Annotated in this window: 60 protein-coding genes and 1 tRNA gene (1 of these 61 only partly in view); 23 read left to right on the top strand and 38 right to left on the bottom strand. The window is 68.4% G+C overall.

The annotated features are described in order from the left end of the window. A protein-coding gene (locus AC1RKE_RS13790; protein ID WP_191554842.1) for a tryptophan 2,3-dioxygenase crosses the window boundary here: on the top strand, positions 1–113 show its 3' portion. Its footprint begins 685 nt before the window's first position; 113 of the gene's 798 nt are visible here — the last part of the coding sequence; the start codon falls outside the window, past its left edge; its stop codon occupies positions 111–113. Between the two features lie 92 nt (positions 114–205). Next, positions 206–691, top strand: a complete 486-nt coding sequence (locus AC1RKE_RS13785; protein ID WP_182714359.1) for a PA2169 family four-helix-bundle protein — start codon at positions 206–208, stop codon at positions 689–691. 76 nt (positions 692–767) lie between these two features. Here AC1RKE_RS13785 and rplS read toward each other — a convergent pair whose 3' ends face one another. Both rplS and trmD read right to left on the bottom strand, forming a co-directional pair. Further along, a complete protein-coding gene (rplS, locus tag AC1RKE_RS13780; protein WP_054764492.1) occupies positions 768–1,190 on the bottom strand; it encodes a 50S ribosomal protein L19 in 423 nt (140 codons plus the stop codon). 68 nt (positions 1,191–1,258) lie between these two features. Further along, positions 1,259–1,978, bottom strand: a complete 720-nt coding sequence (trmD, locus tag AC1RKE_RS13775) for a tRNA (guanosine(37)-N1)-methyltransferase TrmD (RefSeq protein ID WP_333895784.1) — start codon at positions 1,976–1,978, stop codon at positions 1,259–1,261. 112 nt (positions 1,979–2,090) lie between these two features. On the opposite strand from trmD, the gene AC1RKE_RS13770 reads away from it, so the two are divergent. Further along, positions 2,091–2,228, top strand: a complete 138-nt coding sequence (locus tag AC1RKE_RS13770) for an entericidin A/B family lipoprotein (protein WP_348684117.1) — start codon at positions 2,091–2,093, stop codon at positions 2,226–2,228. A gap of 4 nt (positions 2,229–2,232) precedes the next feature. Here AC1RKE_RS13770 and AC1RKE_RS13765 read toward each other — a convergent pair whose 3' ends face one another. The 7 genes from AC1RKE_RS13765 to trxA all read right to left on the bottom strand — a co-directional run bounded on the left by AC1RKE_RS13765 (position 2,233) and on the right by trxA (position 10,123). Then, complete coding sequence (locus tag AC1RKE_RS13765; RefSeq protein WP_183216264.1) at positions 2,233–3,927, bottom strand: AmpG family muropeptide MFS transporter; 1,695 nt, start codon at positions 3,925–3,927, stop codon at positions 2,233–2,235. 39 nt (positions 3,928–3,966) lie between these two features. Beyond that, positions 3,967–5,487, bottom strand: coding sequence for a response regulator (locus AC1RKE_RS13760; RefSeq protein ID WP_395941964.1), 1,521 nt, complete (start codon positions 5,485–5,487; stop codon positions 3,967–3,969). 72 nt (positions 5,488–5,559) lie between these two features. After that, positions 5,560–7,164: a YifB family Mg chelatase-like AAA ATPase gene (locus tag AC1RKE_RS13755; RefSeq protein WP_348684387.1), complete on the bottom strand. Its 1,605-nt coding sequence runs from the start codon at positions 7,162–7,164 to the stop codon at positions 5,560–5,562. 63 nt (positions 7,165–7,227) lie between these two features. After that, entirely contained in the window at positions 7,228–8,184 is a 957-nt protein-coding gene (gene gshB / locus AC1RKE_RS13750; protein ID WP_201463538.1) for a glutathione synthase, read from the bottom strand. An 88-nt stretch (positions 8,185–8,272) separates the two neighbouring features. Then, a complete protein-coding gene (locus AC1RKE_RS13745) occupies positions 8,273–8,467 on the bottom strand; it encodes a Trm112 family protein (protein ID WP_054764499.1) in 195 nt (64 codons plus the stop codon). 80 nt (positions 8,468–8,547) lie between these two features. Next, positions 8,548–9,204 (bottom strand): LON peptidase substrate-binding domain-containing protein, encoded by a 657-nt coding sequence (locus AC1RKE_RS13740; RefSeq protein WP_054764500.1) that lies wholly within the window; start codon positions 9,202–9,204, stop codon positions 8,548–8,550. 13 nt (positions 9,205–9,217) lie between these two features. Next, positions 9,218–10,123 (bottom strand): thioredoxin, encoded by a 906-nt coding sequence (trxA, locus tag AC1RKE_RS13735; RefSeq protein WP_182714352.1) that lies wholly within the window; start codon positions 10,121–10,123, stop codon positions 9,218–9,220. A gap of 193 nt (positions 10,124–10,316) precedes the next feature. On the opposite strand from trxA, the gene AC1RKE_RS13730 reads away from it, so the two are divergent. Both AC1RKE_RS13730 and AC1RKE_RS13725 read left to right on the top strand, forming a co-directional pair. Next, entirely contained in the window at positions 10,317–11,786 is a 1,470-nt protein-coding gene (locus tag AC1RKE_RS13730; RefSeq protein ID WP_054764502.1) for an amidohydrolase, read from the top strand. Beyond that, positions 11,786–13,126 carry an amidohydrolase family protein gene (locus AC1RKE_RS13725; RefSeq protein WP_395941963.1) on the top strand — a complete coding sequence of 447 codons (1,341 nt, stop codon included), beginning with the start codon at positions 11,786–11,788 and terminating at the stop codon, positions 13,124–13,126. Before AC1RKE_RS13730 ends, AC1RKE_RS13725 begins: the two co-directional genes overlap by 1 nt. Positions 13,127–13,187: 61 nt before the next feature. Here the strand turns inward: AC1RKE_RS13725 and AC1RKE_RS13720 are convergent, their stop codons facing one another. Continuing rightward, positions 13,188–14,597, bottom strand: a complete 1,410-nt coding sequence (locus AC1RKE_RS13720) for a coniferyl aldehyde dehydrogenase (RefSeq protein ID WP_348685084.1) — start codon at positions 14,595–14,597, stop codon at positions 13,188–13,190. Positions 14,598–14,701: 104 nt separating this feature from the next. On the opposite strand from AC1RKE_RS13720, the gene AC1RKE_RS13715 reads away from it, so the two are divergent. From AC1RKE_RS13715 to arfB, 3 genes are read left to right on the top strand one after another with little or no spacing between them, the layout of a single operon-like run. Then, positions 14,702–16,060 carry a PAS domain S-box protein gene (locus tag AC1RKE_RS13715; protein ID WP_395941962.1) on the top strand — a complete coding sequence of 453 codons (1,359 nt, stop codon included), beginning with the start codon at positions 14,702–14,704 and terminating at the stop codon, positions 16,058–16,060. Positions 16,061–16,104: 44 nt separating this feature from the next. Continuing rightward, positions 16,105–16,563 carry a YaiI/YqxD family protein gene (locus tag AC1RKE_RS13710; RefSeq protein WP_054764506.1) on the top strand — a complete coding sequence of 153 codons (459 nt, stop codon included), beginning with the start codon at positions 16,105–16,107 and terminating at the stop codon, positions 16,561–16,563. Continuing rightward, the gene (gene arfB, locus AC1RKE_RS13705) at positions 16,560–16,964 is read left to right on the top strand and encodes an alternative ribosome rescue aminoacyl-tRNA hydrolase ArfB (protein ID WP_054764507.1); all 405 of its coding nucleotides are present in this window, start codon (positions 16,560–16,562) and stop codon (positions 16,962–16,964) included. Before AC1RKE_RS13710 ends, arfB begins: the two co-directional genes overlap by 4 nt. Positions 16,965–16,971: 7 nt before the next feature. On the opposite strand, the gene AC1RKE_RS13700 is transcribed toward arfB, so the two are convergent. The 4 genes from AC1RKE_RS13700 to AC1RKE_RS13685 are packed head-to-tail and all read right to left on the bottom strand — an operon-like array spanning position 16,972 to position 20,590. Then, a complete protein-coding gene (locus tag AC1RKE_RS13700; protein WP_333895775.1) occupies positions 16,972–17,451 on the bottom strand; it encodes a hypothetical protein in 480 nt (159 codons plus the stop codon). Between the two features lie 13 nt (positions 17,452–17,464). After that, a complete protein-coding gene (ubiB, locus tag AC1RKE_RS13695; protein ID WP_054764509.1) occupies positions 17,465–19,045 on the bottom strand; it encodes a 2-polyprenylphenol 6-hydroxylase in 1,581 nt (526 codons plus the stop codon). Beyond that, positions 19,033–19,821, bottom strand: a complete 789-nt coding sequence (locus AC1RKE_RS13690) for a class I SAM-dependent methyltransferase (RefSeq protein WP_228184790.1) — start codon at positions 19,819–19,821, stop codon at positions 19,033–19,035. Before AC1RKE_RS13690 ends, ubiB begins: the two co-directional genes overlap by 13 nt. A 40-nt stretch (positions 19,822–19,861) precedes the next feature. Continuing rightward, positions 19,862–20,590 carry a Crp/Fnr family transcriptional regulator gene (locus AC1RKE_RS13685; RefSeq protein WP_348684098.1) on the bottom strand — a complete coding sequence of 243 codons (729 nt, stop codon included), beginning with the start codon at positions 20,588–20,590 and terminating at the stop codon, positions 19,862–19,864. Between the two features lie 166 nt (positions 20,591–20,756). Here AC1RKE_RS13685 and AC1RKE_RS13680 point away from each other — a divergent pair, with 166 nt between their 5' ends. From AC1RKE_RS13680 to AC1RKE_RS13670, 3 genes are all read left to right on the top strand, one after another. Then, positions 20,757–21,062, top strand: coding sequence for a 4a-hydroxytetrahydrobiopterin dehydratase (locus AC1RKE_RS13680; RefSeq protein ID WP_336968016.1), 306 nt, complete (start codon positions 20,757–20,759; stop codon positions 21,060–21,062). After that, positions 21,059–21,859, top strand: a complete 801-nt coding sequence (locus tag AC1RKE_RS13675; protein WP_348684100.1) for an SDR family oxidoreductase — start codon at positions 21,059–21,061, stop codon at positions 21,857–21,859. The genes AC1RKE_RS13680 and AC1RKE_RS13675 overlap by 4 nt, the downstream gene beginning before the upstream one ends. A 189-nt stretch (positions 21,860–22,048) precedes the next feature. After that, positions 22,049–22,125, top strand: a tRNA-Arg gene (locus AC1RKE_RS13670). A gap of 102 nt (positions 22,126–22,227) precedes the next feature. Here the strand turns inward: AC1RKE_RS13670 and AC1RKE_RS13665 are convergent. From AC1RKE_RS13665 to AC1RKE_RS13655, 3 genes are read right to left on the bottom strand one after another with little or no spacing between them, the layout of a single operon-like run. Then, positions 22,228–23,223, bottom strand: coding sequence for a TolC family protein (locus AC1RKE_RS13665; RefSeq protein ID WP_464165377.1), 996 nt, complete (start codon positions 23,221–23,223; stop codon positions 22,228–22,230). 19 nt (positions 23,224–23,242) lie between these two features. Further along, positions 23,243–23,446 carry a YgaP family membrane protein gene (locus tag AC1RKE_RS13660; RefSeq protein ID WP_152949331.1) on the bottom strand — a complete coding sequence of 68 codons (204 nt, stop codon included), beginning with the start codon at positions 23,444–23,446 and terminating at the stop codon, positions 23,243–23,245. A 27-nt stretch (positions 23,447–23,473) separates the two neighbouring features. Further along, complete coding sequence (locus AC1RKE_RS13655; protein ID WP_348684101.1) at positions 23,474–24,751, bottom strand: NAD(P)/FAD-dependent oxidoreductase; 1,278 nt, start codon at positions 24,749–24,751, stop codon at positions 23,474–23,476. 117 nt (positions 24,752–24,868) lie between these two features. Between AC1RKE_RS13655 and AC1RKE_RS13650 the strand changes: the two genes are divergently transcribed. From AC1RKE_RS13650 to AC1RKE_RS13640, 3 genes are read left to right on the top strand one after another with little or no spacing between them, the layout of a single operon-like run. Further along, positions 24,869–25,207, top strand: a complete 339-nt coding sequence (locus AC1RKE_RS13650; protein WP_348684102.1) for a rhodanese-like domain-containing protein — start codon at positions 24,869–24,871, stop codon at positions 25,205–25,207. Between the two features lie 31 nt (positions 25,208–25,238). Continuing rightward, positions 25,239–26,264 carry an efflux RND transporter periplasmic adaptor subunit gene (locus AC1RKE_RS13645; RefSeq protein WP_395941961.1) on the top strand — a complete coding sequence of 342 codons (1,026 nt, stop codon included), beginning with the start codon at positions 25,239–25,241 and terminating at the stop codon, positions 26,262–26,264. Next, positions 26,261–29,482: an efflux RND transporter permease subunit gene (locus AC1RKE_RS13640; protein ID WP_492897265.1), complete on the top strand. Its 3,222-nt coding sequence runs from the start codon at positions 26,261–26,263 to the stop codon at positions 29,480–29,482. Before AC1RKE_RS13645 ends, AC1RKE_RS13640 begins: the two co-directional genes overlap by 4 nt. A 61-nt stretch (positions 29,483–29,543) precedes the next feature. Here AC1RKE_RS13640 and AC1RKE_RS13635 read toward each other — a convergent pair whose 3' ends face one another. The 9 genes from AC1RKE_RS13635 to AC1RKE_RS13595 form a co-directional block, all read right to left on the bottom strand. Then, positions 29,544–29,963, bottom strand: a complete 420-nt coding sequence (locus tag AC1RKE_RS13635) for an ArsR/SmtB family transcription factor (RefSeq protein ID WP_054764517.1) — start codon at positions 29,961–29,963, stop codon at positions 29,544–29,546. Beyond that, positions 29,960–30,619 (bottom strand): peroxiredoxin, encoded by a 660-nt coding sequence (locus AC1RKE_RS13630; RefSeq protein ID WP_191558509.1) that lies wholly within the window; start codon positions 30,617–30,619, stop codon positions 29,960–29,962. The genes AC1RKE_RS13635 and AC1RKE_RS13630 overlap by 4 nt, the downstream gene beginning before the upstream one ends. Before the next feature lie 174 nt (positions 30,620–30,793). After that, positions 30,794–30,961 carry a hypothetical protein gene (locus AC1RKE_RS13625; protein WP_156314143.1) on the bottom strand — a complete coding sequence of 56 codons (168 nt, stop codon included), beginning with the start codon at positions 30,959–30,961 and terminating at the stop codon, positions 30,794–30,796. A 71-nt stretch (positions 30,962–31,032) separates the two neighbouring features. Then, positions 31,033–32,223 carry an alkaline phosphatase gene (locus AC1RKE_RS13620; RefSeq protein ID WP_395942142.1) on the bottom strand — a complete coding sequence of 397 codons (1,191 nt, stop codon included), beginning with the start codon at positions 32,221–32,223 and terminating at the stop codon, positions 31,033–31,035. 110 nt (positions 32,224–32,333) lie between these two features. Next, positions 32,334–32,693 carry a DUF167 domain-containing protein gene (locus tag AC1RKE_RS13615; protein ID WP_395942141.1) on the bottom strand — a complete coding sequence of 120 codons (360 nt, stop codon included), beginning with the start codon at positions 32,691–32,693 and terminating at the stop codon, positions 32,334–32,336. Beyond that, on the bottom strand, positions 32,632–32,862 hold the full coding sequence (locus AC1RKE_RS13610; protein WP_183216218.1) for a DUF4926 domain-containing protein: 231 nt from the start codon (positions 32,860–32,862) through the stop codon (positions 32,632–32,634). Before AC1RKE_RS13610 ends, AC1RKE_RS13615 begins: the two co-directional genes overlap by 62 nt. Positions 32,863–32,867: 5 nt before the next feature. Continuing rightward, on the bottom strand, positions 32,868–33,197 hold the full coding sequence (locus AC1RKE_RS13605) for a DUF6883 domain-containing protein (protein WP_287104534.1): 330 nt from the start codon (positions 33,195–33,197) through the stop codon (positions 32,868–32,870). Between the two features lie 7 nt (positions 33,198–33,204). Continuing rightward, the gene (locus AC1RKE_RS13600) at positions 33,205–34,134 is read right to left on the bottom strand and encodes an electron transfer flavoprotein subunit alpha/FixB family protein (protein ID WP_348685106.1); all 930 of its coding nucleotides are present in this window, start codon (positions 34,132–34,134) and stop codon (positions 33,205–33,207) included. A 1-nt stretch (position 34,135) separates the two neighbouring features. After that, positions 34,136–34,900, bottom strand: a complete 765-nt coding sequence (locus AC1RKE_RS13595; RefSeq protein ID WP_201463555.1) for an electron transfer flavoprotein subunit beta/FixA family protein — start codon at positions 34,898–34,900, stop codon at positions 34,136–34,138. Positions 34,901–35,015: 115 nt separating this feature from the next. Here AC1RKE_RS13595 and AC1RKE_RS13590 point away from each other — a divergent pair, with 115 nt between their 5' ends. Then, positions 35,016–35,360 (top strand): hypothetical protein, encoded by a 345-nt coding sequence (locus AC1RKE_RS13590; RefSeq protein ID WP_182714337.1) that lies wholly within the window; start codon positions 35,016–35,018, stop codon positions 35,358–35,360. Positions 35,361–35,701: 341 nt separating this feature from the next. Here AC1RKE_RS13590 and AC1RKE_RS13585 read toward each other — a convergent pair whose 3' ends face one another. Beyond that, on the bottom strand, positions 35,702–36,211 hold the full coding sequence (locus tag AC1RKE_RS13585; protein WP_348685222.1) for a prolyl-tRNA synthetase associated domain-containing protein: 510 nt from the start codon (positions 36,209–36,211) through the stop codon (positions 35,702–35,704). 53 nt (positions 36,212–36,264) lie between these two features. On the opposite strand from AC1RKE_RS13585, the gene AC1RKE_RS13580 reads away from it, so the two are divergent. Beyond that, positions 36,265–37,032: a DUF6065 family protein gene (locus AC1RKE_RS13580; protein WP_152949343.1), complete on the top strand. Its 768-nt coding sequence runs from the start codon at positions 36,265–36,267 to the stop codon at positions 37,030–37,032. Between the two features lie 45 nt (positions 37,033–37,077). On the opposite strand, the gene AC1RKE_RS13575 is transcribed toward AC1RKE_RS13580, so the two are convergent. The 6 genes from AC1RKE_RS13575 to AC1RKE_RS13550 form a co-directional block, all read right to left on the bottom strand. Further along, the gene (locus AC1RKE_RS13575) at positions 37,078–37,665 is read right to left on the bottom strand and encodes a CC0125/CC1285 family lipoprotein (RefSeq protein ID WP_054764525.1); all 588 of its coding nucleotides are present in this window, start codon (positions 37,663–37,665) and stop codon (positions 37,078–37,080) included. A 114-nt stretch (positions 37,666–37,779) separates the two neighbouring features. Continuing rightward, positions 37,780–38,418, bottom strand: coding sequence for a LysE family translocator (locus tag AC1RKE_RS13570; RefSeq protein WP_152949344.1), 639 nt, complete (start codon positions 38,416–38,418; stop codon positions 37,780–37,782). A gap of 60 nt (positions 38,419–38,478) precedes the next feature. Continuing rightward, positions 38,479–39,096 (bottom strand): hypothetical protein, encoded by a 618-nt coding sequence (locus tag AC1RKE_RS13565; protein WP_333896628.1) that lies wholly within the window; start codon positions 39,094–39,096, stop codon positions 38,479–38,481. Positions 39,097–39,176: 80 nt separating this feature from the next. Then, positions 39,177–39,635 carry a hypothetical protein gene (locus AC1RKE_RS13560; RefSeq protein ID WP_348683317.1) on the bottom strand — a complete coding sequence of 153 codons (459 nt, stop codon included), beginning with the start codon at positions 39,633–39,635 and terminating at the stop codon, positions 39,177–39,179. An 80-nt stretch (positions 39,636–39,715) separates the two neighbouring features. Next, positions 39,716–40,516, bottom strand: coding sequence for a metallophosphoesterase family protein (locus tag AC1RKE_RS13555; RefSeq protein ID WP_082382580.1), 801 nt, complete (start codon positions 40,514–40,516; stop codon positions 39,716–39,718). Between the two features lie 18 nt (positions 40,517–40,534). After that, positions 40,535–41,314, bottom strand: coding sequence for a nucleotidyltransferase family protein (locus AC1RKE_RS13550; protein WP_054764530.1), 780 nt, complete (start codon positions 41,312–41,314; stop codon positions 40,535–40,537). A 127-nt stretch (positions 41,315–41,441) separates the two neighbouring features. On the opposite strand from AC1RKE_RS13550, the gene AC1RKE_RS13545 reads away from it, so the two are divergent. Together AC1RKE_RS13545 and AC1RKE_RS13540 are read left to right on the top strand one after the other, a co-directional pair. Continuing rightward, a complete protein-coding gene (locus AC1RKE_RS13545; RefSeq protein WP_395942140.1) occupies positions 41,442–43,583 on the top strand; it encodes a hybrid sensor histidine kinase/response regulator in 2,142 nt (713 codons plus the stop codon). A 168-nt stretch (positions 43,584–43,751) separates the two neighbouring features. After that, complete coding sequence (locus AC1RKE_RS13540; protein WP_054764531.1) at positions 43,752–44,801, top strand: ribonucleotide-diphosphate reductase subunit beta; 1,050 nt, start codon at positions 43,752–43,754, stop codon at positions 44,799–44,801. Positions 44,802–44,807: 6 nt separating this feature from the next. Here AC1RKE_RS13540 and AC1RKE_RS13535 read toward each other — a convergent pair whose 3' ends face one another. Next, the gene (locus AC1RKE_RS13535) at positions 44,808–45,302 is read right to left on the bottom strand and encodes a hypothetical protein (RefSeq protein WP_348683324.1); all 495 of its coding nucleotides are present in this window, start codon (positions 45,300–45,302) and stop codon (positions 44,808–44,810) included. A 152-nt stretch (positions 45,303–45,454) separates the two neighbouring features. Here AC1RKE_RS13535 and AC1RKE_RS13530 point away from each other — a divergent pair, with 152 nt between their 5' ends. Then, entirely contained in the window at positions 45,455–45,718 is a 264-nt protein-coding gene (locus AC1RKE_RS13530) for a hypothetical protein (protein WP_007390203.1), read from the top strand. Between the two features lie 3 nt (positions 45,719–45,721). Here AC1RKE_RS13530 and AC1RKE_RS13525 read toward each other — a convergent pair whose 3' ends face one another. Then, on the bottom strand, positions 45,722–47,194 hold the full coding sequence (locus tag AC1RKE_RS13525; protein WP_152949349.1) for a sensor histidine kinase: 1,473 nt from the start codon (positions 47,192–47,194) through the stop codon (positions 45,722–45,724). Next, a complete protein-coding gene (locus AC1RKE_RS13520) occupies positions 47,191–47,952 on the bottom strand; it encodes a TVP38/TMEM64 family protein (protein WP_348683325.1) in 762 nt (253 codons plus the stop codon). The genes AC1RKE_RS13525 and AC1RKE_RS13520 overlap by 4 nt, the downstream gene beginning before the upstream one ends. A gap of 126 nt (positions 47,953–48,078) precedes the next feature. Between AC1RKE_RS13520 and rpmH the strand changes: the two genes are divergently transcribed. Genes rpmH through yihA form a run of 4 tightly spaced genes read left to right on the top strand, consistent with a single transcriptional unit; the run spans position 48,079 to position 51,106 of the window. Next, positions 48,079–48,213, top strand: a complete 135-nt coding sequence (gene rpmH / locus AC1RKE_RS13515) for a 50S ribosomal protein L34 (RefSeq protein ID WP_003164000.1) — start codon at positions 48,079–48,081, stop codon at positions 48,211–48,213. 30 nt (positions 48,214–48,243) lie between these two features. Beyond that, the gene (gene rnpA, locus AC1RKE_RS13510) at positions 48,244–48,660 is read left to right on the top strand and encodes a ribonuclease P protein component (RefSeq protein WP_054764534.1); all 417 of its coding nucleotides are present in this window, start codon (positions 48,244–48,246) and stop codon (positions 48,658–48,660) included. After that, positions 48,657–50,456: a membrane protein insertase YidC gene (gene yidC, locus AC1RKE_RS13505; RefSeq protein WP_348683327.1), complete on the top strand. Its 1,800-nt coding sequence runs from the start codon at positions 48,657–48,659 to the stop codon at positions 50,454–50,456. The genes rnpA and yidC overlap by 4 nt, the downstream gene beginning before the upstream one ends. Further along, positions 50,453–51,106, top strand: a complete 654-nt coding sequence (gene yihA, locus AC1RKE_RS13500; RefSeq protein WP_336968836.1) for a ribosome biogenesis GTP-binding protein YihA/YsxC — start codon at positions 50,453–50,455, stop codon at positions 51,104–51,106. The genes yidC and yihA overlap by 4 nt, the downstream gene beginning before the upstream one ends. Before the next feature lie 9 nt (positions 51,107–51,115). On the opposite strand, the gene hemW is transcribed toward yihA, so the two are convergent. Both hemW and rdgB read right to left on the bottom strand, forming a co-directional pair. Continuing rightward, positions 51,116–52,288, bottom strand: a complete 1,173-nt coding sequence (gene hemW, locus AC1RKE_RS13495; protein ID WP_348683329.1) for a radical SAM family heme chaperone HemW — start codon at positions 52,286–52,288, stop codon at positions 51,116–51,118. Further along, entirely contained in the window at positions 52,281–52,898 is a 618-nt protein-coding gene (rdgB, locus tag AC1RKE_RS13490) for an RdgB/HAM1 family non-canonical purine NTP pyrophosphatase (RefSeq protein WP_348683330.1), read from the bottom strand. The genes hemW and rdgB overlap by 8 nt, the downstream gene beginning before the upstream one ends. Between the last annotated feature and the right edge of the window lie 13 nt (positions 52,899–52,911).

Raw genomic sequence — 52,911 nt, 5'->3', positions numbered from 1 at the left:
GCATCATCGGCCGGCGCCGTGGGACGGGCGGAACGGAAGGGGCGGCCTATCTGGCCACGACCCTGACCAAGCGGTGCTTTCCTGAGCTGTGGTCGCTGCGGACCGCCCTCTGACGGCCTGTTGATCGGGCGCGGCGCCGCATCCGGCAACCTTCGCCGCGTCCGGCCATTGTCCGCTTGACCGCCTAAGCGGAGGAGCCGACGCAATGAGCAATCCCAACGCCCATGACATCAAGGTCTTGAACGGCCTGATCGAGACCACCCTGGACAGCGCCGACGGCTACGCCCAGGCGGCCGAAGAGACGACCGACCCCCATTTCCGCAGCCTGTTCGAGCGCCGCAGCGAGGAGCGCCGCCAGGTGGTCGAGGACCTGTCGGCCGCCGTGTCCGGTCTGGGCGGCGACCCCGAGGCTCACGGCTCCATCCTGGCCAAGGCCCACCGCGCCTTTCTGGACGTCAAACACGCCCTGCTGAGGAATGACGACAGCGTGGTGGGGTCGATCAACAGCGGCGAGGGGTTCATCGCCGCAAAGTTCGACAAGGCTCTGGATGACACGGCCATCTCGGCCACCACCCGTGAAACCATTCGTCGCGCCTACGCCTCCATCAAGACGGGCCATGATCAGATGGAGGGGCTGAAACACAGTCTGGAAGGCCAGAGGGATGCGTCCAACCCGCTGTTTCCGCAGTAGGAGGCGCGCCGGACGAACAAAAAAGGCCCCGGGCGTCGCCGCCGGGGCCCTTATCGTTTTGCGAACGCGCCTGGGATCAGGCTTCGTCGCCCTTGTCGGCGGCGCCGGTTTCCGGGACCACCACGCCCTTGGCGGGACGAACCGTCTGACGCTCGGCGATCCGGGCCGACTTGCCGCGACGGTCACGCAGATAATAGAGCTTGGCGCGACGCACGACGCCGCGGCGCTTCACCTCGATCGACTCGACGTTCGGCGACAGAATGGGGAATTTACGTTCGACGCCTTCGCCGAACGAGATCTTGCGGACGGTGAAGGTCTCGTTCACGCCGCCGCCGTCGCGGGCGATGCAGACGCCTTCGAAGGCCTGGACGCGCTCGCGCTCGCCTTCCTTGATCTTCACATTGACGCGCAGGGTGTCGCCCGGCTGGAAGTCCGGGATCTTGCGGTCGCCCAGGACGCGGGCTTTTTCTTCAGCTTCCAGCTGTTGAACGATGTTCATGTCATTTCTCCTCGAGCTTGGCGCTCTTTACCTGTCATTTGGCGGGCGGGGCCCGCTGGTCCGCAAGGTCAAGCCTTGCGGGGGTGAGCGAGATGCGCCTGCCAGAGGTCCGGCCGTCGCTCCCGCGTGGTCTGCTCCCGCTGCGCCTGACGCCATTCGGCGACCTTCTTATGGTCGCCCGACAGCAGCACCTCGGGAATATCCAGCCCCTCGAACGTCCGCGGTCGCGTGTACTGCGGATGCTCCAGAAGCCCGTCCTCGAAACTCTCGGACGACAGGCTGTCGCCTGAACCGAGCACTCCGGGGATCAGTCTTACGCACGCCTCGATCACGACCATGGCCGCCGCCTCGCCGCCGGCGAGGACCGCGTCTCCGACCGAGACCTCCTCGAACCCCCGGGCGTCCAGCACCCGTTGATCCACCCCCTCGAAACGGCCGCACAGCACGACGATTCCGTCCGCTGTCGCCCATTCCTTGACGCGCGCCTGGGTCAGGGGCCGACCCCGGGCGCTCATGTACAAAAGCGGCCGTTTCGGCCCAGGCAGGCTATCCACCGCCCTGGCCACCACGTCCGCCTTAAGCACGGCTCCTGGACCGCCCCCCGCAGGGGTGTCGTCCAGGAAGCCGCGCGTATCTGTGGAAAAGGCGCGGATGTCAACTGTATCCAGGCTCCACAGCCCCTTCTCGCGCCAAGCCGTGCCGATCAGCGACACCCCGAGCGGGCCCGGAAAGGCTTCGGGGAACATGGTCAGGACGGTGGCCAGAAAAGGGGGGGCGGTGAAGGACATGGCGGCCCTTTAGCCTCGAACGACGGCGAAAATCCATTGTTTGCGACAGAGAAGCGCAACCAAGGCCAAGCTTGGGCGTTCGTGCGGAGCTTGACCATAAACGAGGTTCGCCATGCGCAAGATCATCACCCTGTCGCTCGTCGCCGCCGCCCTGGCCGTCTCGGCCTGCAACACCGTCGCCGGCGTCGGCCGCGACGTCTCGGCCGCCGGTTCGGCCGTCAGCGCGGGCGCGGAACGGGCGAAACACTGAGCGGCTAGAGCGCCTTCGAGCTCTTAGCTTGGAGGCGTTCAACCTTTCGGCGTTCCAGGGTCAGACGCACCCATTCAATAAGACAGAACACTACCGCGACCAGGCCGATGAGGGCGGCGAACTGGAACATCGGGGCGAAGCCTTCGCGGTCCACCAGCTCGCCCAGAGGCGCCCGGCCCAGAGTGCCGATCAACAAGGCTAGAGAGGCGAAAACCGCAAACTGGACGGCGCCGAACAGTCGATTCGACAGAGCCGACAGATAGGCGACGAAGGCCGCGCCGGCGAAGCCGCCCGCGATGTTCTCGCCCGCGATCGCCGCCATAAGACGGGCCAAGGGTTCGCCGACGCCGAAGACGCTGAACAGGCCGTAGAGGCCTGTCGCCCTCATGAACGGGTCGATGACGGGCGCGCCCATAGCCAGATCCATCATCAGCAGATTGGTGGCGGCGCTGAGGACCGCGCCGATCAGGAGGCAGGGCATGCGGCCGACGACCACAAGCGCCCAACCTCCCAGGCCGATGCCCAGGATGGTCATGACGACGCCGAAGGTCTTGGACGCCAAGGCCACCTCGGTCATCGTGCGGCCCAGCCCCCCGCCTTCCGTTCCAAGATAAAAGGGATAGGCGAACGGACCCCAGACGCCGTCCGTAATACGATAGCTGAGCACCAACCCCAGGACGATTAAAGCGCCCCAACCCAAGCGGCCCATCAGCTCCACCAGGGGCGCCAGGATCGCGTCATAAAACCGCTCCGTGACGGTGTTCGCCGGCTGGCTCTCCGGGGCGGTTGAGCGACCGCGCCAGACCAGGACGCCGGCAAGGGCGGCTGGCAGCAAAACCGCCGCGGCCACAATCCAGGGCCCCCAGGACTGGATGAATTGCCCCGCGCTCGGCGCCGGCACAGTCGTCAGCGCCATAATCATGAAACGAATCAGCATGAAGCCGGCCCAGGCCCAGGCTGCGAGGGTCACAAAAAGGGCGGTCCTGCGCAGAGCAGGCGAGCCGATACGCTCGCGCTCTACGGCCTTTTCCGCCGCGACGAGCGGTTCAGGCGCGATGAAGGTTCCAAGCAGGCCCAGCCCCATTAGCACAGCCGCCGCGAAAAAGGTGGCGGGCCAGCCCGCCGTGTCGGCCAAGACGAGGGCGCCGGCGCCGCCGACTAGAGCGGCGGTGCGAAATCCGAGCTGATACACGGAAGACAACAGATCGACCGGCAGATGGTCATCCGCCGCCTCGATCCGCCAGGTGTCGATGACGATGTCCTGAGTGGCGGAGGCAAAGGCGCCGATAGCGGCGGCCGAGGCCAGAAGGCCGATGGCGCCCCCCGTCGGATGGGATGCGGCGATGACGATGAAGACCAGGGCGAGAACGGACTGGCATATGACCAGCCAGGACCGCCGTCGCCCCAGGCGGGACAGCAACGGCAGATGCAGACCGACCGCTGGCGACCACAGAAACTTGAAGGCGCCGAAAAGACCCACCCAAGACAGTATGCCTATGGTCGCGACGGAGACATCCACCTCGGAAAGCCAGGCGTTCAGAGTGCCGAACAGCATGGCGAAAGGCAGGCCGGCCGAGAAGCCGAGCAGAAGCATGGCCAGGGTTCGACGTTCGCGGAATGCGGCCCTGATGACGCCGAATCCCTTTGGCTGCGGACGCAAGGCGGCGACTTCTGCGGCGGGGGTGGTCTGGTCGGTCATGCACGGCTCCGGCGGCGGCCGGAGACGGACGCCGTTAACTCAGCCGACCTTGGCGCGGATGTCGCGCTTCGTCCAGCGGGTCAGGGCGGCGCGCAGGGCCTCGGCGTCCAGCGGCTTGACCAGATGGTCGTCCATCCCCGCCTCCAGGCACAGGCGGCGGTCTTCGGCGAAGGCGTTGGCGGTCAGGGCCAGTATGGGGGTGGCGTCGCCTGTGGCGCGGATGGCGCGGGCGGCGGCGGGGCCGTCCATGCCCGGCATCCGCATGTCCATGAAGACCAGATCATAACGGGCGCGGGCCAGGGCGGCGACGGCCTCCTGACCGCTGGCGGCGCTTTCGACGATGCAGCCCTCGCGCTGCAACAGGGTGCGGGCCAGCAGGGCGCCGACCGGATTGTCCTCGGCCAGCAGGACGCGCGTCCCGGCGAAACGGGCAGGGACGACCCGGTCGTCCTCAGCCGCCGGAGAGGCGGCGCCGGCCTCGCGCATGGGATCGTCCTGGGCCGCGACGGCCAGCACCCGTTCGGCGAGAGAGGCGCGGCGCAGAGGCTTGATCAGATAGCCGTGGAAGCCCCGGGCGCGGTAGCCTGCGATCAGATCGCGCTCGGACGGTTTCAGCAGGATCACGCCCCGGCCCTCCGACGGCGGAAGCGCCAAGTCGCCGGACAAGGCGCCGACGTGATCAACCAGAACGACCGGCGCCGATGCGGCGAACCGCCCACCGGACGCCTCGATCTGGGCGATGGCGGCGGTCTGGACGAAGATGTCGGGCGAGCGGACGGCGACGGTCAGGCCCGCCAAAGGCTGGTCTCGCGTGCCGGGGACGACATCGAAGGCGGCCTCGAAACAGAAGCGGGCGCCGCCGCCCGGGCGGTCTGCGACCTGGACAGACCCGCCCATGGCCCGCGCCAGTTTTCGGACAACCGCCAGCCCCAGGCCCGCCCCGTCATGTCGCACAGCGTCGGACACGTCGGCGTGGCCGAACTCTTCGAAGATGCGCGTGTGGGCTTCGTGCGGCACGCCGGGGCCCGTGTCATCGACGATGAAGGCCAGGTGCGCCGCCCCGCCGGCGCCGTTTCGCCGTTCGACCGCGATGTAGACGCCGCCGGTCTCGGTGAACTTGACCGCATTGCCGGCCAGGTTGAACAGAACCTGCTTCAGCCGGCCCTCGTCGGCCCTGATGTCGGGCACGTCGGCGCCGACGGACCAGACGATCTCCAGCCCCTTGTCATGGGCGCGCGGGCTCAGCAGTTCGGCGACGCTGCGGACCAGGGGCTCCACATCGACCGGCGCCAGGTCGAACTCCAGCGCCCCGGCCTCAAGCCGCGCATAGTCCAGAAGGTCGTTGACCAGTCCCAAAAGATGTTCGGCCGACTGGCGGGCGTTCTCGGCATAGGCGCGCTGGGCGCCGTCCAACCGGGTCCGCTGCAACAGATGGATCATGCCCAGCACCCCGTTCAGGGGGGTGCGCATCTCGTGACTCATCAGGCGCAGGAACTGCTGGGCCGGATCGGCCGTCGCCGCCGAGCCTTCGGTCCGTTTCGTCGCCGCCCGCCGCGCCATGGTCTGTTCCGTCTCTGCGAGGGGACGACCTCTAAGCCGAGCGGAGTTAAGGACGCTTCAAGAGGCCCTGGATCAATCGTGGATGAAGGCCGCCCGACCGGCGGCCTCGGCCAGGCTGGAGCGGGCGGCGACGCGGCGGTTGAAATCGGCCTCGGCGCCGACCGTGTTGCGGCGATAGATCAGGGCCTCGGCGACATGGCGGCGCAAGACCCCGTCGCAGCCGTCCAGGTCGGCGATGGTGCGGGCCAGCCTGAGGGTGCGGGTCCAGCCCCGCGCCGTCAGCCCCCCGGCCTCGCCCGCCCGCATCAGCAGCATCCGCCCCGCCTCGTCCGGCGTGGCGAACCGGTCCAGCGCCTCGCCGGAGACCCGGGCGTTCAGCCCCTGGGCGGGATCCAGGCCGGCGGCCCGCGCCCGGTCTTCCTGCAGGGCGCGCGCAGCGGCGACGCGCGCCCTGGCCTCGGCCGTGCCCTCGGACGGGGGCGGCAGGATCATGTCGGCGGCGGTGACGGGCGGCGTCTCGACCGTCAGGTCGATCCGGTCGAACATCGGGCCGGACACCCGGTTCTGATAGTCCCGCTGGCATCGGGGCGCCTTGCCGCAGGCGCCGCGCCCGGCCCCGCCCATGCCGCAGCGACAGGGGTTCATCGCCGCCACCAGCTGGAACCGGGCCGGATAGCGGAGATGGGCGTTGGCGCGGGCCACGACGATCTCGCCCGTCTCCAGGGGCGCCCGCAGCGAGTCCAGGGCCTGGGCGCTGTATTCGGGCAGTTCATCAAGGAAGAGGACGCCGTTGTGGGCCAGCGACGCCTCGCCCGGCTTGGCGCGCAGACCCCCGCCCGTCAGGGCCGCCATTGAGGCCGAATGGTGCGGGCTGCGGAAGGGGCGGTCCCTCGTCAGGGCGCCCCGCTCGATCAGGCCGGCGACCGACCAGACCATGGAGGTCTCCAGCAGCTCCTGCGAGGTCAAGGGCGGCAACAGGCCGGGCAGGCGCTGGGCCATCATCGACTTGCCCGATCCGGGCGGGCCGATGAACAGCAGATTGTGGCCCCCGGCGGCCGCGATCTCCAGCGCCCGCTTGGCGCCTTCCTGACCCTTGACCTCGCGCAGGTCTGGCACGGCCTTACCGCCGGCCAGGGGGCCCGGTTCCGGCGCGCGCAGCACCTGGCTTCCCTTGAAATGACTGATCAGGGCGATCAGGGACCGCGGCGCCAGAATACGCGCCCCGCCGGCCCAGGCGGCTTCCGGCCCCGTGGCTTCCGGGCAGATCAGACCCAGGCCCAGGGCGTCGGCGGCCACGGCGGCGGGCAGGGCGCCCCCGACCCGGGCGATCTGCCCGTCCAGCCCCAGTTCGCCGATGGCGGCCCAGCCGTCCAGGGCGTCCGGCCCGATCACCCCCATGGCCGCCATCAAGGCCAGGGCGATGGGCAGGTCGAAATGGCTGCCCTCCTTGGGCAGGTCGGCGGGGGCCAGATTGGCGATGATCCGCCGCGAGGGCAGGGCCAGACCGATCCCGGCGAAGGCGCCGCGCACCCGCTCGCGGCTTTCAGCCACCGCCTTGTCCGGCAGGCCGACGATGTTGAACACCGTCTGCTGATCCTGGCCGACCAGCTGGACCTCGACGTCCACGCGCCGCGCCTCGACCCCGTCAAAGGCGACCGTAACGACTCGCGCGACCATGGCTCCGCCCCCCTTTTTGGAGCGAGGAACGAACCATGAACTTGGCTCTAATTCAAGTAGCGATTACGCAACCTGTGCGGCGCGTTTCGCTTCTATGACCTCCCACATCCGCGCCGTGGCGTCGACGCCGGTGAAGGTCTTCAACTGTTGGGCGCCTGTGGGGGAGGTGACGTTGATCTCGGTCAGCCAGTCGCCGATCACGTCTATGCCGACGAAGATCAGGCCGCGTTCCTTCAGGGTCGGACCGATGGCGGCGCAGATTTCGAGATCGCGCGGCGTCAGCTCGACCGGCGCGGCCGTGCCTCCGACCCGCAGGTTGGACCGGACCTGGTCCTTGGCGGGAATTCGGTTGATGGCGCCCACCGGCTCGCCGTCCACCAGCAGAATCCGCTTGTCGCCCTTGGACACGGCGGGAATGAATTTCTGGATCACCAGAGGATCGCGCGATCCCATGGCGTGGATTTCGATCAGAGCATCCAGATTGGGATCATCCGCCTTCAGCCGGACCACGCCCGAGCCTGCGGCCCCATGCAGGGGCTTCAGCACCACCTCGCCGTGGCGCCGGTGGAAGTCGCCCAGCTGGACGGGGTCGGAACTGATCAGGGTCGGCGGGGTCAGGTCGGGGAAGCGTGTCACGAGCAGCTTCTCCGGCGCCGAACGCACCTCGGCCGGATCGTTGACCACCAGGGTCGAAGGGTGGATCGTTTCCAGGAGATAGGTGGCCGTCACATAGGCCATGTCGAACGGCGGGTCCTGACGCATCAGAACCACGTCGACGTCCTGTCCCAGATCCAGCCGAACGGGGTCGCCGAAATCGACATGATCGCCGGCCTTGCGACGAACGGCGACCGGACGGGCGCGGCAGTAGAGCCGACCCTCCTCAAGGGCCAGGGTGCGGAAATCATAGACCCACAGCCGGTGCCCCCGCGCCTGGGCCGTTTCGGCCATCAGAAAGGTGGTGTCGGACTCAATATTGACGGCCTCGATCGGGTCCATCTGGATGGCGACTTTGAGGGTCATGTTGTCTGGGGCCTATCGCGCCTTGCGCTGCTTGGGCCCGATCGGCGCGAGGCGCCCGAGCCGTGGGTTCGTCTTCGTCTGCTGCGGTTCAGTCCAGCGGCCTGGCTTCTTCGGCCAGCATGATCGGCACGCCTTCCCGGATCGGATAGGCCAGTTTGGCGCCCGGCGAGATCAGCTCGCCGGCCTCGCGGTCATAGGTCAGGCGGCCCCGCGTCACCGGACAGACCAGCACCTCGAGCAGGCGAGGGTCGACGGAAACCGGCGTCTGGAAGGCGTCGCTCATGAGGGCTCCTGTCGTCTGCGAAAACCAGGTCGGAAAGGCTGTTTAGGGTCACGGCGTGCTTTGCGCCATATGGGCGGGCCTTATTGGATCGACGATGCGGCGTCGTCGCCCCCGTCGGCGGCGTCGATCCGCAACAGGGCGGTCAGGGCCTCGGCGCGCGACATCAGGCTCATCGACTCCAGCAGGGCCTGTTTTTCGGCGGGTTCGAACGGCAGGGCCATGGCCAGGCTGTTGACCAGGGCCTCCATAGGCGCGGTCTCGGCCGTGTCCCAGTCAATCTCCAGGGCGCGGTGAGCCATGTAGTCCCGCAAGGCGTCCAGAAAGGCGTGGCGGTCGAAATCCGGCTCCTCGGGCGGGGGCGCCAGATCGTCCTCATAGGCGTCGAACGCCGCCCGCACTTGCCGATACGGCGTCTTGGTCGGCAGTTCGGCCGCGACGCGGAACCGCGACACGCCCGTCAGGGTGATCAGATAGCGTCCGTCCGACGTCTCGGCGAAGCCGGTGATCCGTCCCGCGCAGCCGACCGAAGACAGGCCGGGCAGGGCCGGCGTCCCGCCCTTGGGCTGGATCAGGCCGATGATCCGGTCGCCCGCCATGGCGTCGTCCACCATGTTCAGATAGCGCGGCTCGAAGATGTTCAGCGGCAGCTGGCCGCGGGGCAGCAGGATGGCGCCGCCCAGCGGAAACACCGGAATGACCTGGGGCAGGTCCAAAGCGCGCACATAGCCCTGGGGCATGGAAGGGTCCGCCCTAGGAGAAGAGGATGGAGGACAGGCGGCGCCGCCCGTCCTTGGAGACGTCCGACCCCAGGCCGGCCGCCTCGAAGATGACCAGAAGCTGTTTGCGTGCGGCCTGATCGTTCCATTCGCGATCGGCCTGGACGATGGACAGAAGATTGTCGATCGCGCCCTTGAAGTCGCCGGCCGCGCTCTGGGCTTCGGCCAGGTCGAAGCGCGCCTGATGATCGTTCGGATCGGCCGCGACCTTGGCTTCCAGCTCGGCCGATGCGCCGGCGGGCGCCTTGGCCGCCAGGGCCAGCTGGGCCCGCACGCTCTGAACCGCCGGTTCCTTGGACTCGGCCGGCGCCATGGCGATGGTCTGGGCCGCCTGTTCGACGTCGCCGCCCGCCATATAGACGCGCGCCAGGCCGGCGATGGCCTTTTCGTTCTCCGGCTCGATCGACAGGACGTGGGCGAAGGCCTGGGCTGCCCCGCCGAAGTCGTTCAGGCCCAGCGATTCTTCGCCCAGCTCCAGCAGCTGGGCCGTCTCGGCGGAGCCGCCCTGGCCGCCGGTCAGCTTGTCGATGAAGGCCTTGATCTGGCTTTCGGGAATGGCGCCCTGGAAGCCGTCCACCGGCTGGCCGTTGACGAAGGCGTAGACGGTCGGGATCGACTGCACGCGCAGCTGGCCCGCATAGGCCGGGTTGGCGTCGACGTCGATCTTGACCATCTTGACCGCCCCCTTGGCGGCGCGCACGGCCTTCTCCAGCGCCGGGCCCAGGGTCCGGCAGGGGCCGCACCAAGTGGCCCAGAAGTCGACGATCACCGGCTGGGTCTTCGACGCCTCGATCACGTCCTTCATGAAGGAGGCGTCCGTGCCTTCCTTGATCAGGTCGCCGGATGGGCGCGGGTCCAGGGTCGGGTCGGCGAAGGTCATGGGGAAGTCCGTGTATCGAAGAGCCTTAGAACCCCAGATGGTCGCCTTACCGGCCCAACACAACTCCCCCGGCCGTGCGAGCATGGCGCGATCGAGAAAGAACGTCGAAATCTTTTGACGGCCGGGCGGCGAGCCCCTTCTATGACAGCTGCAAGACACGCCGGGGCTGGCGTGTCGTCGGGAGAGGGATCTGATGATCAGACATCATCTGCGGGGCGTCGGCCTCGCGGCCTTGGCGTGCGCCTTGGGCCTGTCGGCCTGCGCCACGACGGAGCCGGACCAGGGCGGGACCGCCCCGGCCAAGGACAGGAGCCTGGCGGCCGGGCTGGACCCGGCGACGAGGTCGGACCCCTATCCTTCGACCTATCAACCGTTGCCGCGCGAGAATTTCGCCGTGGTCGGGGCTACGGTCCTGACCGGGACGGACCGCAAGATCGAAAACGGCGTGGTCGTGGTCACCGACGGCAAGATCGCCGCCGTCGGCGACGCCTCGACCCCCGTCCCTGCGGGCTATCGGCTGATCGAGGCGCGCGGCCGCTATGTCACGCCGGGGATCATCGACGTCCACAGCCACCTGGGCGTCTATCCGTCCCCCGGGGTCCAGGGCATGAGCGACGGCAATGAGGCGACCAGCCCGAACACCGCCCAGGTCTGGGCCGAACATTCGCTTTGGCCCCAGGATCCGGGCTTCAACACCGCCCGCGCCGGCGGGGTGACCACGCTCCACATCCTGCCCGGCTCGGCCAATCTGTTCGGCGGCCGGGGCGTCACCATCCGCAATACGCCCTCCATCACCATGCAGGGCATGAAGTTTCCGCAAGCCCCCTATACGCTCAAGATGGCTTGCGGCGAGAACCCGTCGCGGGTCTATGGCGGCCGCAACCAGAGCCCGGCGACCGGCATGGGCAATATGGCCGGCTATCGCGCCGCCTTCATCGCCGCGCGCGAATACAAGGCCAAGTGGGACAAGTGGCAGGCGGATCACGAGGGTTCGCCCCCGACCCGTAACCTGCAGAACGAGACCCTGGCCGGGGTGCTGGACGGCTCGATCCTGATCCAGAACCACTGCTACCGCGCCGACGAAATGGCGCTGATGATGGATATGGCCAAGGAGTTCGGCTACCGCATCACCACCTTCCACCACGCCACCGAGGCCTACAAGCTGGCCCCCCAACTGGCCCAGAACGGCATCTGCGCCGCCATGTGGACCGGCTGGTGGGGCTTCAAGATGGAGGCGCTCGACGCCATCGAGGAGAACGCCGCCCTGGTGGACGCGCCCGAAGGCTCCTGCGCCGTCATCCATTCCGACGACGCCGAACTGACTCAACGGTTGAATCAGGAAGCCGCCGCCGCCCTGTCGGCCGGTCGCCGCGCCGGCCTGAACATTTCGGAAGAACACGCCATCAGCTGGATCACCTCCAACGCCGCTAAGGCCATCGGCGTCGCCGACCAGACCGGTTCGCTGGAGGCCGGCAAGCGGGCCGACGTGGTGATCTGGAGCGCCGATCCCTTCTCGATCTACGCCCGCGCGGATCAGGTCTTCATCGACGGCGCCCTGGCCTTCGACCGGACTGACCCCGCCTATCAGCCGACCAGCGATTTCGAGCTGGGCCAGCCGGGCTATGGCCTGACCGCCGCCAACGTCGCCGAAGGAGCCCGCTGATGCGTCTGCCTCACATCCTTGCGGCCGCTGTGGCCGCCCTGTCTGTCGCCGCGCCTGCGGTCGCCCAGGAGACTGTGGCGATCACGGGCGGCCGGGTTCTGACCGGAACCTCCGTCATCGAGCGCGGCACGGTGGTGATCCGCGACGGCAAGATCGTCTCGGTCGGAACGGGCGCCGCCCCTGCCGGCGCCCGCGTCATCGACGCGACCGGCAAGACGGTCGCCCCTGGCTTCGTCGCCGTCGATTCCGGCCTGGCCGGGACCGAGGTGGGCTCGGTCGGCGGCACCAATGAGCTGCGCAACGCGTCCAACACCCTCAGCGCCGCGTTCGACATCTCCTATGGCCTGGACCCCTGGTCCTTCACCCTGCCGGTGGCCCGCCTGGGCGGCATCACCCGCGCCGTGGTCGTGCCCCAGCACCCCGGCTCGTCCGGCGGCCATGTCCATGAGGACGAGACGGCCGGCGCCGGCGACGGCGGCTATCAGACGCCGGGCCTGTTCGCCGGCCAGGCGGCGATCATCGACCTGGGGCAGGACGCCAACATCCTGGTCAAGCCGCGCGTGGCCATGGTCGCCCCCTTCGGCGAGGCCGGGGCCGACATCGCCGGCGGCGCGCGCGGCGCCCAGTTCGTCCTGTTCAAGGAGACGATGGCCGAGGTCCGCCTCTACGCCCGCAACAAGTCGGCCTATGAGCGGGCGGGCCTGCGCGACCTCAGCCTGTCGCGCGCGGACCTGGAGGCCCTGATCCCGGTCGCTGACGGCTCCATGCCCCTGATCGTCACCGTCCACCGGGCGTCGGACATCCAGCAGGTGCTGCGTCTGGCGCGCGAGGAAGGGATCAAGCTGATCCTGGACGGCGCCGAGGAAGGCTGGCTGGTCGCCGGCGAGATCGCTGCGGCCGGCGTGCCGGTGCTGCTGAACCCCATCTCCAACCTGCCCAGCGACTTCGAGATGCGGGCGGCGCGGATGGAGAATGCGGCGGCCCTGAACGCGGCGGGCGTGGTCATCGCCATCAAGGGCAATGAGGGTTCGACCCACCGCGCCCGCGAGGCTCGCTACAACGCCGGCAACGCCGTCTCCCACGGCCTGCCCTACGGCGCCGCCATCGCCGCCCTGACGGTCAATCCGGCGAAGATCTTCGGCATGGGCGGACAGTTCGGCCAGATCGCGCCGGGCGCCGCCGCCGACGTCGTGGTCTGGTCCGGCGACCCGCTGGAGCCGCTCAGCCAGCCCTCGGCCGTCTTCATCGACGGGGTCGAGCAACCCTTGACCAGCCGGCCCCTGCTGCTGCGCGACCGTTATCGTCAACAGACGCCGATGCCGCCGGCCTATCGCAACTGACGGCCTTTCAGGTCTGAACGGAAGGGTGGGATCGCAGGGTTCCGCCCTTTTTCGTTTTGGCCTAGCGGGCCAGAAACCGCAGGGCCGCGCGCGCCAGCCGGCCCGCCGCCCCGTCCCACGGCGGCCCCAGCCGTTCAAAGGCGTTCACCGGCCCCACGTCATAGACCGCCCGCGCATGGCTGAAGCGTTTGAAGCCCTCAGGCCCGTGATAGGCGCCCAGGCCGCTGGGGCCGACCCCGCCGAACGGCAGGTCGTTCTGGGCGATATGAAGCATGGTCCCGTTCAGGGTCACGCCGCCCGACAGGCCGGAACCCAGGATCCGGTCGCGCGTCCGGGCCTGGTTGGTGAAGCCGTACAGGGCCAGGGGCCGGGGCCGGGCGGCCACGAAGGCCAGGGCTTCATCCAGGCTGTCGTATCCGACCACCGGCAGGACCGGGCCGAAGATCTCCTCCTGCATCAGCAGGCCGTCGCTCGGCGGGTTCAGCACCAGGGTCGGGGCGATCTTGCCGTTGTTCCCGTCGCCCGCATCCGGGTGCTCCAGCACCTCGGCCCCCGCCGCCCGCGCCGCCGCCACCGCCTCGCGCAGCCGCACCCGGTGGCGGTCGCTGATCACCCCGCTGTAGTCGGGATTGTCCTGAAGCCTCGGATAGGCCCGCCGCGCCTGATCCATCACGGCCTCGGCGAAGGCCCGGACCTGCCCGGCCGGGACCAGGGCGTAGTCGGGGGCGATACAGGTCTGGCCCGCGTTCAGGAATTTGCCGAAGGTGATCGACCGCGCCGCCTTGTCCAGCGGATAGTCGGGCGCCACCACGGCCGGCGACTTGCCGCCCAGCTCCAGCGTCACCGGCGTCAGGTTTTCCGCCGCCGCCCGCATCACCTCGCGCCCCACCCGCGTCGATCCGGTGAAGACCAGATGGTCGAAGGCCAGACGCGAAAAGGCCTGGGCCACGTCGATCCCGCCGTTGACCACGGTCAGGACCGCCGGATCGAACCGCTCGGCCACGGCGGCCTCCAGCAGGGCGCCGAAGGCGGGCGTCAGCTCGGACGGCTTGATCATCACCCGATTGCCCGCCGCCAGGGCGTCCACCGTCGGCCCCAGCGCCAGCAGCAGGGGATAGTTCCACGGCGCGATCACCCCGACGACGCCCAGGGGCTCATGCCGGATCCAGGCCCGCGACGGCTGGAACATCAGGTCCACCGGCCGCCGCTCGTCGCGCATCCACCGCCCCAGACGGGCGCGCGCATGGTCCAGGCCGCGGATCAGGGGCGTGACCTCCAGCAGCCCCGTCTCCATCGCCGACCGCGCCCCGAAATCCGCATCTATGGCCCGCGCAAAGGCCTCGCGCCGCTCCAGCACCAGGGCCTTCAGCGTCTCCAGCCGCCCGCGCCGCTCCTGGGCCGACGCAGCCCCCTCCGCCCGCGAGGCCGCGTGCTGAAGCCCGAACCGGTCCGAGAGCTGAGCCTGGGTCATCCTGTTCCGATCCTTCGCACCAATTTTTCTCGTATAATCAAAATCATTGCCAGATAACCCCGGCTTATCTAGGGTTGTCGAACCATCGGAGGCAGACGCCGGGCATGACCAGATCCATCGCGGTGACCAGCGAGCGCCTGGGGCGGATCGTTGAGGAGGCCGCGAGCGAGGTCTATGTCTTCGGCGTAGAGGACTTCTATTTTCGACTCGTCAACAAGGGCGCCCGGGAAAACCTGGGCTACAACGCGGACGAACTGTCCCGCCTGACGCCCTGGGATCTGAAGCCCCGCATCCGTCGCGACGACTTCCTGGCTCTGATCCGGCCGCTCCTCGCCGGCGAAGTCGATCGGCTCGACTTCGACACCGTCCATCGGCGCAAGGACGGGTCCGAATACGACGTCTCCGTCAAGCTCCAGCTGTTCGACGACGGCGACGACCCGGTCTTCTACGCCGCCATCCAGGACACGACCGAATACCGGCGTGTGGAGCAGCGGCTGCGCGACACGGCCCAGCGGCTGGACGTCATCCTGGACAATACGACCATGGCGGTCTTCCTGATGGACGACCGGCAGCACTGCGTCTTCATGAACCGGGCGGCGGAAAAACTGACCGGCTACGCCTTCGAGGAGACCACCGGGCGACCGCTGCACGACGTCATCCACCACACCCGTCCGGACGGATCCCACTTCCCCCTGTCCGAATGCGCCATCGACCGCGCCTTCCCCGAGCGGGCCGGCGTCCAGGGGGAGGAGGTCTTCGTCCACAAGGACGGCGGCTTCTATCCCGTCGCCTTCACCGCCAGCCCCATCCATGGCGAGGGCGCCCAGGTGATCGGGACCGTGATCGAGGCCCGCGACATCAGCGAGGAAAAGCGCAACGCCGAGGTCCGCGCCCTGCTGATGCACGAGGTGGACCACCGGGCGCGCAATCTTCTGGCCATCGTCCAGTCCCTGGTGCGCCTGACCCGCGCCGACGAATTGGAAAACTACAAGTCGATCCTGGCCGGGCGGATCGGCGCCCTGGCCCGCGCCCAGACCTCCCTGGCTAGCCGGCGCTGGGAGGGCGGGCGGCTGGAGGACGTCGTCTGGGAAGAACTGGACGCCCTGTGTCCGAAAGAGGCTGTGGAGGTCGAGGGTCCGCCGGTCGATCTGTCCCCCGAACAGGTGCAGCCCCTCAGCATGCTGCTGCATGAGCTCGCCACCAACGCCAGCAAATATGGAGCCTGCAGCCGCAGCGGCGGTCGCATCTGCGTGGACTGGGCGATCAAGGACGGTCAGGCGACCCTGAGATGGCGCGAGGTTGGCGGCCCGCCCGTCAGTGCGCCGACGCGCCAGGGTTTCGGCTCTTCGCTGCAAACCAATATGGCCCGGCAACTGGGCGGCGCCTTGAGCCGCAACTGGGCGAGTGAAGGATTGGAGGTGGAGATCGTCTTCCCTCTGGAGCCCCCGTCGCCGATCGCATGAGGGAGGGTGTGGCGCCTCACCCCCGTCCGCGCTAGGTCAGGCCCATGCCGACCGCCCTCTACATCGACGCCGACGCCTGCCCGGTGAAGGAGGAGGTCTATCGCGTGGCGCGGCGCTATGGGCTGAAGACCTATGTGGTCTCCAACGGCTGGATGCAGGTGCCGCGCGAGGCCCTGATCGAACAGGTGGTGGTGGACGCAGGCCCCGACGTGGCCGACGACTGGATCGCCGAACGGGCGGGTGTGGGCGATGTGGTGATCACGGCCGACATTCCCCTGGCCGACCGCTGCCTGAAGGCCGGGGCCCAGGCGCTGAAGTCGAACGGCCAGGCCTTCACCCCGGACTCCATCGGTTCGGCCCTGGCCGGGCGGATGGTGGGCGAGCATCTGCGGTCGATGGGGGTGGCCACCTCCGGCCCGCCGCCCTTCTCGGCCGCCGACCGGTCGCGCTTCCTCCAGGCCCTGGACCAGGCCGTGGTCAAGGCGCGCAAGGCCGCCTCATGAGCACCGTCATTCCCGAGGAGGAGCTGGAGTTCCGCTTCTATCGCGCCGGCGGCCCCGGCGGGCAGAACGTCAACAAGGTCTCGACCGCCGTCCAGATGCGGTTCGACGTGAAGAACTCCTCCAGCCTGACCGAACCGGTCAAGGCGCGGCTGATGAAGCTGGCCGGCAGTCGGCTGACGCTCGACGGGGTGATCCTGATCAACGCCGTCCGTTTCCGCACCCAGGAGCGCAACCGCGCCGATGCGATCCAACGGCTGCAGGCCCTGGTGGACGAGGCCTCGATCAAGCCGGTCTTCCGCGTCCCGACCCGGCCCACCAGGGCGTCGAAGGAGCGCCGGCTGAAGGCCAAGACCAGCCGCGCCTCGATCAAGTCGGGTCGGGGCCGACCGTCGCTCGACTAGGCTCGGATCACTCTTCGACCGGGCGGAAACGCAGGCCCGCGATCCGATCTTCGGGATCGAACAGGATCATCCATTCGGTCACCTTGTTGTCGAAAGTAATGCGGAACAACTGGGCGTCGCCTTCGGCCGCCACGAAATCGACGGAGCGGACCTCCCCGAAGCTCTTGATCAGGGGGATCAGCTGGGGCGCCAGCTGGCGCATGCGCCCGCCCAGGTCGGGGGTGAAGACGGCGTAGTTGAAACCGGCGCCTTGGGCCGAGGCGATGACGTTGCGCAGCGCGTCTTCCGCACGAGCGATGTCGGGCGCCTGGGCTTGGGTCTGAGGTTCGGCTTGGGCCTGGGCGGGCGTTTGAACGGGGGGGACCTGGGCCGCCGGGGCTGCGCCGTCGAAGGTGTTGGCCACGGCGCCGGCCGCGACCTGGCTGAGGGCGGCGTGCGGCGCGGCGACAGCGGTCAATGCCAGGGCCACGATCAGGATGGTCTTCATGCGAAGGCTCCGGTCAGTGCAGATAGGGCCAGAGCGAAAGGCCCAGGGCCGTCAGGGCCGCGACGACCGCGACCGTCAATGAAGCCGCGACCCAAGCCGGAGTTCTCGGCTTTTCGATGACCATCGCCGTCGGGGCGGGCGGATCCTGGATCAGGCGCGAAAGGGCCCGCGCCGCCGCGATCACCTCGTTCAGGGCGTCGCGCGCCTGGGCCTGGGGCCCCAGTTCGCGGCGAATCCACCGCTCCACCACCGGCTGGGCCGCCTTCCAAAGGTCGTGGTCCGGCTGAAGCCGGCGGGCCACCCCCTCGACCGAGACCATGGTCTTCTGCAGCAGGATCAGTTCGGGCCTCAGCCGCATGTCGAACAGGGCGGTGATCTCGAACAGCTGGCCCAGCAGACGGCCCATCGACACCTGGCTGGCGGCGCGTCCGATCACCGGCTCGCCCACGGCGCGCAGGGCCTGGGCGAAGGTCTCCACCGAATGGTGCGGCGGCACATAGCCCGCCTCGAAATGGACCCGGGCGATCCGGTCGTAATCCCGGCTGATGAAGCCCCACAGGATCTCGGCCAGATAGCGCCGCTCGGCCGGACCCAGCCGCCCGACGATGCCGAAGTCGATGGCGGTCAGATGGGCCGGGGCGCTGGCGAACAGATTGCCCTCGTGCAGGTCAGCGTGGAAAACTCCGTGATCCAGGGCCTGAACGAGGAAGGCGCGCACCACATTGTCAGCCAGGAGGTCGGTGTCCAGCCCCGGCAGCTCGGCCAGGGTCGGGTCGGTCATGGGCAGACCTGGCGCCCATTCCAGGGTCAACACCCGCTTGCCGACCCCGTCCCAGACGACGGCTGGGGCGGACATATAGCCGTCCTTGGCCAGGACGTCGGCCATTTCGCTGGCCGCCGCCGCCTCCAGCCGCATGTCCAACTCCAGCTCCAACGAATTGGCGATGGTCTCGACGAAGGCCTGGGGCTCCAGCCGCCGCGACAGGGGAACCAGCCGGTACACCAGGGCGGCGCCGAGCCGCATGGCGTCCAGACCGTCGGCGACGCGCCGCTCGACCCCCGGCCGCAGCACCTTGACCGCCACGGCCCGACCGTCCGCCAAGGTCGCCCGGTGCGCCTGGGCCAGGGAGGCGGCGGCGACCGGCGGGCTCAGGTCGATGAACAGGCTCTCGACCGAGCGACCCAGGGATTTCTCGATCTCGCGCCGCGCCTCTTCCAGCGAAAAGGGCGGCAGGGCGTCCTTCAGCCGGCCCAGGTCGCGGGCGAACTGAATGCCGAAGATGTCGGCCCGCGTGGCCAGGACCTGGCCCAGCTTGATCGCCACCGGCCCCAGATGTTCGAAGGCCTTGCCCAGCCTCTGGCCCGGCCGCCCCTCGCGCCCGTCGCGGCCCGACAGCATCTGCACGAACCGGGCGAAGGGTCGGGTCCAGACCGGCAGAAGGGGGGTGACCTCGCGCGGGATCAGGGCGTCGTGGCGCGCCAGCACCCACAGCCAGCCGACCAGGCGCAGGAAGGCGGCCACGGGGTTGCGCACCGCCACGGCGGCGGGCGGCGGCGGAGCCGTGCGATAGATCCGGCCGGTCAGATCGCCCACCCGTGGTGGATGGCGGCGATGCCGCCCGACAGATTGGTCACCGAGACCCGTTTGAACCCGGCCTCTTCGATCAGGGTCTTGAAGGCGGTCTGGTCGGGGAAGCGGCGGATGCTCTCGACCAGATACTGATAGCTGTCGCGATCCTTGGCCACCCAGCCGCCGATGCGCGGAATGGCGTGGAAGGACCAGGCGTCATAAAGCTTGCGCACCGGCCCGGCCGTGGGGCGCGAGAACTCCAGGCACAGGAACCGCCCGCCCGGTTTCAGCACCCGCCGCGCCTCGGCCAGGGCCTTGTCGATATGGGCCACGTTGCGGATGCCGAAACTGATCGAATAGGCGTCGACCGAGGCGTCCGGCAGGGGCAGGTTCATCGCGTCCCCGACCGACCAGCTCATCTCCGGCTCGCCGCCCTTGTTGACCCCGGCCAGGATCATCTCGGCGTTATAGTCCAGCACGATGACCGAGGCGTCCGCCCCGCCGCGCCGCTCCTGGGCCGCGCGCGCCATCTTGGAATAGCGCCGCGCCATGTCGCCGGTGCCGCCGGCCACGTCCAGAATGGTCTCGCCGGGGCGCGGGTTCAGCTTGGCGGCGGCGATGTCCTTCCAGATCCGGTGGACGCCGACGCTCATCAGGTCGTTCATCACATCGTAGTTCGAGGCGACGGAGTCGAAGACCCCGCGCACCATCTTCACCTTTTCGCGCGCGTCGACGTCGCGGAAACCGAAGGAGGAACGGTCGCCCGACGAATGCGGGCCGTGGGAGGAGGCGTCGGTCATAATCGGGGGTCTAGCGCGTCACGAGCCGCCCGTCACGCGATCAGGCCGCCTCGGATCCGGCTTCAGGCCCGGCTTCCGGCTGGGGCAGGGCCAGATCCTTCATCACCTGGCGCATCAGGCCGTAGCAGCCGCAGGACGCCGCCTCCAGACCGTCGCGGTCCCGCACCCGCACCCAGCCGCGGCCGCGCTGGATCAGCTTCCTCTCCTCCAGCACCGTGCCCACCTCGGATACGGTGGCGCGCCGCACGCCCAGCATGCCGGCGATGTCGGCCTGGGTCAGGTCGATCCGGTCGTCCTCGGCCCGGTCGTGCAGGGTCAGCAGCCAGCGCGCCAGCCGCTCGTCCAGCCGGTGCTGGGCGTTGCAGGCGGCGACCTGCTGCACCTGGGCCATCAGGCCTTCGGTGAAGCGCGACAGGGCCTGGCGCAGGGTTTCGCTGGCGTCCAGCGCCGCGCCGAACGCCGCGGCCGAGCAGCAGGCGGCGACGCCGTCGCCCTGGGATATGGCGCGGCTGGCGGCCCGGGCGTTGAACGGGCCGCAGGTCACCCCGACCAGGCCCTCGCGGCCGATGGCGGCCGTCTCCACCGTCTTGTCGTCAGGCAGGACGGTCATCAGCGACACCACCCCCTTGATCGGGAACCAGACCTGATCGACCGCTTCGCCGGCGTCGTACAGCATCTGGCCACGCGCGACCTCGCGTTCCTCCAGATAGGGTTTGATCCGCTCGCGGTCCGCCGGATCGAGGGCGGCGATCCACAGATTGTCCATCATCCTCTTTCCTCTACATCCGACGTCAGCAGCAACGCTTTTCGTCCACGCCCAACGCCCAAGCTTGATCCCGCGTTCCGCGACCCTTTCGGGGTCATGTTGCGGCGTCGCCTGTACGCTTGCGGCGCTCTCCCGAACGCCTTACGCCTTGGAAAAAAGAGGAAGCCCCATGACCGACGTCCGCATCGAGGTCGCGAAAGCGCTCGAAACCTTGCCCGCCTGGCGCGCCGACGACGGCGACCGCCCCGCGATCGCGCGCTCACTCAGGTTCGCCGATTTCAACGCCGCCTTCGGCTTCATGACCCGCGTCGCCCTGATGGCCGACAAGATGGACCATCATCCGGAATGGTCGAACGTCTACGACCGCGTCGAGGTGCTGCTGACCACCCATGACGCCGACGGGGTGACGGACAAGGACGTCGCCCTGGCCCGGTTCATCGATCTCGCCGCCGCCGAAACGGGGGCGATCTCGTGAGCGCTCCCCACGCCCGCCCCGGCCGCGTCGCCGGCAAGACCGTCCTGATCACCGGCGCCGCCGGCGGCCTGGGCGAGGCCATGGCCTTCATGATAGCCCGCGAGGGCGCCCGCCTGGCCCTGACCGACATCGACGGCGACCGCGCCGCCGCCCTGGCCGCCCGCATCAACGCCGAAATCCCCGGCGCCGCCTTCGCCTACGCCCACGACGTGGCCGACGAAGCCCAGTGGGAACAGGTGATCGCCGCCGCCGTGGCCGACCTCGGCGGCCTGTCGGTCCTGGTCAACAACGCCGGCGTCGGCGGCCCCCTGGCCTTCGTCGAACAGGACACGGTCGACAACTGGCAACGTCAGTACGAGATCAATCTGCGCTCGATCATGCTGGGCGCCAAATACGCCATGCCGCACCTGCGCGCCGCCGCACCGGCCTCGATCATCAACATCTCGTCGATCGCCGGCCTGGTCGCCGCCCCCGGCATGGGCGCCTATAACGCCACCAAGGCCGCCGTCTGGATGTACACCAAGACCCTGGCGCTCGAGGCGGCCAAGGCCGACTGGAACGTGCGCTGCAACTCTGTCCACCCGGTCTTCATCAAGACCCCGATCCTGGATCCCTTCATCGCCATGGCCGGCGGCGACGAGGCCAAGGCCCACGAACGCCTGACCCGCGGCATTCCCCTGAAGCGGATCGGCGACCCGGACGACGTGGCGTACTGCGTCCTCTATCTCGCCTCCGACGAATCCAGGTTCGTCACAGGGTCCGAATTCAAGATCGACGGCGGCATGACCGCGCAATAGGGCCCAGGCGCCCTATGGCTTTCTTTTGGGGGCCTACCGCGCTTCGCGCTGCTTGAGGCCGTGGGCGCGCTCCGGCATTTCGCACCGGCGCCAGTTTGGAACGGTATCCGCCCCTCATCTGCGTATTCGGGGATTGAGGCCGCCCGCCGCTTGCTGTAAGCGGCCTCTTCCGGCCTTCTCGCCGACCACGCACCCGTAGCTCAGCTGGATAGAGCGTTGCCCTCCGAAGGCAAAGGTCACACGTTCGAATCGTGTCGGGTGCGCCACTTCGGTTTAAAACCGGAAACTCCGCCAACGGCGGCGTGACTCCCTCGGCGCGTGACGAAGGTTTGCGCAAGCTCGGTCTGGGAAGCGCATCACCTCTGACCTCAAGCCGATCCGATCAGGACCCTCAGCCGATAGGCGGCGACGATCCGGGCGGTCCTGGCCTGGGCGGCGGCGGCGGCGGCGGCCGTGGCTTCGCGTTCGGCGTTCAGCAGGTCGATCTGCGGCTTCAGACCGACGCGGACCTCGTGCCGGACGCTGGTCAGGGCCTGGCCCGCAGCCGCGCTTTGTTCGTCGGAGGCCTGGGCCACCAGATCGGCGGTGTGGATGTCCTGCCAGGCGGAGAGCACCTGTTCCTCCAGGCCCATGCGGGCGGCGCGCAAGCGGGCAAGGGCGGCGCGGACATCGGCGGCAGTCTCGGCGATCCTGCCCGACGCCAGCCCGCCGCTGAACAGGGTCCAGCGTCCACGGATCCCCACGGTCGCGCTGTCGGCGCGATAGTCGGGGAAAAACTGATCCCGAACCGATCCCGCCTCGACGAAGGCGCTGACGGTGGGCCGGCGTTCGCCGCGCGCGGCGCGGGCGCCGGCCTCGGCCGCCTCGACATCGGCCTGCGCCCGCCGCAGGGCGGGACTGGCGCCGAGCGCAGTCGCCATCGCGTCCTCAAGGGAGGCGGGCAGGGGCGGATTGGGCGGAATCGGCTGCAGATCCACCGGCTCCAGGCCGGTCAGATTGCGATAACGGGCGCGGGCGGACACCTGCATTCCCTCCGCCCGGGCCAGATCGGCGCGGGCCTCGGCGGCGCGCGACGCGGCCTGGGCGACGTCCGTGCTCGGGGTTTCTCCCGCCCGGAAGCGCTCGCGCGCCTGTCGCTCGATTTCCGTCATCTGAGCCGCCAGCGCGCGATACAGCCTCAGCACTTCATCGGCCGCGAGCATGTCGCCATAGGCCTGAACCACCGCCGTGACGACCTGGCCTTGAACGGCCTCGCCGCCGGCCTCGGCTGCGGCCATGTCGGCGCGGGCCCGAGCGATTCCCGCCGTCGCCCGACCGCCGGTGAACAGGGGCTGTTCCAGCGTCAGCTGGGCCGCCCGAGGCAAGGGGCGGCGCGTCTCAGGCTCATCGGAAGGCGTTCCCGGGGCGCAGGCCGATGGCCTTGAAGACCATGGCCGCCGGACAGAAGCCCGTGAACCCGGCCTGGATCATGTTCAACCCCGCGAAGACGGTCAGGGCGATCCACCACGGATGGACGGCGTAGGACAGGCCCACGCCCGCCAGCACGACGCATCCGGCGAAGATCATGACGGCGCGATCGAGGTTCATCGGTAGGCTCCAGATCTAGAGGAAGGGTCACATGCGAAGCTTGCGGATGCCCATGATGTGCATCGCCAGCCGCTCGTAGGAGGGTTCGCTCTCGCCCTTGCGCACCTTGCGCAGGAAGTATTTTTCGAAGCCCACCTTGGCCAGATGGACCCATTTGCCGCTGGCGGCCCAGTTGACGTTGCGGGGCGGAATCTGCGGTTGGGCGACGAAGGCGACGCCGCCGTCGCCGAAATCCGCCAGACAGACGGCGTTCCAGGTCGCCTCCGCAGTCGGCGTCTCGCCGGCGACGAGGGCGGCCAGATTAGCGGCCACCGCCGTCACCATGCTCTCGATCATGAAGCCGGTCTTGGGCGCCCCGACCGGCACGGGCGTCGGACCGGTGGGGGCGATGGCGACGCAGACGCCCAAGGCGAAGATTTCCGGAAAGGCCGGGTTGCGTTGGTGCTCATCGACCAGGATGAAGCCCCGCGGATTGGTCAGTCCGGCGATGTCGCGGACAGCCGGCACGCCGCGGAACGCCGGCAGCATCATCGAATAGCCGAAGGGGAGCTGGTGGGTCTTGGCGACGGCCCCGTCCTCGGCCACCTCCTCCACATGCATCAGGCCGGGCTCGACCTTGGCGACGCGGGCGTTGGTGATCCATTTGATGTGTCGATCGCGCAGCTTGCTTTCCAGAAGCGACTTGGTGTCCCCCACCCCGTCCAGGCCCAGATGGCCGATATAGGGTTCGGCGGTGACGAAGGTCATCGGCGCCTGGTCCCGGATCTTTCGCCTGCGCAGCTCGGTGTCCAGGATCAGGGCGAATTCGTAGGCGGGGCCGTAGCAGGAGGCGCCTTGGACCGCCCCGACCACGATCGGGCCGGGGTTCTCCAGATAGGCGTCGAACAGGGTCGCGGCGTGGGAGGCATGAGCCGTCTGACAGACCGAGGCCGTATAACCGCCTGGACCGAGCCCCTCGATCTCATCGAAGGCCAGATCCGGCCCTGTCGCAATTACAAGATAGTCGTAATCAACGCTCTCGCCGTCATTGAGCTCGACTCGCTTCTCCGAGGCATGAAGCCGTTTCGCGCCGATGGCGGTGAAGCCGATCTTCTTTCGCGCGAAGATCGGCGGCAGATGGACCTGGATCTCCTCGGGCTCCCGCCACCGGACGGCGACCCAAGGGTTTGAAGGCACAAACGAATATGTCTCAGACTCGGCGATCATAAGGACGTCGGCGCGCCCCTTGACCGCCGCCTTGATCTCATAGGCGGCGATCGTTCCGCCCAACCCCGCCCCGATGATCACAATCCTGGGTTTGGCCATGTCTTCCTCCAGCAGGCGTTTCCATCACCGTTATGCGCTTGACCGGATATAATGATTACATAATATATACAATTATAAAATTGTGAGACTGCAGCCTGCGGACCTCGGGAGATTGGAATGTTCGGATCTGGAAAGAGCGCAAAGCATCGCGAGATCGGCCCGGCCGAGCTGAAGGCCCTGCTCGATCAAGGCGAGGCGCTGGTGATCGATGTGCGCGAGCCGGGAGAGTTCGCAGCCGAACACATCGCCGGCGCCGTCAACCTGCCCCTCTCCTCGTTCGATCCGGCCCGCCTGCCTGCGGCGGACGGAAAGACCGTCATCCTCCAGTGCGCCGGCGGAAAGCGATCCGGCATGGCGCTGGACCGCTGCGCCAAGGCGCAGGCCGCGATCGACACCCATCTGGCCGGGGGCCTGGGCGCCTGGAAGTCGGCGGGCCTTCCGGTCGAGCGCGGTTGATCGGCGCGGCGAAGACGGAAGGACGACGCCGATGAAGATGTGGACCCTCATGGCTGCGGTCGCCCTGACCCTGTCCGCCTGCGGCGGCTCGGAAGAGAACAGGACGCCGGCCGCCCGGACCGCGCCTGCCGGCGAGCAGCTCCTTCTGACGTCGAACGCGCTTGCCGACACCAAGACGGTGGCGGGTGAGATCACCACCCGCGACCAGTCCCAAGCCCGGGCGCGCATTCCCGGCCTCCTCGTCGCCCTGTCCGTGCGCGAAGGGGATAGGGTCGGCAAGGGCCAGCAGATCGGCCGGGTCGTCGACGACCGGATCGGTTTCGAGACCCGGGCCTATGACGCCCAGGTCGCGGCCGCCGAGGCCGAGGCGACCCGCGCCCGCGCCGACCTGGCGCGGATCCAGGATCTGTACGACCACAATATCTACGCCAAGGCGCGTCTGGACCAGGCCGTCGCCGCCGCCCGCGCCGCCGACGCCCAGGCCGCCGCCGCTCGCGCGCAACGAGGCGCCAGCGCCAGTTTGGCGGGGCAGGGGGCGATCCTGGCGCCGGCCGCCGGACGCGTGTTGAAGGTCGAGGTTACGGCGGGGTCGGCGGTCAGCCCCGGCATGTCGATCGCGACCATCACCGCCGGTCCGCCCGTCCTGCGTCTTGAACTGCCCGAATCCCTCGCCGGTCAGGTCAAACCCGGCGCCCGCGTCCTGCTGGCGGCCGATGATCTTCCGGCCGAGGCGCGCCAAGGACAGGTGACCCAGATCTATCCCGCCGTCGTCGGCGGGCGGGTTCAGATCGACGCCGCCGTTCCGGGCCTGACCACCGAACTGGTCGGTCGTCGCGTCGCCGCCTCGATCGAGATCGGTCAAAGGCAGGCCCTGACCGTGCCCCGCCGCTTCGTCGCGACCCGCTACGGCCTGGACTATGTCGAGGTCGTCTCTCCTGACCGCAGGCGCAGCGCCGTTCCGGTCCAGACCGCGCCGACGGACGATCCCGACACGCTTGAAATCCTGAGCGGCGTCAGAGCCGGCGACCGGCTGGTCGCGACGAGGACGCAGGGATGAAACTGGGCCTGTCCGGGCGTCTGACGCGCTTCACCATCGCTTCGCCTCTGACGCCGCTGTTCCTGCTGGCGGCCATAGCCGTCGGCCTTTTGGCCCTGGTCTCGATCCCGCGCGAGGAAGAGCCGCAGATCAGCGTGCCCATGGTCGACATCCAGGTGGCGGCGCCGGGCCTGGCGGCCGCCGACGCCGTCGAACTGATCGGCGTTCCGCTCGAGACCATCGTCAAGAGCGTGAACGGGGTCGAGCACGTCTACACCCAGGCCGAAGACAACGGGGTGCTGGTGACGGCGCGCTTCCTGGTGGGATCGAACCCCGAGGACGCCGCCATACGGATCGAAGAAAAGCTCCGCGCCAACCAGGACCGGATTCCCGTGGGCGTCCCCGATCCCAAGGTGACGGTGCGCGGCATCGACGACGTGCCGGCCATCGTCCTGACCCTCACGCCCAAGCCGGGCGCGGCGGGCCAGTGGACCGATCAGGCCCTCTATGACCTGGCGCACAAGCTGCGCACCGAGATCGCCAAGGTCGACGACGTGGGCTTGACCTTCATCACCGGCGGCCGGCCCGACGAAATCCGCATCGCCCCCGATCCGGCCAAGCTGAACCTGTACGGCGTGCCCCTGGGCCAGGTGATGGAGGCGGCGTCCCAGGCCAACCGCAGCTTCCCCGTCGGCAATATCCGCGAGGACGGTCAGGCCGTCGCCGTCACCTCCGGCCGCACCCTGGCCTCGGCCCAGGAGGTCGGGCTGCTGACCGTCCGATCCGTCACCGGCGCGCCGGTCTATCTGCGCGACGTCGCGGACGTGGCCCAGGGGCCCCGCGAAGACCAGGCTCGCGTCTGGCGCTGGGCCCGACATGAAGGTCAGTGGGCCGGCGCGCCCGCCGTCAGCCTCGCCATCGCCAAACGCGCTGGCGCCAATGCGGTGGTGGTGTCCGAGGCCGTGCGTCAGCGCGTCGAAAACCTGAAAGGCAAGCTGATCCCCGAGGGGGTCGAGGTCGCCGTCAGCCGCGACTACGGCGAGACGGCGAACGAAAAGGCCAACGAACTGCTGTTCCACCTGGCCCTGGCGACCGTGTCGATCGTCGTGCTGATCGGCTTCGCCATCGGCTGGCGCGAGGCCGCCGTCACCGCCATGGTCATTCCCACCACCATCCTGCTGACCCTCTTCGCCTCCTATGTCATGGGCTATACGATCAATCGCGTCAGCCTGTTCGCCCTGATCTTCTCCATCGGCATCCTGGTCGACGACGCCATCGTCATGATCGAGAACATCGCCCGTCACTGGGGGATGCGCGACGGCCGCAGCCGAACGGAGGCGGCTGTCGAGGCGGTGGCGGAGGTCGGCAACCCCACCGTCGTGGCGACCCTGACCGTGGTGGCGGCCCTGCTGCCCATGCTGTTCGTTTCGGGGCTGATGGGCCCCTATATGGCGCCGATCCCGGTCAACGCCTCGGCGGCGATGATCTTCTCCTTCTTCGTCGCCGTGGTGATCGCGCCCTGGCTGATGATCCGGTTCGCGCGAAAGACCCTGGCCCACGGCGGGCCCGATCACGCCCATGAAGAGGGCGGCGGCAAGCTGGGGCGGCTGTACGCCCGCGTGGCCCATCGCGTGATCGGCACGCGCGCCTCGGCCCGCAACTTCCTGATCGGGGTCGCCGTGGCCACCCTGCTGGCCTGTTCGATGTTCTATTTCAAGGCGGTGACGGTGAAGCTGCTGCCCTTCGACAACAAGTCGGAGATCCAGGTGGTGGTCGACATGCCCGAAGGGACCAGCCTGGAAGCCACCGCCCGCACCCTGGACGAGGCTGCGGCCCAGATCCGCGCCCTGCCGGAGGCCGAGGCCATGGAGGTCTATGCCGGCGCCTCGGCGCCGTTCAACTTCAACGGCCTGGTGCGGCACTATTTCCTGCGCGACCGGCCCGAGATGGGCGATCTGATGATCTCCCTCCTGCCCAAGGACGCGCGCAGCCGGTCCAGCCATGCCGTCGCCCTGGATCTGCGCGCCCGGCTGAAGGCCCTGTCCCTGCCCGCCGGGGCCTCGATCAAGGTGGTGGAGACGCCGCCCGGACCGCCCGTCCTGGCGACGCTGCTGGCGGAGATCTACGGACCCGATGCCGAGACCCGTCGCAAGACCGCCCTGGAGGTCGAGAAGCTCTTCCGTTCCGTTCCCTATGTCGTCGACGTCGACAACAGCTTCGGCCAGGAACGGCCGCGGCTGCGGCTGATCCCCATCCGGGACCGTCTGGACTATTACGGCCTGTCCGAACGCGAGTTGCAGGATTCCATAGGCGCGATCCTGGGCGGCTCCACGGTCGGTTACGCCCCGCGCGGGGACGGTCGCGCCCCCCTGCCGATCACCGTCGCCCTGCCCCAGTCGGCGCGCAGCTGGAGCCGCACCCTGGCCACGACGCCGGTCGCCGTGACGGCCGGTCCCGCCGGTCCGCGCCTGATCGAACTGGGCGAGGTCGTGGACAGCCGGCGCGAGACCGGCAGCTACGCCGTCTTCCGCCGCGACGGACGACCGGTCGACATGGTGACCGCCGAACTGGCGGGCCAGTACGAGGCGCCCGTCTACGGCATGCAGGCGGTGAATCGCGCCATTCAGGCCCACGACTGGGACGCCCTGGGCCTGCAAAAGCCGGCGATCCGTCTCAACGGCCAGCCGGAGGACGAGTCCGTCCCCTCGCTGCTGTGGGACGGCGAGTGGGAGATCACCTGGGTCACCTTCCGCGACATGGGCGCCGCCTTCATGGTCGCCCTGCTGGGCATCTATGTGCTGGTCGTGGCCCAGTTCCGCAGTTTCAGACTGCCCCTGGTCATCCTGACCCCCATCCCCCTGACCTTGATCGGCATCGTCATCGGCCACATGCTGTTCGGCGCGCCGTTCACGGCCACCTCGATGATCGGCTTCATCGCCCTGGCCGGCATCATCGTGCGCAATTCGATCCTGCTGGTGGACTTCATCCGGCACACGGCTTCGCCCGACAAACCCTTGCGCGACGTCCTGATCGAGGCAGGCGCCATCCGGTTCAAGCCGATCCTGCTGACCGCCCTGGCGGCCATGATCGGGGCGGCGGTGATCCTGACGGACCCGATCTTCCAGGGTTTGGCGATCTCGCTGCTGTTCGGCCTGGCCTCCTCGACCCTGCTGACCGTCCTGGTCATTCCCGCCATCTATGTCGTGTTGCGGGATGACGGAAAACCGGCGACCCGATGACGCCGTGCTGCGAGCGGCGGGGACGCAGAGGGGCCGCTCAGATTGAAGCGTGGATCATTCTCTAGCGGCGGAGAACGGGCGCGACGCGAGCGAACTGGGCCGCATCCCCGCGGGGACGCGCCGGCGTTTCCACGCGGGGGTTCTTGGCGCGCGTGGAAACCGGCTGTCCGTCGCCGCAGAAGATGTCGTACAACATGTCCATCACCGCCTGGGCTCGATCATCGGCGATGGAATAGTAGATCGACCGCGACTGCCGCCGGGTCTTCACCAGGCCGTACTGGCGCAGCTCGGCCAACTGCTGCGACAGAGCCGGCTGTCTGATGCCCAGATCCGTCTCGAGCTGTCCGACCGATCGTTCCTCTGCGGCGATGTGGCAGAGGATCAACAGCCGATTGGCGTTGGCCAGCTGACGCAACAGTTCGGCGGCCTGGGGGGCCTTGTCCTTCAGCCGCTCCATGGCGGCGATCGAGTCGTCGCTCATGCGCTGCGCTCGCGATAATACCAGGGCGTCTCGCCCTCGCCGTCGGCAAGGGCCGCGTCCAGGGTGGTGGCGGCCGGCTCCAGCAGGGGCTCGCCCGGGGACCATCCCGCCGGGGTCGACGCCTGTTCGCGGTCGGCGGTCTGCAGCGCCGTCACCAGCCGCAGCAGTTCATCGACCGAACGGCCGATGTTCATCGGATACCAGCTGACCGCCCGCACGATTCCGTCCGGATCGATGACGAAGCTCGCCCGCACTGTGGCGCTGTCGCTGCAGCCCGCATCCACCATGCCGAAGGCGTGACCGATGGCCATGGAAGGATCTTCGATGATCGGAAAGGCCACCTTGACGCCGAAGCGGCGATAGATGTCCTTCAGCCAGGCCAGGTGGGAATACAGACTGTCCACCGACAGGGCCATCAGGTCGCAGCCCAGGGCCTCAAACGCATCCGCCTGCCTGGCCAGGGCGATGAATTCGCTGGTGCAGACCGGGGTGAAATCGGCCGGATGCGAAAACAGCACCAGCCAGCGCCCCCGGTAATCGCTGAGCCGCTTTTCCCCCTGGGTCGTGCGCGCGATAAAGTCCGGCGCCGGATCATTGATGCGAAGGGGGCGCAGGGCTTCGGCGCTGGAGGAGGGGGCGATTTCTGTCGAATTCATGGCCCCTACGCTAGCGATTTCCAGCCCCTCTCGCCACCCTGAAATACATAGTTTCATCAACTATAAAGGTATCAATATGGCGCCTGTCGAACAGCGGCCTGCGCCGTTTCCGAACCCAAGACCTCGGCCGAACGCGGCTGGTTGGCCGAAGACGGCAGACTGTCGGCGATCGACCTAGGGGACGACCCCGGTCTGCGGACCGACGCCCGCGTCGTCTTCAGCCGGCTTGGGCAGGACGCCGTCGTCTTCAGCCCGCTCTTCCAGGCGGTTGGCCTCGTCGCCAACGGCGTCGATGTCTTCGGGGCGGGGCGCCTCGGGCGCAGGGGTGTCGGCGGGCTGCATGCCAAGGCAACCCGCGAGCCGCCGCTCCGTTCCGTCCGAGGTCGGTCTCTGAACCCGCCCGAAGCGAAGCCTCACTCGCCGGACGAGGGCGTCCAGCCGAAGGCCTTCATCATGACGTCGAACAGGTGGGTGTTGGGAAAATAGCCCCGCACCCGCTCCGCGCCGGCGCCGATGGCCAGGGCCGGGACTTCCTCGGCCGTATGGGTGCGGTTGACCGTAACATTCTCCAGCCGGACCACGCGCTCGTCGCCGTCCCGCGCCTTCCAGGCCTCATAGCCTTCCAGCAGGGGCTCTCCGCGCCGCCCGCCGTCGACCTGCAGGCCGAAGGAATGGTCGGCGGTGAAGATCATCAGGGTCTCGTCCAGATCGACGCGCGCCTGCACCTCGGCGATCAGCCGGTCCAGGGCGGCGATGTGCTCCAGGCCTTCGCGCGGATCGTCGGTATGGGCGTCCCATTCCACCACCAGCAGATAGCCCTTGTCCCCGGCCTGCAGCAGGTCCAGCGCCCTCAGGGTCGCCGCCCGCACGTCGACCTCTTCGGCCACGACCACGGGCCGCCGGTTCCCCGCCGGCGCCGCCTCCAGGGTCGCATAGATCGGCCGGTCGTGCGCCCGGGCCAGGCTGTCGAAGCTGACCCCGTTCGCCGCCATCTGTTCGGCGATCTCCGCCCGGCCCGAGCCGATCAGCACGTCCACCCCGTCGCCGAAGCGCGGCGAAAAGGCCTGGGGGAAGATCTCGCCCCATTTGCCGCGATCATTGGAATGGGCGTAGGTCGCCGCCGGGGTCGCGTCGGTGATCGGACGGTCGGTCACCACCCCGGTCAGCAGGCCGTGCTCCTCGGCGTATTCCAGCACCGTCTTGGTCGGCGTCCCGTCGCGCCGGCCGCGTTCGCCGTCCGGCCCCTGGCTGATCAACCCGTTGTGGGTCTTCACCCCGGTGACGATGGCGCTCATGCCGTTGGCCGAGTCCGAGACGAAGGCGTCGACCGGCGAGGTCTCGCTCAGCCCCAGGTTCGGCCACTGCTGGACGTGCAGCCTCAGCGGCTCGCCATAGGCCAGCACGCTGGCGGCATGGACCGAGGCCACGCCCCCGGCGTCGGCCAGGAACAGGATCACATTCTTCGCCCGGCCCCCGCTTTGGCTCTGTTCGACCGGCGGACGGGCCGCCGTCTGGGCCCAGGCGCTTCCAGAGGCGCCCCCGGAAGCACAAAGACCGATCGCAAGCGCAAGGGCGGAAATCAGGCGGAGGGAGACGGGGGGCATGGGCGTCGGTCCAGTAAATCAGACAAGGTCGTCCGCGTCCCCCGAACCGCCCCAACCTGTCTACCGCGAACCTGTGACAGTCGCCGTCTCCCGCCACGGCTCCGGACGGCTCAGCCCGCCTCGCCCGTGGCTGCGGCGATCCGCGCCTTCAGCCCGGCCTCGTCCAGACCTTCGACCATGATCATCTTCAGCCGCGACTGCCCGCCCCGCTCCAGCGTGACCGAGGACCGGGACACGCCGAGCGCCTTGGCCAGGAATTTCACCAGGGCGGCGTTGGCCTCGCCGTCCACCGGCCGGGCGCGCACCCGCACCTTCAGCACGGGCCGGCCTTCGGGATCGGCGTCCCAGCCGTCGATCCGGTCGCCGGAAGCGCCGGGCTGCAGTTTGATCGGAAGTCGGGCCAGGGGATCAACCGGCGGCGCGTCGATCCGGGGCGCGATGATCGGCGGCGCGCCAGACCACTTCGACATCTTCGGCGCTCAGGGTCGAGGTCGCCCGTTCCACGCCTCTGTCGTCGGCGAACTCCGCCAGAAAGCGGGTCGGGCCGAACATCATCACCACCGTGCCGCGCTCGCCCTTCTTCAGGCCCAGGTCCGGAAGATCGGCCCTAAGGGCCACGACGTCGAGTTCCTCAATCATGGTCGTCACTCCACCATCGCGGTCGTCAGGCGGGGAACCCCGTCCGATCCTACGATCCAGCCGCTGCGGATCAGGGCCGAGCGACCGCCGAACTCTAACACGAAGCGGACACGGTACAGAGTCCCGAACGGGGCCGTCCCGACGACCTCGGCCTCGGCCTCCCTGGCCGCTTCCAGAAGCCGGCGTTTCAGATAGGGAGCGTCCGCCCGAGTCAGCCCCAGGGCGGACGCGAAAACCCGGGCCTTGTGCCGGCCCTCCGGGTGGTCCGCCGACAGGCAGTAGGCTTCGATCTTTCCATCCGGAACGACCGCCTGCCTGCCGCCTGGCAGCTTCATTCGGGCCTCAGCCCAGGGCGGCCATCAGTTCCGGCACGGCGGTCTTGTAGTCGGCGACCAGGCCGAAGTCTGCGACCTGGAAGATCGGGGCGTCCGGATCCTTGTTGATGGCGACGATGGTCTTGGAGTCCTTCATCCCGGCCAGGTGCTGGATGGCGCCCGAGATGCCGATGGCGATGTACAGCATGGGGGCGACCACCTTGCCGGTCTGGCCGACCTGATAGTCGTTGGGGGCGTAACCCGCATCGACCGCCGCGCGACTGGCGCCGATGGCGGCGCCCAGCTTGTCGGCCAGGGGCTCCATCACGGCGTGGAATTCCTCCGCCGAACCCAGGGCGCGACCGCCCGAGACGATGATCTTGGCGGCGCCCAATTCCGGACGGTCCGACTTGACCATTTCCTCGGCGACGAAGGTCGTCTTGGGCGCATCGGCGCCGGCGACGCTCTCGACCGGGGCGGAACCGCCTTCGCCCGCCGCCGCGAAGGCGGTGGGGCGCACCGTGATCACCTTTTTGGCGTCGCCCGACTGGATCGTCTCAAGCGCATTGCCGGCGTAGATCGGCCGCACGAAGGTGTCGGCCGACACCACTTCGACGATGTCCGAAATCGGGGCTACGTCCAGCTTGGCGGCGATACGGGGGGCGAAATTCTTCCCGTCCGTGGTCGCGGGCGTCAGAATGGCGTCGTAGCCGCCGGCCAGCGGCAGGACGGTGGCCTCGACGGCCTCGGCCAGGACCTTGCCCAGGCCGGCGCTCTCGGCCAGCAGCACCTTGCGGACCCCGGCGATCTTGGCGGCGCCGTCGGCCACGGCCTGCGCCCCCTGGCCCACGACCAGAACGTCCACCTCGGACGACAGGGCCAGGGCGGCGGTCACGGTCTTGTGGGTGGTGTCGCGGACGGCCGAGCCGTCGTGATCGGCGATGACGAGGACGGCCATCTTACAGCACTCCTGCGGACTTGAGGGATTCGACCAGCTGGGCGGCGCTCTCGACCTTGACCCCGGCGGCGCGCTTGGGCGGCTCGGTGACCTTGAGCACCTTCAGACGGTCGGCGACATCGACGCCGTAGTCGGCGACCGCCTTCATGGCGATCTCCTTCTTCTTGGCCTTCATGATATTGGGCAGGGAGGCGTAGCGCGGCGTGTTCAGCCGCAGGTCCACCGTCACCACCGCCGGCAGTTCGGCGGCGATGGTCTGCAGACCGCCGTCGACCTCGCGCGTTACCGTGGCCTTGCCGCCGTCGATCACCAGCTTGCCGGCGAAGGTCGCCTGGGGCCAGTCCAGCAGGGCGGCCAGCATCTGGCCCACGGCGTTGTTGTCGCCGTCGATCGACTGTTTGCCCATCAGCACCAGGTCGGGCTTTTCTTCCTCGACCACGGCCTTCAGCAGCTTGGCGACCGCCAGCGGCTCCAGATCCGTATCCGACTGGATCAGCACGCCCCGGTCCGCGCCCATGGCCAGGGCGGTGCGGATCGTCTCCTGGGCCTGGGTCACGCCGATGGAGACCACGACGATCTCGGTGGCCGTGCCGGCGGCGTGATGATCCTTGCCTTCCTTCAGACGCACCGCCTCTTCGACGGCGATTTCGTCGAAGGGATTCATGCTCATCTTGACGTTGGCCAGATCGACGCCGGACTGGTCGGCCTTGACGCGGGCCTTGACGTTATAGTCGATCACCCGTTTGACGGGGACGAGAACCTTCATGGGTCTATCCGTGAATTCGCCTGAATGTAGGGGCAGGACATGGAGCGGTCGCGAAGGCCTGTCAACGTAACGCGGGGTCAAGCTCCCGTGCAAAACCCGCCTAACGGATGCTGAGATGAAGCGTTTTCTGACCTTTCCCCGCCTGTCGATGATCTTTCTGGGCCTGTTCGGCGTCGCCGTGGCGGGCGTTTTCGCGGTCCAGGCCTATTGGGTCACGCCGGGCGAACGCTGCGAGGCGGCGGGCAAATGGTACGACATGGACAACCGCATCTGCGCCCAGCCCATCTCCATCGCCCAGATCACCGGCCGCCCCAACGGCGTCTCGCGCGCCCAGGCCTCGGCCGAAAAGAATCGCGAACTGGTCCGTATCGAACACGAACTCGCCGCCCAGGACCGCGCCCGCGACGCCGAAATCGCCCGCCAGAAGGCCGCCCTGGCCGCCGCCCGTCCGGCGAACTGAGGGCCTAAGGGCCAATCGACATTGGGCCTGCCGCCGTCCTGCCGGGCGGCGCGCAGCCGCCAACCCAAGAGAGGCGCCTCTGGCGTTGAAGACTCTATTCCATTGAGTGTCGGTCTTCCTTCCCGCGTCAGCGGAAAGGAAAACGTCTGGCGGCGGAACGCCGATTGAGGATGGGTTCATCACAACGTGCACGACGAGGTCACGGCGGACACGGCGCGTTCCGACGGCGTCGTGACCGCTGTGAATCCGCCGTGATCGCTGTGATGAACCCTGTCGCCGCATCAAGGCCCTCTGACGCGGGAAGAGCGGCCTGACCGCAGTAAGCTGAATGCCGATTGAACCTAGGGCAGGGCGTCGAAGTCCACCACCAGGGGCTCACGCTCCAACAGGGCGAGGACGCGGCGAAAGCCCGCCTGATCCAGCGCCGTGGTGGCGGTGTTGATCAGGGGGTGGAAGTTGACGACCTCGGCCTCCCACAGCCGCCGGTCCAGGACGAAGGTCACGCGCCGCTCGGCGTCGTTGATCAGGGCGAGCGCCGTGACCGAACCGGGCCGGACGCCCAGGGTTTCGAACATCAGGGTTTCGTTTCCGAACGAGAGCCGGCCTGATCCCATGGCGGCGGCGGCGCGTTTCAGGTCGATCATCGTGTCCTGACGGGCCGAGATCAGCCACAGCCGGCCCCTATGATCCTTCAGGAACAGGTTCTTGGTGTGGGCGCCGGGCAGGGCGGCCTTCAGCTCCAGACCTTCTTCGACGCGGAAGACCGCCGGATGGTCGTGGGTCTGATGCGCGACGCCCTTTTCGGCGAACCAGGCCAGAAGGCGGTGGCGGTCGAAAGCCGGGTCGTTCATCTCGGTCGTTCTCATGGTTGAGTGGCCGCCGATCGGGCGTTAGGAACAGGGCCATGGTCGATACAGCGCCCGCCCGCCAACTGGAACTGGAATGCTATCCGATGACGGCCCGGCCGCCGGACCTCGTTCCGGGCCGCCAGTCGCGCAACTGGATGGACGCCTTCATCAGCCGCCATCCCTATCGGTGCCTGCCGCTGAACATGGCCAACACCACGGGCTGGGAGATCCTGTGCCCGTTCGGCTTCTCGGCCGAATGGAACGGCGGGCCGCGTCAGGAAGACATCGTCATCACGCCCGATCGGCCCCAGCACGACCTGGACCATTTCGTCACCTCCCACTTTTCGCGGGGGGTTCTGACCATGCATCCCCAGTATCTGTTCCGCACCCCGCCGGGCTGGGGCATGATGTGTTCGGGTTCGCCCAACCATGTGAAGGACGGAATCCAGCCCCTGGTCGGGCTGATCGAAACCGACTGGCTGCCCTTCCCCTTCACGATGAACTGGATCTTCACCCGGCCGGGCCGCGTGACCTTCGAACGGGGCGAACCCTTCTGCTTCATCAATCTGATCGAGCACAAGAAGGTCGAGCAGTTCCAGCCGGTGATCCGGACCCTGCAGTCCAATCCGGTCATGAAGGGTCAGTTCGAGGCCTGGAACCGCGCCCGGACCGACTTCAACCAGCGTCTGGCCAGCGGCGACCCGGACGCGGCCAAGGAGGCGTGGCAGCGCTATTATTTCAAGGGCGAGGTGCCCGAAGATCTGGGCGCGGCGCCGGCCACCCATTCCAACAAGCGCCGGCTCAAATCGCCCCGCGTCGGCTGACCGAAAGGCCCGCCCCATCCGCGCGGCGGACGGGGCGGTTCGACGTCAGGCGCCGGGCCGGGTGACGCGCGAGCCCAGGTTCTGGATCACCTCGCGGGCGTCGAAGGCGTTGGGATCGCCGGCGGGCTTGGGACCGCGACCCATGATGATTTCGGCGCTGGCCTCGTAGCGGTCGATCTGGCGGGTGTCGATGTCCTGCGGACCCCAGGGGCCCCAGCGATCCCAGGGGCTCCAGAAACCGCTCCGGTAATAGCGCCAGGACGGACCCCAGTAGGGGCCGTAGAAGCGGGAATAGGGGCCGTAGAAGGGATCGGGCGTCGAGACGAAGCGGGTGTCGCGTTCGGTCGCGCGGTTGACGGTGGCGAACCAGTCATAGCCGCTTTCGACCGTCAGCTCGGCCGAGCGCAGCAGCAGGGACATTTCGACCTGTTCGCGCGAGGTCACCGAATTGCCCGCAAAGGTCACGCGATAGCGGTTGCTCTCGACGCGCTGTTCGGAATAGCCGCCGCGCTGACCGTTGTAGCCGGCGGGCTGATAGGGGGTGGCGGTGGCGCAGGCGGCCAGGACGAGGCCGGCGACGGCCGTCGTCGCCAGCACCTTGAGCGCGGACGTCGTTCTTGATGGGGCTTTCATGAAATCAACTCCTTGATCGCCCATTCGGGCGCGCTGGCGGCTGAACGGGGCATGAACGAGCCTGTTCCCTCGGCACTCTAGACCGAAGCTCGACCGCGTCCAGACCTGCAGGCGCTAGGCTTGCAGGCGCGAAACGATCAGGACCGCGGCGGTCAGCAGCAAGAGGCCGACGAAGAGGCCGAAGCCGCGGCGGAACCGGGGCGTCTGCATCCGCCGCGACAGGGCGGCGCCGGACAGGGCGTAGGCGCTCATCGACGTCAGGTCCATGCCGATCACGGCCAGGGCGAACAGGGCCAGTTGCGGCGCCACAGGGCGGGAGATGTCCAGAAACGGCGGCAGGACGGCGGTGAAGAACAGAATGGCCTTGGGATTGGCGATCTGGACCATGAAACCGTCCAGAAAGGCGTTGCGGCTCTTGTGGATTTCGACGGCCTCGGGCTCGGCCGCCGTGGCGAAGGCGCCGCGCAGAGCCTTCAGCCCCAGCCAGGCCACATAGAGGGCCCCCAGGACGGCGATCAGGTGAAAGACCTGTGGGAAGGCCTTGACCAGTGCGCCCAGGCCCATGGCCGCCGCGCCGAACCAGACCAGCGTCGCCGTATTCATCCCGACCACGCCGATCAGGGCCGGGGCGCGCCCCCGCTCCACCCCGGCGGCGACGGCGAACAGATTGGCGGGGCCGGGCGTGATCGCCATCACCACCATCACCCCCAGAAAGGTCAGATAGAGGTGCGGGTCGACGGGCAGGGCGGACATGCGGCGTCGTGTCGCTGCATCGGCCCCAGTGGTCAAGGCCCATGAGGCGCGCCTTGCGTCCTATCGTGCGCGAGGCGCCTTGGGCGGGGCGGGCGGTTCAGGCGCCTCGGGGGCCTCGGGCGCTTCGGCCTCTTCCGGCGCTTCGTCCGCCTCGGTCAGCACGGCGTCTTGGGCCTGGTCCAGCGCATATTGGGCGATCAGCCCATAGGTCTCCATCTGTTCGGGATCGGGATTGGTCCAGGCGCTGTTGCGGGCGATGCCGGTTCCGGCCGCCAGACCCTGCTCCATCGCCTGTTTCACCTCGGGATCGTTCAGCGCCTCCTGAACCAGGGCGTCGACGTCGATGTCCTTCAAGGCCTCGGCCGCCGCCTCGGAGGCGTGGCGCGTGGCCTCGGCGGTGAAGGCGGCCACGTCCGGCGCATATTCGGACCAGAGGGCGGCGATCCTTTGGCCGCGCGCGGCCTCGTCCAGGCTCTCGTCTTCGGAAATCGCTTCGGCGCGCTTGCCGAAGGCCTCCATCCGCGCCTCGAAGGCGGCGGCCGCCGTCTCCAGACGGGCTTCAGCCTTCGACTCGGCGGCTTCGGCCCGGTCTTCCTGAGGGGAGGCCAAGGCGCCGGCGAATGCGCAGGACAGGGGCGACAGGGCCAGGGCGGCGGTCAGGCTGAGCAGGCGGATCATGGGAAATCTCCCTTTGAATGACCCGCGCAAACTCCGCCGTCAGCCGCCCCGTCTCAAGTGAAATCGCGGTAAGGCTGGGCCTACTGCGGTTGGGCCGGGGGCGCTGCGGCCGGCGCTGCGGCGGCTTGTTCGATCTCGGTGCGGGCCTGCAGCGGAATGCCTTTGATCTGCTGCATCGCCATCGCGACCTGTTCGGCGGGCGCGGCTTGGCTGGTGGCGAAGGTGTTGACCGCCTCAGCGAAGGCGTCGACCTGAGCCTGATATTTGGCTTGGATTTCGTCGAGATCGGCCTTGGCCTTGGCCTTGTCGGCCTGGGCCGCCGCGGCCTGCATTTCGGCCACCATGGCTTCCATGGTTTCGCCGAAAGCCTCCGCCTTGGCTTCGAAAGCGGCCTCGTCGGGGCTGTCGTCCTCCTCGGCAGGCGCAGGCGCCGGAGCGGCCTGGGGTGCTGAAGACGGGCCGGCGGCCTGGCCGGCCGCGAAGGCGGGGGTGGTCAGGGCCAGGACGGCCACGGCCGCGATGGAAGAGACAAGACGCATGGGAAACTCCAGGGCGGACTGCCGGCGCAGCCCAGGACGAGGCTGCATCCCAGCCCCGGCCGCACCCTCCTACAGTCCGATCAGATTTCAAAGACCCGATAGGGTTTGTCGCCCAGGGTCCGCAACACCGGCAGGGCGACGTTATAGACGGGCACGCCCCGATTGGTGCGCCCCTCCGGCCCGCCGCGATGGGCGTGGCCGTGCGCCACCAGGCTGATGTTGTCGTATCGGTCGATGGTTTCCGCTAGGCGCGACGAGCCCAGGAAGGCGTGGATTTCGGGCGGCTCGCCCATCACCGTCTCGACCACCGGCGCATAGTGCAGCAGGACGACCGACCGCTCGGTGCGCAGCATGCGGATGGAGTTTTCGATCAGATTGGCGTCCTCGACCGCCTCCTGGACGAAGGTCTTGACCGCCGCCTCGCCGAAGGCGCTCAACATATAGCGGCCGAAGCCGCCGACGAACCCCTTCCCCCCGGCGAAGCCCACTCCGTCGATCTCATAGGCCTGGCCGGTCAGCATGCGGACCCCGGCGTCCGCCAGCATCCTGGCGACCTGATCGGGCTGGCCGCATTCGTGTTCGTGATTGCCCAGAACGCCCACCATCGGAATACGACACAGCCGCAGATCCTCCAGCAGCCGCTCCACCTCGGCCGTCTTGCCGTAGTTGACCAGGTCGCCGCACAGGCACAGCACGTCGGCCTCGTCCGACACCCGTTCGAACAGGTCGCGATAGGGGCGGCGCGCGTCCTCGCCGACGTGCAGATCGCCCACGGCGGCGACGCGCATCTTCTTGGCCGGTCCCGGCTCCAGCCCCGGCTGGGGCGTCTGTCCAGAGGCGGGGGAAGGCGCGGAGGAAGGGGGTTGGGGGGCGTCGGTCATCGGTCGCTCCGGCGGGGCTCAGGTCACGGGATCGTGGCGTTCTTCCAGCCCCTTGCCGACCACGTCGCCGAAGCCCCATTCGGCGACGTCGATCACATAGTCGCGCGGGCTCAGAAGACGGCCGCGGCACACCTTCACCCGCGGGGGCGGCAGGTCGATCTGGGCCGCCAGCCGTTCGGTCAGCTCTTCCATCAGCCAGCGCGGCACCCGGTCGCGCTCGGTCGGATAGGCGAAGCGGAAGTTCAGCAGATGGGCGGCCAGCACCTCCCAATAGAGGTCCATCTGGTCCAGCAGGCTCTTCCAGTCCACGGCGTCGGACTGTTTCAGAATGACGTGGTTCACATCCGCCCCGTCATAACGATAGCGATCCTGAATGAAGACCTTGGACAGGATCAGGGCCGTGGGCGGGGTGATCCGCACCTCATGGCCATAGACCCGGATCACATCTCCGCCGAACCAGCTGTCCGACACGGCGATGGCGCCGTTCGACATGGCGAAGATGACGTCGAAGAAATGCCGGTCGTCCTTCCAGACCTTGGCGATCCAGCGTTCGTCCTCCACGTCGGTGCGATAGCCGCGCTTCTGGAAATAGGCGAGAATGCGGGGATAGTCGCCGGGCTTGCAGAAGACGTCCAGATCCTTGGTCGGGCGGCGCACCCCCGTATAGGCGGTGACGGCGTAGGTGCCCGAGAGCAGGAAGGGTATGCCGCTCTCCTTCAGCAACCCCAGGCTTTCCTCATAGAAGGCCAGGGCGTCCGGCGGCGGCTCGAAGGTCGGTTCGGCGATGACGTCGGACATGGCGGGCCCTGGATTGGCGAGGGCAGTGGAACGACGACCCGCATCGGCGGTTCCTGCGCCCCATCTCCGCAATTCTACCTAGGCGTCGCAAAACCGTATTCTTAGGATATTCATTCACGGGGGAAGCATGGTCGGTCTGACGACATCCATGCGGCGCGGGCGCTGGCGGTTCTTCCGCCATGACGCCGGACAGGAGGCGGGTCCCCCGCCCTCCGTCTATCTGCTGCTGTTCGTCGCCTCCCAGCTTCTGGGTCTGTGGAGCGTAGCCGCGCTGGACGCCAAGGTGATGTGGCCGGCTAATGCGGTGTTGCTGGCCGCAGTCCTGCAGTTGTCGCGTTACAAGGCCCTGGGGGTTCTGGTCGGGTGCGCCCTGATCAATCTGGTCAGCAACATCATACGCGGCGACGCCGCCGTGATCGCGGTCACCAACGTCGCCTTCAACATGACCCAGGTGATCGTCGCCACCCTGCTGATCCGTCGCTTCTGCGGCGCCGCCCTGGACATGCGTCGTCCGAAACGGCTGCTGCGGTTCGCCCTGATCGCTGCGGCGCCCTCCGTCGCCTTCACCACCCTCCTGGCCGGCCTTGTCGCCGTCGTCGTCAGCGGACCGCCGTTGGAAAGCCTAGGCTTTCGGATGCGGCACCTCTTCGACATGGAACTGCTGGCGATGATGATCGTCACGCCGACCCTGTTGCTGGTGGCGCGCAGTCACCGCTTCCGCTCCGACGCCCAGGCCCGACCCGCTGAATTCGTGCTCCTGATGGTTCTTGTGACCGCCGCCGTGGTCTGGGCCTTCGGCCAGAACCAGGCGCCGATCCTGTTCATGATCCTGCCGCCTCTGATCCTGCTGGCCTTCCGACTGTCTCCGCCCTGGACCGCAGGGGCGGTTCTGTGGGTTACGGTCATCGCCGTGGGCGCCACCGTGACGGGTCACGGCCCCGTCACCCTGACGCGCCTTCAGCCTGACCCGGTTCTGGACACGGTCCCGACCGTCATGCGGCAGATGAGCGTCCTGCATCTGTTTCTTCTGACTCTGGTCGTCACCGCCCTGCCGATCACCACTTTATCGACCGAGCGGCGGCGGCTGATGACGCGATTGGGCGTGCGCACCGAGGCCGCCCTAGCCGCCGTCAAACGGGCCGAGACGGCCGATCAGGCCAAGTCCCGCTTCCTGGCCATGATGAGCCACGAGATGCGCACGCCTCTGACCGGCGTCACCGGCTATGCCGACCTTCTGGCCCGACGTCCTGGGCTGGACGACGAGGGGCGCCGTCAGGTCGAGGCGATCAAACAGTGCGGCGAGGCCATGCTGCGCCTGATTGAGGATCTGCTGGAGGTGTCCCACGGCGGGGCCGAGGTGGCGCTGAAACCGACCGACATCCCCGCCTTGATCGAAGAGGCGGTCGCGCCGTCGCGGGAGTGGGCGAATGTTCGCGGCCTGGACTTCACCGTCAGCATCGCCCCCGAGGCCCAGGGCGCGGTCTGGACCGACGGCCGGCGTCTGCGCCAGATTCTGCACCATCTCAGCGCCAACGCCGTGAAATTCACCGGCCTGGGCGGCGTGCGGGTCGTGGCGGACCGACGGGGCGATCATCTCCGCGTGCAAATTCACGACACCGGCTGCGGCATGACGGATGAGGTGCTCTGCGGCGTCTTCTCCCTGTTCCAGCAGGCGGACGCCACCACCAGCCGGGCGCATCAGGGCGCGGGAGTGGGTCTGGCCCTGGCCAAGAGCCATGTGGACCGACTGGGCGGAACCATTTCGGTGGAGAGCGCGCCCGGCATGGGAACGACCTTCACCGTCGAAATCCCAGCCGAGCCGGTCGAAATCGTTCAGAGCGACGCCCCCCAGCCGTTGGAGGCGCGGCGCATGCGGATCCTCGTCGTGGACGACCATCCCCTGAACCGCAATCTGATGCGGGTCATGCTGGAGGCGGCCGACTGCGACACGGCCGAGGCGTGTGACGGCGCCGAGGCGGTGGAGGCCGTCGCGGCCGGCGCCTTCGACGTAGTCCTGATGGACGTCCGCATGCCGGTCATGGACGGGATCGCCGCCACCCGCGCCATCCGCAGTCTGGCTGGACCGGCCGCCGACGTCGCCGTCCTGGCCGTCACCGCCGAGGCCATGCCCGAAGACGCCGCCCGCTGCCTGGCCGCCGGCATGGACGGTCATCTGGCCAAGCCCATCACCCAGGCGGCCCTCTATGCGGCGATCGACGCCGCCCTGGCTGCGGCGTCTGACCGTCGGGACGACGCCCAGGCCGCCTAAGGCGGGGCGCCCATCCCCAGGGCCGTCCCCAGCTTCTTAACCGCCGCACACAAGATGTAGCGGTAGGACAAAATGTGATCGCAACATAGATGATTTCCGACTTGGCGCCGGGCGCGCTGAGTCGCATGGTGCTGGCCTCTCCGGAATCGCTCTCTCAGGTCCAGTTCGATGAACGCCATCACCCCGATCATCCGCCCCGACCGCGCCGGTCTTCTGACGCCCTCCGTGGCCTACAAGCCCTTCCGCTATCCGTGGGCCTTCGACATGTGGAAGAAGCAGCAGCAGGTCCACTGGATGCCCGAAGAGGTGCCGCTGGGCGAGGACGTCAAGGACTGGGCCTCGACCCTGAACGACAATGAACGCAATCTGCTGACCCAGATCTTCCGCTTCTTCACCCAGGCGGACATCGAGGTTCAGGACAACTACATGGAACGCTACGGCCGGGTGTTCAAACCGACCGAGGTGAAGATGATGCTGGCCGCCTTCGGCAATATGGAGACCATCCATATCGCGGCCTACGCCCTGCTGCTCGAGACCATCGGCATGCCCGAGAGCGAGTTCGGCGCCTTCATGGAATATGAGGCCATGCGGGACAAGCACGACTATATGGGCCAGTTCGGCGTGGATTCGGACGCCGACATCTGCCGGACCCTGGCCATGTTCGGCGGCTTCTCCGAAGGGGTTCAGCTGTTCGCCTCCTTCGCCATGCTGATGAACTTCCCGCGCATGAACAAGATGAAGGGGATGGGCCAGATCGTCTCCTGGTCGGTGCGCGACGAGAGCCTGCACTGCGAGGGCATCATCAAGCTCTATCACGCCTTCAACAAGGAGACGGGCGCCGTCACCCAGGCCGTGGCCGACGACATCGTCGACTGCTGCAAGACGGTGGTGAAGATGGAGGACAAGTTCATCGACCTGGCCTTCGAAATGGGCGCGGTCGAGGGCATGACCCCCGACGACATCAAACAGTACATCCGCTTCATCGCCGACTGGCGCCTGCGTCAGCTGAAGCTGCCCGAGGTCTATGGGGTCAAGGAAAACCCGCTGCCCTGGCTGCAGGCCCTGCTGTCGGGCGTCGAACACGCCAACTTCTTCGAGGCCCGCGCCACCGAATATTCGAAGGCGGCGACGCAAGGCAGCTGGCACGGCGCCGACGGCGTCTGGACCGAGTTCGACCGGATGATGGCCCGGCGCGACATGAGCCTGGTCGCCGGCTGATCCGGTTCAGGGCTGCGGCCTTACCCAGGCGGGTCGGGCCGTGCAGGCCTCGCGGAAGCCCGACTGGCACAGGCGCACCTGTTCGCGCCAGGCGGCGTAGTCGCGGTCGTACTGCTCCTGGGCCGCCCGCGTCGCCTCGGCGGCCGCCCGCGCCTCCTCCTCGATCCGCCGGATCTCGATCTGGCGCCGGGCCACGGCGGCGTCATACTCCAGCCGAGCGGCCTCGTCGGCCTTGTCGGCCAGGGCGTTCTGGGCGGCGATCTCGGCGTTCAGGGCGCGGGTGGTGCGCAGTTCCTCCTCGGTCTGTTTGGAGTCATCGGCCCGGTGATAGGCCTCGCCCCGCGCCCGCTCGAGCGCCTCGCGCGCCTTGGGGTCGTTGGGATCGGGCAGGACACGCTGATCGCCATAGGGGTCCGACGCCTGCTGGGCGGCCGCCGAAAGGGGCGCCGCGGCGGCTGTCGCCGCCAGCAGGGCGGACATCAGGGACGTGCGAATGGTCATGGACATCTCCTGGTTCAGACCCTGTCGGCCAACCTTGGCCGTAAAGGGCGGTTGCGGCAACAACGCTGTCATGACGAAAAGGTGGCGCCCGGCCGCGCTTCGCGTCATGGTTCCCCTCTCCACTGACGCACAATCGACGCCGAGCCGCCTTCATGATCCTGAGCACCTCGTCCGGAGACTTCCCCATTCCCGCCGATGTGGCGCGTCAACTGCCCAACGTCCCGGCCCTGCCGGACCCGGCCGCCCCCAACGCCCGTCTGCAGATCGAGGACTTCCGCCATTGGCTGGACGCCTCGCCCGAACACGCCATCAGCTATGAACGCCTGCGTCGCTGGCACCTGGTGCAGGAGGAGCTGGCGGCCCAGGCCAAGGCCGCTGACCGACCCTTCGTCGTCACCGACGACGGGCTGGAATAGCTGTCAGGCGGGCAGCCGCAGCTCGAACACCGCCCCGCTTCCGTCGCCGGGAACCAGTCTCAGCTCGCCGCCGTGCAGGGCCGCCAGTTCGCGCGATATGGTCAGGCCCAGGCCCGATCCGTCCGAACTCTTGGAGCTGACGAAGGGTTCGAACAGACGTTCGGCCAGGCGCGGCGGAATGCCAGGCCCGTCGTCGGCGATGCGGACGACGCAGACCCCGTCCTGACCGAAGGCGCTGACGGTGACGGCCCCCTTGCCGCGCCGCTCGGCGGGTCGGCCGGGATCGGCCTCGATCGCCTGGCGGGCGTTGCGCATCAGATTGACCAGGATGCGGTACAGCTGATCCGGATCGGCCTCGACCGCGAACCGGGCGGGCACCTGTTTGATCAGCCGCACCCCCTCCGGCTCCAGGCCGGCGTCCTCGGCCGCCAGGGTCAGGGCCTTGGTCAGGACCACGCGCGTCTTCTGGGGCGCGGGCTCCTCGCTGCGGCCGTATTCCAGCACATTGCGCGACAGGCTTGCGGCCCGGCTCAGCGCCCGCTCCAGCCGGGGCAGGGCCTTGGCCACCTGGGGGTCGGCCGAGGTCGCCAGCCGCTCCGACGCCATCTGGGCCGAGGTCAGCATGTTGCGCAGGTCGTGGTTGATCTTGGCCACCGCCTCGCCCAGGGCCACCAGACGGGCGCGGGAGCGCAGGGACTGGCGCACCTCCTCCTGCATCCGGGCCAGTTCGCGCTCGACCCGGCCGATCTCGTCATGCCGGTCCGACGGGGTCTCGGCCTCGCTCTCGGGATCGGCGGCGAACCGCTCCATCGAGCGGGTGACGCGCTGGAGCGGCCGCAGCACCAGAAGCGCCAGACCGCCGTACAGCAGGGCGCCCGCCGTCAGGGACACCAGCAGACTGACCAGCAGACTGTTCAGAAGGAAGGCCTTCAGCTCCAGTTTCAACGGCTGGGCCGGGGTGACGATCTCGATGAAGTCGCCGGAGCGATAGCGGGGCTTGGCCTGGACCCGCAGCGACCGGTCCGGATGGCCGAATAGGGTGCGCCAGGGGTCGGTCAGCCGCGCCCAGCTGTTCTGTTGACGCAGGTCGATCAGCTCCGGTGCGCGCGGCAGATTGGGGGCCTGGAGCAGCAGCCGCCGCACCCCCTGTTCGGTCAGGGCCACGGCCTGGACCCCGCCGATCCGCATCAACTCGGCCGCCGTATCGTCCTCCACCGCGCTGTAGGGCAGGGCCTCCACCCCGACCGAGGCCAGTTCGGCCGCCTGGAGCCGGTCGCGCAGCCAGCGCTCGTGGAAGGCGGCCAGGTTCGGTCCCATGATCAGGGCCTCCACCGCCAGGGTGAAGGCGAAGGTCAGCAGCAGCAGCCGCGCCGACAGGCCGTCCGGCGCCCGGGGCCGCAGCCGTTCGCGCCAGGTCTCCGCCGTCTGGGGCGACAGCTTCAGCGCCGTCGCGAGCCGATCGAACAGGGGGATCATGCCGGGGCCGCCCCTCCCTGGCTTCGGGCGCGTCGGGCGCGGATCATCTGGACCAGTTTGATGCCGATCGGCAGCAGCAGGGACAGGAAGGCCACCCCCATCAGCGGCCAGAAGAACTGATGCAGAAGCATGGGCAGGTCCGGCTGCACCCCGGCCCGCAGCAGGTCGCCCAGCTGCGATCCGATCCAGGTGTAGATGAAGGTGGACGGCAACAGGCCGATGAAGGTCGCGACCACATAGGGGCGCAGCGGCACCGCCATCATGCCCGCCGTGGCGTTGACCAGGACGAAGGGGACGCTGGGGATGACGCGCAGGGTGAACAGGGTGGTGAAGGCGTTGCGGTCGATCCCCTTGGCCAGCCGGTCCATGAAGCCGGCGTCCGCCTCGAACTTGGCGCGCAGCCAGGTTCCGATCGAGGTGCGATAGACCATATAGATCACGACCGAGCCGAGGGTCGCTCCGCTGGCCTGGGCCAGGGCGCCGACATAGGGGCCGAACATCATCCCGCCCAGCAGGGTCAGAAAGACCGGCCCCGGAATGGTGGAGGCGGTGGCGACGGCGTAGACGGCGATGAAGGCGACCAGGGCGGTCCACCAATGGGCCTGGGCGTAGGCCTGCAGGTTCAGCCCATGCTCGCGGATCAGGTCCATCGACAGATAGCGATTCCAGCCCAGGGCGAAGAAGGCGGCCACCAGGCCGACGATGACCGCCAGCGGGGTCAACCGCAGGGCCCAGTCCTTCGCCGTTCGTTTCGCCATACGCGCTTCAATCCCGAATTGCCGGTCGAGCGTTGACTCGCGCGACCATGCGACTTATACGCCCGCCCTTCCTGCGGCGGACGCCTTTCGCCCCGTCGCCCAACCTTTTAACGTCAGGAGCCGACCGTGAAGCGGACCTATCAGCCGTCGCGACTCGTGCGCAAGCGCCGTCACGGCTTCCGCAGCCGGATGGCCACCAAGAACGGCCAGAAGATCGTTGCGCGCCGTCGCGCCAAGGGCCGCAAGCGCCTGACGGCGTAAGCGGCTCTCGCGTCCGAAAGCCAAGGACGCATGAGCGACCCTTTACAGATCAAGCGTCTGTTGCGGCGGCCCCAGTTCCTGGCGGCCGCCAAAGGCGTTTCCGAGGCGCGCGGCGGGGTGGTGATCCAGAGGCTGGATCGCGGCGACGGTTCGCCGCACGTCGGCCTGGGCTTCACCGCCACGCGCAAGATCGGCGGGGCGGTGGTCAGGAACCGCGCCAAACGCCGCCTGCGCGAGGCCGCGCGGGCCATGCTGCCCCAATATGGCGTGCCCGGTAGCGACTATGTCTTCATCGCCCGCATGGGCACCACCGAGCGGGCGTGGGACCGTCTGCTTGACGATGTGAAATCGACGCTTACAAGGCTGGCGACACCGAGAAACGATCGGGGGGCCGACCGGCCTTCGCCCGCCCCCGCCCCCTCCGGCCAGGACCGCCCGAATCCATGAAAAACGAGAACTCGCGCAACACGATCCTCTTCATCGTGTGCTCGGCCCTGATCCTGGGGGTCTACTGGTTCGCCGTGCTGCGGCCCCAGGCCGAGCGCCGCGCCGTCCAGCAGCAGGCCCAGGCCGAACAGTCCCAGACGGCCGAGAACGCCGCCCGCACGGCCTTGAGCCCCCAGGGGACGACCTTCGTCACCGATCGCCGCCAGGCGCTGAGCACCGCCGCGCGCGTGCCGATCCACTCCGGCACCCTGAAGGGGTCGCTGTCGCTTCAGGGCGGTCGGATCGACGACCTGTTCCTGACCGACTACAAGGAGGTCCAGGACAAGCCTGAGCCGGTCGAACTGTTCCGCCCCCAGGGGATGCAGAACGCCTATTTCGCCCAGTTCGGCTGGACCGGTCCCAATGTGACCGGCGGCGTCCCTGGCCCCAACACCGTCTGGCGTCTGACCGCCGGTTCGACCCTGACCCCGACCAGCCCGGTCACCCTGACCTGGGACAATGGGCAAGGTCTGCGCTTCACCCGCGTGGTCTCGGTCGATGACCGCTACGTCTTCTCGATCAAGGACACGGTCCAGAACCTGGGAACCCAGGCCATCACCATCGCCCCCTACGGCAGCGTCCAGCGCCAGGGCGTCCCGCCCCTGGCCGGTTCGTCCCACATCGTCCACGAAGGCGCCATCGGCGCCTTCGGCAAGCCGGGCGAGTACCGGACCGAGCAGAAGAAGTACAAGGACTGGCTGAAGGAGCCGCGGATCGAGAACGCCTCGATCGGCGGCTGGCTGGGCATCACCGACAAATACTGGCTGGCGGCCCTGCTGCCGCAGCAGGACGAGGCGGTCGAAACCGAATTCCGGGTCCGCGAGGTTCCGGGCGGCCAGCCGCAGCTGGAAGCCAACGTCCTGGGCGCGACCCGCACCATCCAGCCCGGCGGAACCGCCACCGAGACCCAGCGCCTGTTCGCCGGCGTCAAGCGGGCCGAGGTGCTGAAGACCTATGAGACCAACCTCAACCTGCCGCGCTTCGTCTATGCGATCGACTGGGGCATGTTCTGGTTCCTGACGCGCCCGATCTTCTGGATCCTTGAGAACGTCTACGGCCTGGTCGGCAGCTTCGGCGTCGCCATCCTGGCCCTGACCGTCATCGTCAAGCTGGTCATGTTCCCCCTGGCCAACAACGCCTACGCCTCGATGTCCAAGATGCGGAACCTCCAGCCCAAGATGGAGGAGATCAAGAAGAAGTTCAAAGACGATCCGCAGAAGCAGCAGCAGGAGACCATGGCCCTGTACCAGAAGGAGAAGATCAATCCGGTCGCCGGCTGTCTTCCGCTTCTGCTCCAGATCCCGGTCTTCTACGCCCTGTACAAGGTGCTGACGGTCACCATCGAAATGCGCCACCAGCCCTTCCTGGGCTTCATCCACGACCTGTCGGCGCGTGACCCCTCGGTGGTGTGGAACCTGTTCGGCCTGATCCCTTGGGATCCGGCGACCCTGCCCCTGCTGGGCGGGCTGTTGGTCGGGCCTCTGGGCATCGGTCTGCTGGCGGTCGCCTATGGTCTCACCATGTGGCTGCAGACGGCGATGAACCCGCCGGCGGCCGATCCGGTCCAGCGCCAGATCTTCCAGTTCATGCCCCTGGTCTTCACCTTCATCATGGCGCCCTTTGCGGCGGGCCTGCTGGTCTATTGGGCCTGGTCGAACATCCTGACCATCCTGCAGCAGTACGTCATCATGCACCGCTACAAGGCCGAAAATCCGATCGACGACTTCATCGCCCGCTTTAAGAAAAAGCCCGCGTGATCGAGGAAACCGACTTCAGCCCTGAAGAGATCGAGGCCGCGCGGATTCTGTTCGCGCGGCCGGCGACCTTCGTCATGGGGGCGGCCAAGATCGAGCAACTGCCCGATCCCGACCTGCCGGAGATCGCCTTTGCGGGCCGCTCCAACGTCGGCAAGTCCAGCCTGATCAACGGCCTGGTCGGCATGCACAAGCTCGCCAGAGCCTCCAACGAGCCGGGCCGCACGCGCGAGGTCAACTTCTTTGATCTGGACGGCCGGCTGCGCCTGGTCGACCTGCCCGGCTACGGCTGGGCCAAGGCGTCCAAGACCACGGTCAAGAAGTTCCAGGACCTGGGGCGCGACTATCTGCGCGGCCGGGTGACGCTGAAGCGGGTCTATCTGCTGATCGACAGCCGCCACGGCCTGAAGTCGGTGGATACGGAGGCGCTGGACGCCCTGGATCTCGCCGCCGTCTCCTATCAGATCGTCCTGACCAAGGCCGACAAGCTGAAGAAGGGCGAGGGCGAGCGGATGCAGGAGGCCACGCTGAAGGCCATTTCCAAACGCCCCGCCGCCTTCCCCGTGGTGGCCCTGACCTCCTCCGAAAAGGGGCTGGGCCTGCCTGAGCTGCGGGCCGAGATTATGCGCACCACCGGCGCGACCCTGGACTGAGGCGCGGCGTCAGGTCAGCAGGGCCTTCAGCACTCCGTCCAGAACCGGCCGCCCGCGCGGGGTGGCGACCAGCCGCCCGCCCGTGACCGTCAGAAAGCCGTCGGCGATCAGGTCCGCGGTCGGTTCCGCCTCGGGCGACAGGCCCAGGTCCCCCAATACGCCGACCGGCGCCCCCTCCACCGTCCTCAACCCCAGCAGCAGCCGCTCCTCCGCCGCCCCGGCGGCGTCCAGCCGTTCGACCTCGGCCCAGGGGGCGCCCGCCTGCACCCCTGCCGCATAGTCGCCGATGCGGCGATGGGCGACGGTTGCGGTGCGAACGCCGTCCAGGGTCAGTCGCCCATGCGCCCCCGGCCCCAGGCCCAGATAGTCCCCGCCGCGCCAGACATGCAGATTATGGGCCGACCGGGCCGCCACGCCCCGCGCATGGTTGGACACCTCATAGGCGTCGAAACCGGCGGCCTCCAGCACGGTCTGGGTGGTCTCGTACAGGGCCGCAGCCTGGTCCTCGTCCGGCGGAACCAGGGTTCCGCGCGCCAGGGCCCGGCCGAAGGCCGTCGTCGGCTCGAGCGTCAGCTGATAGGGCGAGACGTGCTCGAACCCCATGTTCAGGGCCGCGCCCAGCTCCGTCGCCCAGTCGGCGGGCGTCTGGCCCGGCCGGGCGTAGATCAGGTCGATGGACAGCCGGTCAAAGGCGCGTCCGGCCAGGGCGATCGCGCGTCGCGCCTCGGCCGCCGAATGGTCGCGCCCCAGAAACCGTAGGGCGGCGTCGTCCAGGGCCTGCACCCCCATGGACAGCCGATTGATCCCGGCCTGGGCCAGGGCGTCGAACCGGGCCGCCTCCGCATCGGTCGGATTGGCCTCCAGCGAAATCTCGATCGGTCCTGACGGCGGGAATAGGTCGCGGGCCTGGTCGATGATCCGCGCCACCGCCTCCGGCGCCATCAGCGACGGCGTCCCCCCGCCGAAGAAGACCGAGGCCAGCCGACGCGGCCCGATCAGGGCGCGCTGGCCCCGCAGATCGGCCAGGATCGCCTCGACCAGCCGCCCCTGTTCCTCGACCCGCCCCCGGTCGCGCACCACGTTGAAGTCGCAATAGGGGCAGATGCGCGCACAATAGGGCCAGTGGACATAGAGGCCGACGTCTGATCCCGGATCGACCCAGGTCTGGGCGGGCTCAGTCAATCAGGGCGGCTCTCAGCTTGGCGAAGGCGCGGGTGCGGTGGCTGATCGCCTCCTTGGCCGCAGGCTCCATCTCCCCGAAGGTCAGGCCGCTTGCGTCATCAGGCGCCTCGTCCGGAATGAAGATCGGATCATAGCCGAAGCCCCGGTCGCCGCGCGGCGGAAAGCTCAACCGCCCCCGCACCACTCCCTCGACCACCACGCTGGGCCCGTCAGGCCAGGCCACCGCCAGGGCCGAGGTGAACCAGGCGCTCATGTCCGCAGCCTGGATCTCCTCCAGCCTTTCCTCGACCTTCTTCATCGCCACGGCGAAATCCTTGCCCGGCCCGGCCCAGCGGGCGGAATAGATCCCCGGCGCCCCGTCCAGGGCCGCGACCGATAGGCCCGAATCGTCGGCCAAGGCGACCTCGCCCGACCGATCGGCCGCATGGCGCGCCTTCAGCAGGGCGTTGCCGGCGAAGGTGGTCTCGGTCTCCTCGGGTTCAGGCAGATTCAGCTGCCCCGCCGTGAGGATCTCGTAATCTTCGCCCAGCAGGGCGGCGATCTCGGGGACCTTGCCCGGATTGTGGGTGGCGAGGACGATCCGCATCCCCTTGAAAAGCTTGAGACTCATTGCCGATCACAGT

It is taken from the genome of Brevundimonas sp. GW822-FHT03E11, from assembly GCF_058801445.1.
The sequence above is the reverse complement of the archived record's forward strand: the minus strand, read 5'-3'. Positions and strand labels throughout refer to the sequence as shown.

Coding starts and splice junctions, on each gene's coding strand:
- AC1RKE_RS13555 (WP_082382580.1), bottom strand. CDS start 40,516: ATGACCGACGCCCCCCAACCCCCTTCCTCCGCGCCTTCCCCCGCCTCT.
- AC1RKE_RS13540 (WP_054764531.1), top strand. CDS start 43,752: ATGAACGCCATCACCCCGATCATCCGCCCCGACCGCGCCGGTCTTCTG.
- AC1RKE_RS13580 (WP_152949343.1), top strand. CDS start 36,265: ATGGTCGATACAGCGCCCGCCCGCCAACTGGAACTGGAATGCTATCCG.
- AC1RKE_RS13650 (WP_348684102.1), top strand. CDS start 24,869: ATGTTCGGATCTGGAAAGAGCGCAAAGCATCGCGAGATCGGCCCGGCC.
- yidC (WP_348683327.1), top strand. CDS start 48,657: ATGAAAAACGAGAACTCGCGCAACACGATCCTCTTCATCGTGTGCTCG.
- AC1RKE_RS13730 (WP_054764502.1), top strand. CDS start 10,317: ATGATCAGACATCATCTGCGGGGCGTCGGCCTCGCGGCCTTGGCGTGC.
- AC1RKE_RS13565 (WP_333896628.1), bottom strand. CDS start 39,096: ATGATCCGCCTGCTCAGCCTGACCGCCGCCCTGGCCCTGTCGCCCCTG.
- AC1RKE_RS13720 (WP_348685084.1), bottom strand. CDS start 14,597: ATGACCCAGGCTCAGCTCTCGGACCGGTTCGGGCTTCAGCACGCGGCC.
- AC1RKE_RS13685 (WP_348684098.1), bottom strand. CDS start 20,590: ATGATGGACAATCTGTGGATCGCCGCCCTCGATCCGGCGGACCGCGAG.
- AC1RKE_RS13545 (WP_395942140.1), top strand. CDS start 41,442: ATGGTCGGTCTGACGACATCCATGCGGCGCGGGCGCTGGCGGTTCTTC.
- AC1RKE_RS13725 (WP_395941963.1), top strand. CDS start 11,786: ATGCGTCTGCCTCACATCCTTGCGGCCGCTGTGGCCGCCCTGTCTGTC.
- AC1RKE_RS13520 (WP_348683325.1), bottom strand. CDS start 47,952: ATGGCGAAACGAACGGCGAAGGACTGGGCCCTGCGGTTGACCCCGCTG.
- trxA (WP_182714352.1), bottom strand. CDS start 10,123: ATGACCTTCGCCGACCCGACCCTGGACCCGCGCCCATCCGGCGACCTG.
- AC1RKE_RS13590 (WP_182714337.1), top strand. CDS start 35,016: ATGAAGCGTTTTCTGACCTTTCCCCGCCTGTCGATGATCTTTCTGGGC.
- AC1RKE_RS13595 (WP_201463555.1), bottom strand. CDS start 34,900: ATGAAGGTTCTCGTCCCCGTCAAACGGGTGATCGACTATAACGTCAAG.
- AC1RKE_RS13660 (WP_152949331.1), bottom strand. CDS start 23,446: ATGAACCTCGATCGCGCCGTCATGATCTTCGCCGGATGCGTCGTGCTG.
- AC1RKE_RS13585 (WP_348685222.1), bottom strand. CDS start 36,211: ATGAACGACCCGGCTTTCGACCGCCACCGCCTTCTGGCCTGGTTCGCC.
- AC1RKE_RS13700 (WP_333895775.1), bottom strand. CDS start 17,451: ATGAAGACCATCCTGATCGTGGCCCTGGCATTGACCGCTGTCGCCGCG.
- AC1RKE_RS13630 (WP_191558509.1), bottom strand. CDS start 30,619: ATGAATTCGACAGAAATCGCCCCCTCCTCCAGCGCCGAAGCCCTGCGC.
- AC1RKE_RS13710 (WP_054764506.1), top strand. CDS start 16,105: ATGCCGACCGCCCTCTACATCGACGCCGACGCCTGCCCGGTGAAGGAG.
- AC1RKE_RS13605 (WP_287104534.1), bottom strand. CDS start 33,197: ATGAAGCTGCCAGGCGGCAGGCAGGCGGTCGTTCCGGATGGAAAGATC.
- rnpA (WP_054764534.1), top strand. CDS start 48,244: ATGAGCGACCCTTTACAGATCAAGCGTCTGTTGCGGCGGCCCCAGTTC.
- rdgB (WP_348683330.1), bottom strand. CDS start 52,898: ATGAGTCTCAAGCTTTTCAAGGGGATGCGGATCGTCCTCGCCACCCAC.
- AC1RKE_RS13535 (WP_348683324.1), bottom strand. CDS start 45,302: ATGACCATTCGCACGTCCCTGATGTCCGCCCTGCTGGCGGCGACAGCC.
- AC1RKE_RS13785 (WP_182714359.1), top strand. CDS start 206: ATGAGCAATCCCAACGCCCATGACATCAAGGTCTTGAACGGCCTGATC.
- AC1RKE_RS13550 (WP_054764530.1), bottom strand. CDS start 41,314: ATGTCCGACGTCATCGCCGAACCGACCTTCGAGCCGCCGCCGGACGCC.
- AC1RKE_RS13765 (WP_183216264.1), bottom strand. CDS start 3,927: ATGACCGACCAGACCACCCCCGCCGCAGAAGTCGCCGCCTTGCGTCCG.
- AC1RKE_RS13600 (WP_348685106.1), bottom strand. CDS start 34,134: ATGGCCGTCCTCGTCATCGCCGATCACGACGGCTCGGCCGTCCGCGAC.
- AC1RKE_RS13635 (WP_054764517.1), bottom strand. CDS start 29,963: ATGAGCGACGACTCGATCGCCGCCATGGAGCGGCTGAAGGACAAGGCC.
- AC1RKE_RS13690 (WP_228184790.1), bottom strand. CDS start 19,821: ATGACCGACGCCTCCTCCCACGGCCCGCATTCGTCGGGCGACCGTTCC.
- AC1RKE_RS13655 (WP_348684101.1), bottom strand. CDS start 24,751: ATGGCCAAACCCAGGATTGTGATCATCGGGGCGGGGTTGGGCGGAACG.
- AC1RKE_RS13640 (WP_492897265.1), top strand. CDS start 26,261: ATGAAACTGGGCCTGTCCGGGCGTCTGACGCGCTTCACCATCGCTTCG.
- gshB (WP_201463538.1), bottom strand. CDS start 8,184: ATGACCCTCAAAGTCGCCATCCAGATGGACCCGATCGAGGCCGTCAAT.
- AC1RKE_RS13755 (WP_348684387.1), bottom strand. CDS start 7,164: ATGGTCGCGCGAGTCGTTACGGTCGCCTTTGACGGGGTCGAGGCGCGG.
- AC1RKE_RS13745 (WP_054764499.1), bottom strand. CDS start 8,467: ATGAGCGACGCCTTCCAGACGCCGGTTTCCGTCGACCCTCGCCTGCTC.
- rplS (WP_054764492.1), bottom strand. CDS start 1,190: ATGAACATCGTTCAACAGCTGGAAGCTGAAGAAAAAGCCCGCGTCCTG.
- AC1RKE_RS13770 (WP_348684117.1), top strand. CDS start 2,091: ATGCGCAAGATCATCACCCTGTCGCTCGTCGCCGCCGCCCTGGCCGTC.
- arfB (WP_054764507.1), top strand. CDS start 16,560: ATGAGCACCGTCATTCCCGAGGAGGAGCTGGAGTTCCGCTTCTATCGC.
- AC1RKE_RS13625 (WP_156314143.1), bottom strand. CDS start 30,961: ATGCAGCCCGCCGACACCCCTGCGCCCGAGGCGCCCCGCCCCGAAGAC.
- AC1RKE_RS13530 (WP_007390203.1), top strand. CDS start 45,455: ATGATCCTGAGCACCTCGTCCGGAGACTTCCCCATTCCCGCCGATGTG.
- AC1RKE_RS13680 (WP_336968016.1), top strand. CDS start 20,757: ATGACCGACGTCCGCATCGAGGTCGCGAAAGCGCTCGAAACCTTGCCC.
- AC1RKE_RS13560 (WP_348683317.1), bottom strand. CDS start 39,635: ATGCGTCTTGTCTCTTCCATCGCGGCCGTGGCCGTCCTGGCCCTGACC.
- AC1RKE_RS13615 (WP_395942141.1), bottom strand. CDS start 32,693: ATGTCGAAGTGGTCTGGCGCGCCGCCGATCATCGCGCCCCGGATCGAC.
- AC1RKE_RS13575 (WP_054764525.1), bottom strand. CDS start 37,665: ATGAAAGCCCCATCAAGAACGACGTCCGCGCTCAAGGTGCTGGCGACG.
- AC1RKE_RS13740 (WP_054764500.1), bottom strand. CDS start 9,204: ATGCCCCAGGGCTATGTGCGCGCTTTGGACCTGCCCCAGGTCATTCCG.
- trmD (WP_333895784.1), bottom strand. CDS start 1,978: ATGTCCTTCACCGCCCCCCCTTTTCTGGCCACCGTCCTGACCATGTTC.
- AC1RKE_RS13525 (WP_152949349.1), bottom strand. CDS start 47,194: ATGATCCCCCTGTTCGATCGGCTCGCGACGGCGCTGAAGCTGTCGCCC.
- AC1RKE_RS13570 (WP_152949344.1), bottom strand. CDS start 38,418: ATGTCCGCCCTGCCCGTCGACCCGCACCTCTATCTGACCTTTCTGGGG.
- AC1RKE_RS13610 (WP_183216218.1), bottom strand. CDS start 32,862: ATGATTGAGGAACTCGACGTCGTGGCCCTTAGGGCCGATCTTCCGGAC.
- AC1RKE_RS13760 (WP_395941964.1), bottom strand. CDS start 5,487: ATGGCGCGGCGGGCGGCGACGAAACGGACCGAAGGCTCGGCGGCGACG.
- AC1RKE_RS13715 (WP_395941962.1), top strand. CDS start 14,702: ATGACCAGATCCATCGCGGTGACCAGCGAGCGCCTGGGGCGGATCGTT.
- AC1RKE_RS13645 (WP_395941961.1), top strand. CDS start 25,239: ATGAAGATGTGGACCCTCATGGCTGCGGTCGCCCTGACCCTGTCCGCC.
- AC1RKE_RS13620 (WP_395942142.1), bottom strand. CDS start 32,223: ATGCCCCCCGTCTCCCTCCGCCTGATTTCCGCCCTTGCGCTTGCGATC.